Below are 55920 nucleotides of genomic sequence, written 5' to 3' on the forward strand. Positions count from 1 at the left end.
GGTTTTTGGTTTTTTTGGTTTTTGGTCTGCTCTCCTTGTGTGGTCCGCCCCCCCCCCCCCGCGGCCGGGGAGGGGTTGATGAGGGGTTGATGAGGGAGGGGTGAGCGGGGCGGACCGTCACGCGTTTGGGCGTCAGGTCACGGGTGCGCGCGAGGTCCGTGGCTCGGCGCTCTGACGTCCGTAGGTCTCGAGGAGGCGGAGCCAGATCTCGTTCACCGTGGGGTACGCCGGCACGGCGTGCCAGAGCCGGTCGAGCGGGACCTCGCCCACGATCGCGATCGTGGCGGCCTGGAGCAGCTCGGCGACGTCGGGGCCGACGAACGTGGCGCCCAGCACGACCGAGCGGTCCTCGTCCACGACCAGGCGGGCCTGGCCGGAGTAGGCCTCGGCGTGCAGGCTCGCGCCCGCCACCCGGCCGATGTCGTGGTCGACGGCGCGCACCCGGTGCCCGGCGGCCGTCGCGGCCTGCGCCGTGAGACCCACCGAGGCGACCTCCGGATCGGTGAACGTCACCTGCGGCACCGCGGCGCGGTCGGCGCTCGCGACGTGCGCACCCCAGACGGCGTCCGACACCGTGGCGCCGGTCGCTCGCGCGACGATCACGTCGCCCGCCGCACGTGCCTGGTACTTGCTCTGGTGGGTCAGGAGGGCGCGGTGGTTGACGTCACCGACCGCGTAGAGCCAGTCGGTGCCCGGGACGCGCAGGGTGTCGTCGGTCTCGATCCAGGCGCCGGGCGTCAGCCCGACCGTCTCGAGGCCGATGTCGACCGAGCGTGGCGTGCGTCCGGCTGCCACCAGGAGCTTCTCGGCGTCGACCGTCGCCCCGGTGGAGGTCTCGACGGTGAACCCGTCGTCCCGGCGCGTGACCCGCACCGGCGTGGTGCCGAGCCGTACGTCGACACCCTGGTCGCGCAGCGCGTCGGTCACGCGCTCGCCGGCGAAGGGCTCCATGCCCTCGAGGAGGGTCCCGCGCGCGAGGATCGTCACCTGCGTCCCGAAGCCGGCGTAGGCGGTGGCCATCTCCGTGGCCACCACCCCGCCGCCGATGATGGCGAGGCTGCCGGGCACCTCTCGCACGCTGGTCGCCTCTCGGCTGGTCCACGGTCGGGCGTCGCGCAGGCCCTCGATGTCGGGGACGAATGCGTCCGAGCCGGTCGCGACGGCGACGGCGTGGCGGGCCCGGAGGACCACCGTGTCGCCGGCCGGCGTGTGCACGGTGACCTCCCGGACGCCGCTGACCTGCCCGTGACCTCGCAGCAGGTCGATCCCTGCGCCCGTCGCCCACGCGACCTGGCCGGCATCCGACCAGTGGCTCGTGAACGAGTCCCGTCGAGCGAGCACGGCGTCCACGTCGAGGTCGCCGGTGACGGCCTCGGCCGCGCCGGGGACCGCGCGCGCGGCGCGCAGCGCAGCGGCCGAGCGCAGCAGTGCCTTGGAGGGCATGCACGCCCAGTACGAGCACTCACCACCGAGCAGCTCGTGCTCGACGATGACGGCCGTGAGGCCACCCTGGACGGCGCGGTCGGCGACGTTCTCGCCCACCGCACCTCCGCCCAGGACGACGACGTCGTACTCCTGCGTCCGTGTGGTGTCCGCGGTGGTCATCGTGATCAGTGCTCTTCTCGACGGGGCGCGGCAGGTGCGGCAGGTGCGGCCGGTGCCCCGGTGTCGACGTGGTCGGGGAGGTCGGCGATCAGCCGGAGACCGCGCGCTGCCAGGGCGCTCGCCATGTGCGCCGCGTACCAGGCGGGCCACCCCTCGTCGTAGACGCCGTCGAGCTCGTCGGCCTCGAAGGCGCCGTGGGCGGCCGCAGCAGCGGTGAGGAGGTCGAGGAGGACCTCGTTCGTCGTGGTGTCCATCGTGCGTGCTCCCGGTGCTGCCGGTGCTGCCGCGGTGCTCATCGGCCCGGGAGACGGTCGGTGATCTCCTGGAGGAGCCACCCGTTGCCGTCGGGGTCGGTGAACGTCGCGTACGAGCCGTAGCTGGCGCGCGCGGGGTGGGCGCCGGGGATCCGGTGCTCGACGCCCTTGCGGACGAACGGGTCGGCCTCGTGGAAGACCTCGGAGACCTCGATGCCGCGGGCCGCGATGTCGGCACGGGCCGACTCGATGTCGGGCACGGCGACGAGCAGCGCCCCTACCGGTCCCGCTCCGGAGCCGACGGTGCCTGAGCCGAAGATGATGGAGGCGGAGGATCCCGGGGGCGTGAGCTGGACGATCCGGTACCCCTCGTCGACGACGAAGTCCGCATCGAGGCGGAAGTCGAGGCGTTGGTAGAAGTCCTTGGCGCGGTCGACGTCCGAGACCGGCAGGGTGACGACTTCGAGCTTGAGTTCCATGACTAATCCTTACTCCTAAATCAGGACCGTGTGATCCCGATGTAGGACCACAGCGTACGAAGGACGTACTCTATTCCCGTGAGGACGAGAACTTACGAGGACGCCTGCGGTATCTCCCGCTCGCTCGACGTGATCGGCGAGCGCTGGGCCCTGCTGGTCGTGCGCGAGCTGGTCTTCGGGCCGAAGCGGTTCACCGACCTGCGGGCGGGGCTGCGCGGGATCAGCCAGAACGTCCTCAGTCAGCGGCTGCGCGACCTGGAGGCAGCGGGCGTCGTCCGACGCACGCTCCTCGGGCCGCCCGCGAGCACCCAGGCGTACGAGCTCACCGCGCACGGTCGCGCGCTGGAGCCGGTGCTGGTCGCGATGGCGCGGTGGGGGGCGCTCGCGCGGCCCGTGCCCGGTGCGGAGATGAGCAACGACGCGTTCGCCCTCGCGCTCGAGGCGCTCTTCGTGCCCGCGGCCCGGGGTGGGTTCCGCGGCCGGGCGCGCCTGGTGCTCGTCCGTGATGCGTTCGACCTGGAGGTCGACGGCGACCGCATGCGCGTGGCGCGGGCCTCGGGCCCCGACCCCGAGCTGGTGCTCGAGGGGGCGGAGTCCGTGCTCCGTGCGGTGATGTTCGACCGTCGGACCCTCGCCGAGGCCATCACGTCGGGCGACCTGAGCGTCAAGGGTGGTCGCGCCGCGGCCGCTGCATTGCTCGCGCGGTTCGCGCTCCCCGAGGTGCCGGCTGAGGACCGGACGGCGTGAGCCGCACGTCGGCGATCGGTGCTGACCGGCTGTGCCTCAGGTCGCAGGCCCGGCGGGCACGCCCAGCAGCTGGAGGCTGCTGCGCCACAGGCTGTCGAGCTGGGAGGGGTCGTTGAACAGCTTCGCGAACAGCACCAGGCCCTCGAGCTGGGCGACGATCGCCGTGGCGACGAGGCCGACGTGGCCCGCGGGGTGGTCTACCTCGAGCAGTCGCCCTTCGTCACGGGCGAGTTCCTCCACATCGACGGCGGCCAGAGCGCCGGGCACTGAACGGGGGATCCGAGATGACTCACGAGCAGCTCGCTGAGAGCACCCTGCGCGACCTCCTCGACCGGCCCGGCACGGCGGCGCCGGACGACGGCGTCGAGCGCGCCCGATTCCTTGCGCCATAGCCTGGACCTGTGCCCGAGCCGCCTCCCTTCAGCCCCACGGTCGCCCTGCTGGCGGTCGGGCGGGTGTGGGAGGCGGCGCTGGCCGAGGGCCTCAAGCCGCTCGGCCTGACGACGAGCAGGTACGGGCTGCTCGGCCACGTCCGCGCGACCCCGGGGATCTCGTTCAGCGAGCTCGCCCGCCGCTCCCGGACCAGCGTGCAGAGCGCGCACGCGGCTGCGGCGTCACTCGTCGCCGCCGGGCTGCTCGACGACGCCACTGCGCACGCCGGTGCCGCCTCCGCCCTGCGCGTCACGGCGCAGGGGCAGCGGCTGCTGGCGGCGGCGGCCGACGTGGTGGCCGAGGTCGACCAGGCGTTCGCCGAGCGCCACCCCGACCTGGTCGCCGCGCTCCGGTCGCTCGACGTGCCGCCGAGGAGCCCCGACTAACCTTCAGGTATCCTGAAGGTCATGGAGTCGCTGCTGCTGTCCGTCCACGTCCTGGCCGGCATCCTCTTCGTCGGCCCGGTGGCCGTGACCGTCAGCCTGTTCCCCCGCTACGCGCCGGTGACCGACGAGGACGCCCCGGGTGGGCGCGCCGAGCGGAGCGCCGCGACGGCCCGCGCGCTGCACCGGATCACCCGGGTCTACGGCACGCTCGCGATCGTGGTCCCGGTGGTCGGGCTGACGCTCGCGACGGTGCAGGGCCGGACGACGGAGGTGTGGATCATCGTCGCGATGGTGCTCACCGCCGCCGCGGGCGGCCTGCTCGCGCTGCAGATCGCGCCGCGCCAGCGCGAGGCGCTCGACCACCCCGACGACGGAGCGCAGCTGCAGCGGCTCGGGATGCTCGCCGGCGTCTTCAACCTGTTGTGGGCGGTCGTCGTGGTGCTGATGATCGTCCGTCCCGGATCGGACTACGCCGTATGAACCCGTTGCTGCGCACCCTCGCCGTGCTCTCGGTGCTCGAGCTGGTGAGCATCCTCGCGCTGCTCGCCAACCTCGCGACCGTCCACGACGACACCGTCGCGAGCCTGCTCGGACCCGCCCACGGCACGCTCTACCTGGCCGTGGCCGCCACGGCGCTGCTCGGGCGCGGCCTGGCGCCGCGCACCCGGATCGGTGCCCTGCTGACGGTGCTCAGCGGCCCGCTGACGATGGCCAACGTGCGCCGCGAGGCTCGGCGTACCTGAGGCCCGGCAGGGGTGAGCGACCCGCGCCCGACCCCCGTCCGGGTGGGGGCGCCGGTGCGGGGCACGGGGGATACATTGCGCCCATGGACCCAGCGGAGCTCATGGCTGCGAGCCGTCGTCTCGCCGCGGCGCTCAGACCGGGCGACCTCGACCAGACCCTCGCGCAGGTCACCGCGGCGGCGGTGGAGGTGCTGCCCGACGTCGACCACGCCAGCATCACCGTCAAGCACGACGACGGACGTCTCGAGACCGCCGCCCCCACGCACGACTTCCTCCTCGGCCTCGACGCCGCGCAGTACGACCTGCAGGAGGGTCCCTGCTACGACTCGGCGACCGACACCCAGCACGTCACCGCGCCCCACCTCGCCGCCGACCACCGCTACCCGCGCTACGCGCCGCTCGCCGTGGCGGCGGGCGTCCACGCCCAGGCCGGGGTCCGGTTGTTCGAGGTCCGGGGATCCACGGGAGCGCTCAACCTGTACTCCCGGCGGACCGGGGCGTTCGAGGACTTCGGGATGCTCGAGATGCTCTTCGCCCACCACTCCGCGACCGCGCTCGACTACGCCCGCCACATCGACAACCTGAACGCCGCGATCCAGAGCCGTCAGCGCATCGGGCAGGCGGTGGGCATCATCATGGAGAAGTACGACCTCGACGAGGCCCGCGCCTTCGGCTTCCTCACCCGGCTCTCGCAGGACTCCGAGACCAAGGTCCGGATCGTCGCCGAGCAGCTGATCGAGCAGCAGGGCCGCTGAGCCGACCCCGGCGGAAAAATGGAACCGAGCCCGGGGGTCTCGGGTCCCCCAGGCTCGGTGTCCCCAGTTTAGACCACCACCGGCCGCGCCGTCACGAGAACGACGAGATCGGTCCACCGCGGGGTGCGTTGCTCGTACGACGGCCGGTCACCGTCGGTGGTCGGGGAGGCCGGCCGCAGGGTGCCTCGGCTCGCCGGGTCTCGACTCGGGCTCGCTGGCGCTCGCCCGGCTCGACCAGCGTGGGACATAGTCGGTGGTCGAGCCGCGGGGACGAAGTCTCCGCGAGTCGAGACCCCCGCAGGGTCGGCACCTGCCGTCACCGAGGCTGGTCGAGGAGGCCGGCCGCAGGGTGCCTCGGCTCGCCGGGTCTCGACTCGGGCTCGCTGGCGCTCGCCCGGCTCGACCAGCGTGGGACACCGTCTGTGGTCGAGCCGCGGGGACGAAGTCTCCGCGAGTCGAGACCCCCGCGGGGTCGGCACCTACCGTCACCGACGCTGGTCGAGGAGGCCGGCTACGGCCGTCTCGAGACCACTCCTGCAGGGTGCCTCGGCTCGCCGGGTCTCGACTCGGGCTCGCTGGCGCTCGCCCGGCTCGACCAGCGTGGGACACCGACGGTGGTCGAGCCGCGGGGACGAAGTCTCCGCGAGTCGAGACCTCCCGCAGGGTAGGCACCTGCCGTCCCCGACGCTGGTCGAGGAGGCCGGCCACGGCCGTCTCGAGACCACTCCCGCAGGGTGCCTCGGCTCGCCGGGTCTCGACTCGGGCTCGCTGGCGCTCGCCCGGCTCGACCAGCGTGGGTCACCGTCGGTGGTCGAGCCGCGGGGACGAAGTCTCCGCGAGTCGAGACCCCCGCAAGGTAGGCACCCACCGTCACAAACGGTGGTCGAGGAGGCCGGCCACGGCCGTCTCGAGACCACTCCCGCAGGGTGCCTCGGCTCGCCGGGTCTCGACTCGGGCTCGCTGGCGCTCGCCCGGCTCGACCAGCGTGGGTGCTGACCACCCGCAACGTGCGCACCTCGCCCGGTCTCGCCGGCTCGACCAGCGTCGGCCTCGAGCACCGTCGTTCGCATGGACCCGGCACGGCTGGGCACCGGACAGAGGTTCCCCCCGTGGCTCCCTACGGGGTTCCATCCCGGGAGGGAGCGGGCTCTCCCGCCTCAAACAGCGGGGCGGGAGGGTTCTCGACCCGGTTACGGCCTCCGCACGCGGAACGTCGTGGAGGTCGAGGCCGGCGCGGTGCGGGCGTCGCCGAGGTAGCGGACGACCGCGCGGGCCGGGCCCGGCCGGGCGAAGGGCGCGGGGCGCACGATGACCGTGCCGCGCCGCAGGGTGCCGGCGTAGGTCCGGCCGCCGATCGTGACCGTCGCCCGGCCGGTGGGGGTCAGCCCGGGAGCCCGGACCGCGATCGTGAGCGTGGCCCGCGACCCGGCCCGCGGCGCCGTCGGTCGTACGTCGACCCGCACCGTCGGCGTGGCGCGCCGGACCGTGACCGTCGCGGCGGCACTGCTGCTCGGGTGGGTGGTGGCGTTGCCGAGGTAGCGGGCGCGGACGGTCTGGCGGCCGACCCGGCCGAACGGTCCGATGGTCGTGGTGGCCCGGCCGTCGCGCAGGGTCACCGTCGACACCGGGGTGCCACCCACGGACAGCTCGACGCGTCCGGTCGGGGTGCTGCCGACCGAGGCGACCGTCACCGACACCGTCGTGCCGCGTCCGACCGTGGCGGCCGGGGCGACGCTCACCGCGGTGGCCGAGCGAGCCCGGACCGGGACGGCGACCGTGATCGGGAGCCGCACCGTGGTGCCGGTGGTGGTGCCGACGACCGTGACCGTCGCCGGCCCGGCGTCCGCGTCGGCGGGGATGGTCGCCCGGACGGCGGCCGTGCCGTCGCCGGTCGCGTGGTCGACCGCGAACGAGCCGAGCGACCGGCCGTCGAGCGAGGCCTCCACCGCGGTGTCCCTCGGGTCGGAGGGCGTCGAGAAGGCCAGCGACGTCAGGTCGACGTCGAGGCTGCTGCCCGGTGCGTACGACGTCGGGGCGCCGCTCGGGAACGACACGCCCACGGAGTGCTGCGTGGGGTCGGCCGCGAGCGGGCTGCCGCCGGCGTGGGTTCCGAGGTAGTCGAGCAGGGCGGTCATGTCGACGCGACCGGTCTCGCGGGTGCCGGAGCCACCGGTGAACGCCGGGAAGCCGTCGCCGCCGGAGGCGAGGAACGAGCTGACCGTCACCGCGTAGGTCGCCGACGGCGTGAGGGCCACGTCGTCGAGCCACATGCCGGTGACCCGCGAGCCGGACGCGGCGGTCGGGTCGTAGGTGTAGCGGAACCCGGTCGAGGTGCCGAGGTGGACGAACGCCGGGCCGCCGGTGTCGCCCCGCCACTGCTGCTCGAGCACGGTCCGGACCTGCTGGCCGGTGAGCCGCATGGTGACGAGCGGGTCGGCGTCGGGCTGCACGAGGGAGGCCTGGCGGTAGGTCAGGGTCGCCGGGTAGCCGCCCGGGTCTCCGGCCAGGTCGGCGCGCAGCCGGGTCGGGCTCACGAACGCGATCTGCGCCGCCCCGGACTCGGGGGCGCGGGTCGCCCACCGCTGGGCCTCCGCCACCAGGTTGCCCAGGGCCGACTCGCCCCCGGGGGTCTCGGCGCCCCCGGCGAGCCGGGCCCGGTCGAGCGGCGCCGCCAGCGTGCCCAGCCGGCGGGCGCCGAGCTCGTCGGCGCGGACGACGGCCGCGTCGACGATCGCCTGCGTGTCGGGGTCGGCCGGGTAGGCCGGGGTGGTGACCAGCGGCAGGAGCGCCTGGCTCTTCGCCACGACCTCGCCGCTCGCGGTGTCGACGGTGAACTCGAGCTGGTTGAGGTGGGTGCCGTGCTGGCCGGCCGAGACGACCGGGCGCTCGGTCACCGAGCGTCCTTGGTCGATCCACTCCTGGACCGGGACCGAGTGGTTGTAGGTGCGGTGGGTGCGCCCGGAGATGATCGCGTCGACGGTGGCGTCGACGCCGGTGACGATCTGCCCGAACGTCGAGTCGTCGGTGGCGGAGGCCAGGTCGGTCCCGGACGCACCCTCGTGCACCAGCAGCACGACCACGTCGGCGCCGTCGGTCACGAGGTCCTCGGCGGCCGCGTTGACCTCCTCCACGACGTCGGTGACGGTGATGTCGGCGATGCCGGCGGGGGAGACCAGCGACGGCAGGTCCTCGGTCACCGCACCCACGAAGCCGACCTCGACGTCGCCGAAGCTCTTGGTCCACGACGGTGCCAGTGCGTGCGAGCCGTCGCTCCTGCGGCGCACGTTGGCGGCGACGTACGCCCAGTCGGCGTGGTCGGAGATCCGCCCGGCGAGGTCGGCGTACCCGCGGTCGAGCTCGTGGCTGCCCACGGCGGAGACGTCGAGGCCGGCCTCGTCGAGCGCGTCGATGGTGGGCTCGTCGTCCTGGACGTGGGACTCGAACGTCGAGCCGCCGACGAGGTCGCCGGCCGCGGCGAAGACGGTGTCGGGGTTCTGTGCGCGCAGCTGCTTGACGGCGCCGGCGAGCACCGCGACGCCGGCCCGGGTGCCGTCGGGGAGCAGGCGGCCGTGGAGGTCGTTGGTGCCGAGGACCTGGATCTCCCGGGTGTCGGGGGCGACGCCGGGCTTGAGCTGGATGTTCTTGAAGTTGACGTCGTGGCCGGGGCCCCGGTTCTCCAGCCCGATGAAGCCGGCCGCGGGGATGGGCGACGGGCTGGTGTAGGTGGTGATCAGGGTGCCGTTGAGGTGGACCCGGACCTGGGTGGTCGTCAGCCGGATCGTGTAGGTGTTCCACTGCCCGACCGGGCGCAGCGCCCGGGCGAGCGCGGCCTGGTCGGCGGGCTGGGTGGTGCCACCGGTGGGCACGACGGCACCGGTGGCGGTGCCGATCGGGATCCGGAAGCCGCCCACGGGGTCGGCCCCGCCGCGGCTCCGGGACGCCAGGTAGACGCTCGACTCGTCGTTGGCCGCCTGGCGTCGCCAGTCGAGCCGGAGCGTGTACGGCGCCGACTGCTGCTGGGTGAACCACTCGGCGCCCCGGCCGCGGATGCTCTGGATGGAGCAGTCGGTCTGCCGGCCGAACCCGCCGGAGCCGGCCTTGCGCCACCCGTCGAAGGTCGCGAACGTGCCGTCGAACAGCGGGGTGTAGCCGGGCTCGGTGGGCGCCGCGGCACACGGGTCGGGCGCGGTGCCGCCGACCTGGATGGCGTCGAAGTTGAGGCGGCAGAAGTCGGTGCCGCGGTCGCACTGGATGGCGACGGTGTTGGTGCCCTGGTCGAGCGTCACCGAGTACGTCACGAACCGCCACGTCTCCCAGTCCTGCTGGCTGGTCATCGGCAGGGCCATCTGCTGGCGGGCGCCGCCGTTGGTGAGCAGCCCGATCGAGCGGGTGATGTTCTCGTCGGGGCCGAGGGGGCCCGCGGCGTAGCGGACGTGGATCGGGTAGACGCCGGCCGCCGGGGCGGTCACGGTCATCGTCGACATCATCCCGGTCTCGCGGAACGTGTAGGACCCGGTGCCGGAGAAGTTGCTGTGGTCACCGGAGTTGAGGGCCGGCGGGCCGGCCGCCCCGCCGCTGATCACCCCGTCCTCGACCTCGACCCAGGCGATGACGTCGTCACCGACGGCGGCAGCCGCGGCCGGTGCGCCGGGCGCCGCGAGGACGGGCGCCGTCCCGGCGCCGACGAGGCCGACGACCAGGCACCCGGCGCTCAGCAGGAGGTGGAGACCGCGCCGGGCGGCGCGGGAGGATGGACGGGTCACGGTGGGCTCCTCGCGGACGTGCCTGTGACGCGCGCCACAGTAGGCAGCACGGTAGGCGTTGCGATTCGCCATGTCGAAACTGGTTCCGACATCTGGACATCAGTTCACGAATGTGACTCGTGTCCGTGCCAGGCGACCAAAGCCGACCGCCGCTGTGGCCCGTTCCCAGCGGTCGGGGTCGGCTCGTGCCGAGGTCGAGCGGTCAGAGGACCCGCAGGGACGGTCGCCGGCCCATGCCCAGGCGCGCCAGGCGCAGCCGGATCACGCCGCGTCCGGGTCGGTCAGCTGCTCGTCGACGACGATGGTGACGCCCGGGATCTTCAGCAGGCCGTGCTGCACGGCCCACACGACGGCCTGCGACCGGCGCTCCACGCCGATCTTGCGGTAGGCCGCCCGGATGTAGGTCTTCACCGAGTTGATGCTCACGTAGAGGTGCTCGGCGATCTCCTGGTTGCTGAGGCCGGCGGCGATCAGCTCCAGGACGTCCCGCTCCCGGGCGCTCAGGTCGTCGGCGTCGATGTCGAACGCACGGATCGCCGGTGCGGGTTCGCGATAGGTGGTGGGTTGAGCCTCGATCGTCATGGGTAGGACTCCTCTGGGTCGGGCTGTACCTGGGGGTGTCTCGACCCTGTTTCCTGCCCCGCTTCCGGCGCGACTAACCACCCCATCGGGTGATCCTGGTCGACCGGCGCCCCGCGGGGCCCGTGGGCCGTTCCGTCCGGTGCCCGCCACGTGGCGCCCGGTGCTGCTTGACTGCGCGGATGAACGACTCGGCCCTGATCACCGTCGGCCTCCCGGTCGCCCTGGCCATCATCATGTTCGGGCTCGGTCTCTCCCTCACGGTCGACGACTTCCGCCGGGTGGCGCGCACCCCCAAGGCGGTGGCGGTCGCGCTCGGGCTGCAGGTGCTGGTGCTGCCGCTGGTGGCGTTCGGGCTCGTGACGGCGTTCGACCTCGACCCGCTGCTGGCGGTGGGCGTGATGCTGCTCGCGGCCTCGCCGGGCGGCACCACGGCCAACCTGTTCAGCCACCTCTTCGGTGGCGACGTCGCGCTCAACATCACCCTGACCGCGATCAACTCGGTGATCGCCGCGGTCACGATCCCCCTGATCACCAACCTCGCGATCGACCACTTCGGCGCCGACGGCGAGCTCGGCCTGCAGGTCGGCAAGGTGTTGCAGGTGATCGCCATCGTGCTGGTGCCGGTGGCCATCGGCATGGTCGTGCGGCACCGGTCGGCCGACGTCGCCGCGCGGGCCGACCGGCCCGTCCGGGTGTTCTCGATCGTCGTCCTGGTCGCGGTCTCGGTGGGCGCGATCCTCGGCGAGCGCGAGAACATTGCCGACTACGCCCAGCAGGTCGGCCTGGTGACCGGGTTGTTCTGCCTGGCCAGCCTCACGCTCGGCTACGCCGGCGCCAAGGTGCTGCGCCTCGACGAGGCCCAGGCGATCGCCAGCTCGATGGAGGTCGGCATCCACAACACGACCGTCGCGCTGACGATCGCGCTCAGCGTCCTCGACAGCACCGAGGTCGCGATCCCGAGCGCGGTCTACTCGATCCTGATGTACGTCCTGGCGACGGCGTTCGGAGTCACGGTCACCCGGCTGCACGCCCGGCGGGCGACGGTCGCCTGACCGGCGTCACCACCCGACGACGAGGGCGACCAGGAAGGCGAGGAGGGGGCCGACCCAGAGCAGGGCCAGCCCGATCATCGAGTCGCCAGCCGGTTCGGAGGAGCGGCTCCGGGCCTGCTGGTCGAGCACCCCGTGGTCTGCGGCGACGCTCATCCGGGCGACCTCTCCCACCAGCACTCGTCGACGAACGGCGTCTCTCCCCGTCGCGTCGGCGTGCCCATCACCAGGCGGGTGACCAGTCGGCGGATCACGCCGCGTCCTCCGCGGTGTCCGCGGCGGTGCTGGCGGCGGCGGTGCCGTCGTCGAGCAGGCCCTGGGTAAAGCCCCAGATGACCGCCTGAGTCCGCTTGGTCGCACCGATCTTGCGGTAGGCCGTGCGGATGAAGGTCTTCACGGTGTTGATGGTGATGTAGAGCTCGCGGGCGATCTCGTCGTTGGAGTAGCCGTTGACGATCAACCGGAGCACGTCGAGCTCGCGCGGCGAGAGGTCGTCGAGCGTGGCGGTGGGACCGGCCGGCGCGGGCTGGCGGCGGGCGGGGGCGCGGAGCACGTCGGACATGGGGTGGTTCCTTTCCTTCGTTCTGCGTCGGCCTGGCCGGCGTGCGCCAGGTGCGCCTCGGTGGGGGGTGAGCCGTTCTCCCCGTCCTTTCTCCGCGCCCAGAGGTTTGAATCCCATTCCAACGGGTGATCGTGCGGGGTGGGGGTGTGCGTTGACACCCGCCGAGCCCGGCGCCGATCCTGGACACGTGTCTGAACACCTGTCTCCCAGGTCGGCCTACGCGCACCTGTCCCGGGGCGAGCTGGCGGGGCTGGTCCGCGAGCTGCTGCTGGTCGGTCAGCTCATCGACCGGTCCGGCATGGCGTGGTGCATCTCGGCCTTCGGCCGCGAGGAGATGGCCCAGGTGGCCATCGAGGAGTGGGGCTGCGCGAGCCCGGTCTACACCCGGCGCATGCAGCAGGCGCTCGGGTTCGTCGGTGACGACGTACCGACGATCTTCAAGGGCCTCCAGCTCGACATCGGGGCGCCGCACCAGTTCCTCGACTTCCGGTTCGAGGTCCGCGACCGGTGGCGCGGGGAGTTCTGGCTCGACCACTGCGGGGCGCTCGCCGACGTGCAGCCGATGGGCGAGGACTACGTCCGCGCGATGTGCCACGACATCGAGGACCCGACCTTCGACGCCACTGCCGTCGCCACCAACCGCCGGGCGCAGATCCGGCCCCTCCACCGTCCGCCGTACGACGCCCCGCGCGCCGGCGTCGCCTGCCACTGGACCGTGACCATCGACGCGAGCCATCCCGAGGCGCAGGACCTGCCGGGGCTGGCCGCGATCCGGGCGACCCGGGCGGCGACGCTGGCGCTGGCGCCGGTCGACCCGGCCGAGGAGGGGCGCAGCGACTACACCGGCCAGGTGATGTCGGACCTCCCCACCGAGGAGTTCTCGCACTCGGCACTGGTGCGCATCGCCGACGAGCTCTGCCTGCAGATGCAGCTGCTCGACCTGTCCTTCGTCCAGGCGGTCCGCGCCCGGGCCGCCGACGACGAGCAGCTGACGACCATCCTGCACAAGCAGCTCATCGGGGTGGCCGGCGTCGCCGCCGCCCGCCTGCGACGTGCCCTCGGTCTCGGGGGCGGCCCCGCCGACGCGCTGGAGGTGCTGCGGCTCCTGCCGATGCTCGGTCCCACGGCCTACGTCGACGCGCAGGTCGACGGCGACGCGCTCGTCGTACGACGCTCGGCCGCGCACGCCGACGGCGGCTGGCTCGCGCTGCTCGGTCCGCACTGGTCGGCCGCCCTCGACGCTGCGGTGCACGCCGTCGACCCGCGCTACGCCGTGACGGTCACCGGCGACGCCGACGAGTGGCGGGTGCGGGTCGTCGTCGGCGAGGAACGCGCGGTCGCCGACGAGGTCGCCGTGACCCGCTTCTCCACCGGCGCCGAGTGGGAGTTCGAGCCGCGCCGGGCGCTGCCGCTCACGGTGGTCTGACGCACCTCGCCGATAGTGCGTCGTACGACGGCCGGTCACCTCGCCGGGTCTCGACTCGGGCTCGCTGGCGCTCGCCCGGCTCGACCAGCGTGGGGTAGTGGTCTCGAGACGGCCGTGGCCGGCCTCCTCGACCAGCGTGGGGTGGTGGTCTCGAGACGGCCGTGGCCGGCCTCCTCGACCAGCGTGGGGTGGTGGTCTCGAGACGGCCGTGGCCGGCCTCCTCGACCAGCGTGGGGTCGTGGTCTCGAGACGGCCGTGGCCGGCCTCCTCGACCAGCGTGGTCGCTGTCGGTGCGTCACCGGTGGTGGAGGAAGGCGCGCTAGCGCCTGTCTCGAGACCACCACCGCCGTGGACCTTGACACCGACCCGTCGACGTACAGAATGGACACGTGTCCAGTCAGGTGTCCGGTGAGGTCGCAGCGGGCCTCGTGTTCGACCCCTACGACTACGCGACCCAGGACGACCCGTACCCGACGTACCAGCGGCTGCGCGACGAGGACCCGCTGCACCACAACGCCGAGCACGACTTCTGGGTGCTGTCGCGGCACGCCGACGTGGCGGCCGCGCTGCGGGACGACGCGACGTACTCCAACCGGATGGGCGTCAGCCTCGACCGGTCGGCGTGGCACCCCGAGGCGCACCGGGTGATGTCGTTCCTGGCCCTCGACGCGCCGGAGCAGGCCCGGGTCCGGTCGCTGGTGTCGCGGGCGTTCACGCCGCGGCGGGTGCGCGAGCTGCTGCCGCAGGTGCAGGGCCTGACCGACCGCTACCTCGACCGGGCCCTGGCCGACGGCGACGAGCTCGACTGGATCACCGACTTCTCCGCACTCCTGCCGATGGACGTCATCTCCGAGATGATGGGCGTGCCCGAGGCCGACCGCGACGAGGTACGCCGGCTCTCCGACCTCCTGGTGCACCGTGAGGACGGCCTGCACGACGTCCCGCCTGCCGGGATGGACGCGGCGATGACGCTGTTCGGCTACTACACCGACCTGCTGGCCGAGCGCCGCAGGCACCCGGGCGACGACCTCACCTCGGCGCTGCTGGTCGCCGAGGTCGACGGCGACCGGCTCGCCGACCACGAGATCATCGCGTTCCTCTTCCTGATGGTGGTGGCCGGCAACGAGACCACCACCAAGCTCCTCGGCAACGCCGTCCACCACCTCGCCGCCCACCCCGGCCAGCTGGCCGAGGTGTTCGCCGACCCCGACGCGCTGGTGGCGCCGTGGATCGAGGAGACGCTGCGCCACGACACGTCGTCGCAGCTCCTCGCCCGCCACCTCCGCGCCGACGTCGCGCTGCACGGCCGCACCGCGCCCGCCGGCGCCAAGCTGCTGGTGCTGCTGGGCTCGGCCAACCGCGACGAGCGGGTCTTCCGCGACCCGACGGCCTACGACGTGCACCGCGACAAGGCCGAGCTCGGCCAGATCCTCAGCTTCGGCGGCGGTCGCCACTTCTGCCTCGGCGCCAACCTGGCGCGGCTCGAGGCGCGGGTGGTGCTCGCCGAGCTGGTGCGCCGGGTCGACGGCATCGAGGTTGACCTCGCGCGGTCGGTGCGCGTCCACTCCACCAACGTCCGGGGCTTCGCCCGGCTCCCGATCCGAGTCGACCGGAGGGCCTCATGACGCGCGCACCCGACCTGGCCGACGTCCCCGAGGTCTCCTACGCCGTCCCGGACGACGGGTACGGCCACCTCGCCGAGATGCGGGTCGACCCGATCGGGCTGTTCCAGCGAGTGCGCGACGAGTGCGGCGACATCGGACGGTTCCGGCTGGCCGAGCGCGACGTCGTGCTGGTCTCGGGTGCCGCGGCCAACGAGCAGTTCTTCCGGGCGCCCGACTCGACGCTCGACCAGGCGGCGGCGTACCCGTTCATGACGCCGATCTTCGGCAAGGGCGTCGTCTTCGACGCCTCGCCCGAGGAGCGCCAGCAGATGCTGAAGAACCAGGCCCTGCGCGGCGACATGATGCGCGGGCACGCCTCGACGATCGAGGCGGAGGTCCGCCGGATGGTCGCCGGATGGGGCGACGAGGGCGAGATCGACCTGCTCGACTGGTTCGCCGAGCTGACCATCTACACGACGTCGTCGTGCCTGATCGGCAAGCCGTTCCGCGAGGAGCTCGACGAGCGGTTCGCCCGGCACTACCACGACCTCGAGCGCGGCACCGACGCGCTGGCCTACGTCGATCCCTACCTCGACATCGAGTCGTTCCGGGTGCGCGACGCCGCCCGCGAAGCGCTCGTCGCGCTGGTGCAGGACATCATCGACCGCCGCCGGGAGCGCGGCACGGTGCCCAAGGACGAGCGGGACCTGCTCGACGTGCTGATCTCGATCGACATGACCGCCGACCACATCACCGGCATCTTCATCTCGATGATGTTCGCCGGCCACCACACCTCCTCCGGCACCGCCGCGTGGGCGCTGATCGAGCTGGTGCGCCACCCCGAGGTGATGGCCGACGTGGTCGCCGAGCTCGACGACCTGTACGCCGACGGCTCGGAGATCTCCTTCCAGGCGCTGCGCTCGATCCCGCACCTGGAGGCCTCGCTCAAGGAGACGCTGCGCCTGCACCCGCCGCTGATCATCCTGCTGCGGGTGGTGCAGGAGGAGATCGAGCTCGCCGGGCACGCCATCGCGCCCGGCACGATGGTCGCCGCCTCGCCCCGGGTCTCCAACCGGATCGCCGAGGACTTCCCCGACCCCGACGCCTTCGACCCCGGCCGCTACCTCGATCCGCACCAGGCCGACCTGCAGCACCGCTGGACCTGGATCCCGTTCGGCGCCGGCAAGCACCGCTGCGTCGGCAACGCGTTCGCGATGATGCAGCTCAAGGCGATCTTCTCGGTGGTCCTGCGCGACTACGAGTTCGAGATGACGCAGCCGTCGGAGGACTACCGCGACGACGTCTCCAAGATGGTGATCCAGCTCGCCCAGCCGTGCCGGGTGCGGTACCGCCGGAGAATGACGTGAGTGATCTCGAGACAGGCGCCAGCGCGCCTTCCTCGACCACCGTGGGGTCTGCGCTGGCAACCGTTCCGCGACCACACCTCGGAGCGGCGGGATGAGGGTGGTGGCCGACCTGGGGCTGTGCCAGGGGCACCAGATGTGCCAGGGGGAGGCGCCGGGGGTGTTCGGGTTCGACGTGGCCGCCGACCTGGTGACGGTGCTCGACGAGCACCCAGCGGAGTCCCGGCGGGCGCAGGTCGCGGCCGCCGTGCAGTACTGCCCAGCGATGGCGCTGGCGCTCGAGGAGGAGTAGGCGATGGGTGACCTGACGCGCGCGGAGATCGAGGAGTTCTGGGAGACCTGGCTCCAGGTCAACCGCGACGCCGAGCGCACCGGCGACTGGCGCGTGATGGCCGACTGGTACGCCGAGGACGCCACCTACGGCTGGATGCTCACCCCTGACGAGCACTTCATGGCCGTGGGGCGCGAGCAGATCCGCGAGTGGGCCATCGGCATCGAGATGGACGGCTTCGACGGCTGGCACTACGACTACGTGGCGACGGTCATCGACGACCGGACCGGCATGGTCGTCGGGTTCTGGAAGCAGCGCTCGGGCATCACTGACGACGCGAGCGGGCGCGAGCTCGAGGTGCCGGGGATCGGCGGCAGCTGGTTCGGCCTGGAGCGCCAGGCCGACGGCGCCGCCAAGATCGCCTGGCAGCGCGACTGGTTCGACTTCGGTGCGATGGCCCACACGATGGGGGAGGTGCTCGAGTCCGGCAAGGCGCCCGACAGCCTCCGTGCGCGCCTGAAGGTGTTCGGCCACGGCGTCCCCGGGCACTACCACGCCGCCGACCTGCCCTCGACGGTCTGGCCGCCCCCGGTGGAGCGCGGCGACTTCGTGACCCAGGCGCCGACCCCGTGACCGCGCTGACCACGCCGGCCGCCCAGCAGCTCGTCGACGGCAGGCTGGGTCCGGCGAGCGGAGGGGCGACGTACCCCATCCTCGACCCGGCCACGGGTGAGGAGATCGGCCGCGCGCCCGACTCGACCGCCGACGACGTCGAGGCCGCGATCGCCGCGGCTCGGCGGGCGTTCGACGAGACCTCCTGGTCGACCGACGTCGGGCTGCGGGTGCGCTGCCTGCGCCAGCTGCACGCGGCGCTGCTCGAGCACGCCGACGACGTCCGGGCGCTGACCCGCGCCGAGGTCGGGATGCCCGACTTCATGATGGGCGCGGCCGGGTTCGACGTGCCCGTCGAGGGGCTGCGCTGGGTCACCGACCTGGCGGAGTCCTACGCGTTCGAGACCGACCTCGGGGTCGCCGCGCCGATGGGCATCGCGTCGCGGCGGACCGTGCGCCGCGAGCCCGTCGGCGTCGTCGCCGCGATCACCCCCTGGAACGTGCCGACGCAAATCAACCTCGCCAAGGTCGGCCCGGCGCTGGCGGCCGGTTGCACCGTCGTCCTCAAGCCGGCGCCCGACACCCCGTGGGTGGCCTGCGAGCTCGGCCGGCTGGTCGCCGAGCACACCGACCTGCCGCCGGGCGTGCTCAACGTCGTCACGCCGTCGTCCACCGAGGTCGCCGCGGTGCTGAGCAGCGACCCGCGCGTCGACATGGTCTCCTTCACCGGGTCCACCGCGACCGGCCGCGCGATCATGGCCGCCGCCGCGCCCACGCTGAAGAAGGTGTTCCTCGAGCTCGGCGGCAAGTCGGCGGCGATCGCCCTCGACGACGCCGACGTCGCCGCCGTCGCCGGCGCGACGGCGTTCGCCGCCTGCATCCACGCCGGCCAGGGCTGCGCGATCACCACCCGGCTCGTCGTGCCGCGGGAGCGGTACGACAAGGCCGTGCAGGTCGCGGCGGCGACGATGGCCTCCATCGGCGCGAAGGACCCCGCCGACCCCGGCACCATCTGCGGACCGGTCATCTCGCAGGCGCAGCGGGACCGGGTCGAGTCCTACTTGCGGCTCGCCGTCGAGGAGGGCGGCACCTTCGCCACCGGCGGCTCGGTGATCGACCGGCCCGGCTACTGGGTGGAGCCGACCGTCGTCGCCGGCCTCGACAACACCTCGCGCCTGGCGCAGGAGGAGATCTTCGGCCCCGTGCTCGTGGTGATCCCGCACGACGGCGACGACGACGCCGTCCGGATCGCCAACGACTCGCCGTACGGCCTGTCGGGCTCGGTCGACTCGGCCTCGCTCGAACGGGCCGGTGCCGTCGCCGCCCGCATCCGCACCGGCACGCTCGCCGTCAACGGCGGCGTGTGGTTCAGCCCCGACGCGCCGTTCGGCGGCTACAAGCAGTCCGGTGTCGGCCGCGAGATGGGGGTCGCGGGGTTCGAGGAGTACCTGGAGACGAAGACGCTGGCGTTCCCGGCGTGAGCGTTGCGGCAGGTGGTCTCGAGACGGTTGCCAGCGCAACCTCCTCGACCAGCGTCGGGAACCGTGATCCACACCCAGCAGAGGAGACAGCAGTGGGCAGGTTCGATGAGAAGGTCGCCGTCGTCACCGGCGCGGCGCAGGGGATCGGCGAGGCCTACGCCCGGGCCCTCGCGGCCGAGGGCGCGTCGGTCGTGGTGGCCGACGTCAACGCCGACGCCGGGGAGCGGGTCGCGGCCGAGGTCGGCGGCCTGTTCGTGCGCACCGACGTCTCGTCGGCGGAGTCGGCGGGGGCGATGGTGGAGGCGACCACGGCGGCGTACGGCGGGATCGACCTCCTGGTCAACAACGCCGCCATCTACGGCGAGATGCAGTTCGACCTGCTGCTCACCGTCGACTGGGACTACTACCGGCGCTTCATGAGCGTCAACATGGACGGCGCGCTCGTGATGACCCGGGCCTGCTACTCCTCGATGGCGGCGCGGGGCGGTGGCGCGATCGTCAACCAGAGCTCCACGGCGGCCTACCTGTACTCCGGCTTCTACGGCCTCGCCAAGGTCGGCGTCAACGGCCTCACCCAGCAGCTCGCGCACGAGCTCGGCGGGCAGGGGATCCGGGTCAACGCGATCGCGCCCGGACCGACCGACACGGAGGCGACGCGCGTGCAGGCCGGCGGTGCGGCCATGGACATCGTCCGGCGGAGCCTGGCCATCAAGCGGATGGGCACCGTCGACGACCTGGTCGGTGCCTGCCTGTTCCTGCTCTCCGACGAGGCGTCGTGGGTGACCGGGCAGATCATCGCCGTCGACGGCGGGCAGACGTTCCGTGCCTGAGGTCACGGTGGGGTTCGTCGGGCTCGGCAACATCGGCAGGCCGATGGCGCTCCGGCTCGCCGCGAGCGACCTCGACCTGGTCGTCCACGACGTCGCGCCCGACCCCGTGGCCGAGCTGGTCGCGGCGGGGGCGCACGAGGCCGGGTCGGTGGCCGAGCTGGCGGCCGCGGTAGACGTGCTGTGCGTGATGGTGCGCGACGACGACCAGGTGCGCGACGTGCTCGGCCAGGCGCTCGGCTCGGCCCGCGAGGGGCTCGTCGTGGTCGTGCACTCGACGGTCGCGCCGGGGACCCCGCGCCAGCTCGAGACCACCGCCGCGCGCCACGGCGTGCGTGTCGTCGATGCGCCGGTCTCCGGCGGCGCGATGGGCGCGGCCGAGGGCACCCTCGCGATCCTGGTCGGAGGCACCGACGACGCCTACGCCGCCGCGCGGCCCGTGCTCGAGGTGATGGGATCCCAGGTCGTGCACGCCGGGCCGATCGGCGCGGGCACGGCGTTCAAGCTGGCGCGCAACCTGATGCACTTCGTGGCGTTCACCGCTGCGACCGAGGCGCAGCGGCTCGCCGAGGCTGCCGGGCTCGACCTGCGGGCGCTGGGCGACGTCGTCCGCCACACCGACGCGATCACCGGCGGTCCGGGCGCGATCATGCACCGCGCGACGGCGGCGCCGCTCGCGGCCGACGACTTCTGGCACGGTGTGTTCACCCACGTCGCAGCGCTCGGCGAGAAGGACCTGACGTTCGCGATCGAGCTCGCCGACTCGCTCGGCGTCGACGTACCGATGGCGCGCGAGGCGCTGCCGCGACTGGCGAAGGGACTGGGACTGTGACCGGGAAGTTCGACGACCTGCCCGAGCAGCGCCGCAAGGGGCTCGAGCGGATGGAGGAGGTCTACGGCTTCGAGATGACCGACGGCGCCGGCGACTTCTTCGGCTACACCGCCGACCACCTCTTCGCCGAGATCTGGAACCGACCCGGCCTCACCGACCGCGACCGGCGGCTGCTCCTGATCGGGCTGTTGATCGGCTCCAACCAGCACGACGTGCTCACCATCCAGGTGCCGGCCGCGCTGGCGTCCGGCGACCTCGACGCCGAGGCGCTGCGCGAGATCGTGATCCTGGCCTGCCACTACGCCGGCTGGCCGCACGGCGGCCGGCTCAGCTCGCTGGTCGAGGAGACGATCGCCAAGCACGAGCGCGCCTGACGCTGGCCGCGCCGGACGATGACGGACGCTGGTCGCGCCGGGCGAGCGCCAGCGAGCCCGAGTCGAGACCCGGCGAGGTGCGCATCGTCGGGTGGTTTCGAGACGGTTGCCAGCGCAACCTCCTCAACCGCCGTCCGTGACGATGGTCGAGCCGGGCGAGCGCCAGCGAGCCCGAGTCGAGACCCGGCGAGGGAAGGCACCCTGCGGGGGTCTCGACTCGCGGAGACTTCGTCCCCGCGGCTCGACCACCGTCGGTGATCGGCCGTCGTACGACGCGACGTCAGGAGAGCGCGCGGACGACGAGGCGGGTGGCGTCGGCGAGCAGGGCGTCGCTGGGTACGGCGTCGGGGGCGTCGCGGCGCGACATCAGTGCGACCACCACCGGCGCGCGACCGGGGGACCGGACCACGGCGACGTCGTTGCGGACGCCGTAGGAGGCGGTGCCGCTCTTGTCGCCGACCCGCCACCCGGCGGGGACGCCGGCCCGGACGAGCTCGGTGCCGGTGGTGCTGCGGGTCAGGGCCCGGTCGAGCAGGGCCCGGTCGGCCGCGGGCAGCACGGTCTCGTCGAGGACGTAGGTGCGCAGGGTCTCGGCCAGCGCCCGGGGCGTGGTGGTGTCACGGTCGTCGCCGGGGATCGCGGTGTTCAGCGCGGGTTCGGTGCGGTCGACCGAGATGGTGTCGTCCCCGAGGGTTCGCAGCCGTTGCGTCAGGCCGGCGGGGCCGCCGACCAGGTCGAGCAGCAGGTTGGCGGCGGTGTTGTCGCTCTCGACCACCGCGGCATCGACGAGCTCGCGCACCGTGAGGCCGTCGTCGACGTGCTGCTCGGTGACGGGGGAGTAGGAGACGAGGTCGGCCGTCGTCCAGGTGACCCGGTCGTCGAGGTCGCGCCGGGAGAGGTCGTCGAGGACCGCCCCGGCCGCCAGTGCCTTGACCGTCGAGGCGAAGGCGAAGCGGGTGTCGGCGCGGTGCCGCAGCGTCCGGCCGGTCCCGGTGTCGACGACGTACAGGCCGAGCTCGGCGTCGTGCTCCGCCTCGAGCGCGGCCAGCTGCCGGGGCAGGTCGCTCGGGCGCGGCGCCGGGGACGCGCTCGTCGTCGGGGTCTGGGTCGGGGTCGAGGGCGTCGGCTCCGAGGGTCGGGACGCCGGCTCCGAGGGTGAGCCGCAGGCGACCAGGACAGCGGCCAGGACGGCGACCACGGCCACCGCGCGCCAGCGCACGGGCAGGGACGGGCGGGGCACGGCCCCATTCTCGGGTCCCCGGCTCCTCGTGTTCGCCCCCGGGTCACCTGGGCGCCCCCCACTGGTACGCCGCGACCGACAGCCTCGGCGGGGGTCCGCGACGGTCCCCGCGCAGCAGAGACGAGGACGGACCCTTGAGCAGTGCAGGACAGATGACGATCCGGGTGGCCACAGGGGCAGCGGTGGCCGCCCTGACGCTCGGCACGCTGGTCGCCGCGCCCGCGGCCTCGGCGGAGACGACCGTGGTGGTCGACGGGATGAACCTCGACCGGGGCGGGACCGCGGTGGTCAACGAGCTGGAGCGCCAGGAGGTCGCACCCGGCCTGGTGCACGTGAGCTACGAGCGGCTCGACGCCGCCGGGTGGCAGCAGGTCGACGTCCTCAAGGCGGAGCTGTCCGACTCGACCGTCAAGATGCGCTACCTGACCCCCGACACCGTCGCCGGGTCTGGCGCCACCGTCACCGAGATGGTCGAGGACGGCGGCGCCGTGGCCGGCGTCAACCTCGACCGCTTCGACATCAACAACTCCACCGCCGCAGCCGGCTGGGGCGTGCAGGACGGCCGGATCATCAAGTCCGGCAACCCCGACGCGTCGGCGTCCATCGGCATGACCAGCGACGGCCTCGGCGCGCTGGTCAACCTCGTGCTCGAGGGGTCCGTCGCCTTCGCCGACGACACCTCGCTGCCGATCAGCGGCGTCAACGTCTACGTCGCCCCCGCCGACGGCGTCTCGCTCTTCAACGCCCAGTGGGGCGACTACTCCCGGGCCCGCGTCGTCGGCACGCCCGAGGCCGGCGTCGAGGTGGTCGTCGGCGCCGACGGCACCGTCCGCTCGGTCGCCGACCAGGTCGGCTCCGGGCGGCTGCCCGACGGTGAGCAGGCGCTGGTCGCGCGCAAGGGCAGCCCCGCCGCTGCCCGGCTCGCCGCGCTGAAGGCCGGCGACACCGCCGAGGTCGCCTACGGCGTCGACCAGGACAACCTCGACGTCCAGCAGGCCGGCGGCGCCTGGCACCGCCTCCTCGACGGCGGCCGGCCGGTGGCGCCGACCGTGGGCGACCACTTCACCGCCCTGCACCCGCGCACGATGATCGGCTTCAGCGCCGACCGTCGTACGGCGTACTTCGTCACCGTCGACGGCCGGACGCCGATCGCGCGGGGCATGACCTTCGCCGACCTCGTGGTGCTGATGCAGGACCTCGGCGCCCACGACGCCGTCAGCGTCGACGGCGGCGGCTCGACGCAGATGAACGTCCGCGCCGCGGGCGAGGCGTCGACCACCATCGCCAACACCCCGGCCGACGGCTTCGAGCGCCGCGACGGCGACGGGATGGGCCTCGTGCTGGCGCGGCCCGGCTCCGGCGACGTGCTGTCGTACGCCGTCCGCCCGGCCTCCGACGACGAGGAGGCCACTCGGGTGTTCCCCGGCTTCCACCGCACCCTGGTCGGGCGCGGCTTCGACGAGACCCTGTCGCCGGTGGACGCCGCGCCGACCGGCTGGTCGACCTCCGACCGCTCGGTGGCGACCGTCGCCGACGGCGTCGTCGAGGGCGTCGCGCGCGGCACCGTGACGGTCCGCGCCCGCCGCGGCGTCGCCGAGGGCGCCGCGCCGCTGCAGGTGCTCGGCACCCCCACCCGCCTGAGCGTCGACCAGCCGGTGGTCAACCTCGAGCGCCAGGGCTCCGCGGCTGTCCTCGAGATCACCGGCCACGACGCCCAGGGCTTCACCGCGCCGATCGAGGTGGCCGACCTCGAGGTCGACAACCCGGCCCCCGGGACCTTCGCGGTGACCCCCACCGACGACGGCCGCGTCGAGGTCCGCGCCACCGGCGCCGAGGGCTCCGCCACCCTGACCTTCCGCCGCGGCGACCTGCAGGCCCAGGTCGCGGTCGCCGTCCCGCTCGAGTCGCGGGTGGTCGACGACTTCGCCGACATCAGCGGCTGGACCACCGCCCACGACCGCGCCCCGGTCGGCGGCGTCGCGCCCGGCGAGGGCCACGAGGGAAGCCCGAGCATCCGGGTCACCTACGACTTCACCGGCTCCACCGCCACCCGCGGCCGGTACGCCGTCGCGCCCGGCGCCGTGACCGGCGGCACCGGCGGCATCCAGGTGCCCGGCCGCCCGCAGAAGCTGTCCGTCTGGGTCAAGGGCGACGGCAACGGCTCGCTGCTGCGGCTCCAGGTCACCCAGGCCAACGGCGTGCGCAGCCAGCTCGACGGCGCCGACGGCTCGCTCTACGTCACCTGGACCGGTTGGCGGCGCGTCGACTTCGGCGTCCCCGCCGCCTTCGCCTTCCCGATCAAGCTCGAGCGGATCCGGGTGCTGGAGACCACCGCGGTCAAGCAGTACGCCGGCGCGGTCGAGCTCTCCAAGATCTACGCCTACCTCCCGCCCGAGGGCATGGGCGCCCCCGCCGTCGCGCAGGTCGAGGACCCGGTGGTGGTCGACGCCGACGCCACCGACGACTCGCCGCTGCGCGTCGCGGTCCTCTCCGACGCCCAGTTCGTCGCCCGCAACCCCGACAGCGACCTGGTCGCGGGCGCGCGGCAGGCGCTGCGCGAGATCGTGGCCGAGGACCCCGACGTCCTGCTCATCAACGGCGACCTCGTCGACGAGGCGTCCGTCGAGGACTTCGCGCTGGCCCGCCGGATCCTCGACGAGGAGCTGGCCGGCACCGACTTCCCGTTCTACTACGTGCCGGGCAACCACGAGATCATGGGCGCCTCGATCGAGAACTTCCGGGCCGCCTTCGGCGCGACGTCGCACGTCTTCGACCTCGAGGGCACGCGGTTCGTGACGCTCAGCTCGGCGACCGGCCGGCTGGCATCCGACTTCGCCCAGGTGCGCGAGCTGCGGCGCCAGCTCGACGACGCCGCCGCCGACCGCCGCGTCACCGGCGTCGTCGTGGTCAGCCACATGCCCACCGACGACCCGCTGCCGACCAACGGCAGCCAGCTCAGCGACCGCAACGAGGCCGAGCTCGTCGACGACTGGCTCCAGGAGTTCCGGGCGTCCTCGGGCAAGTCGGTGGCCTACGTCGCCGGCCACGTCGGCGCGTTCCACACCAGCAGCGTCGACGGCGTGCCTTACGTGATCAACGGCAACAGCGGCAAGGGCCCCGCCTCGACGCCGGCCGACGGCGGCTTCACCGGCTGGACGATGCTCGGCATCGACCCGGCCGAGGGCCGCTGGGCCTCCTCCGACGACGGCGGCACCGGCTGGCTCGCCGCCGAGGTCAAGACCCGGGTCGACTCGCTGACCGTGGTCGAGCCGCCCGCCGACCTCGCCGTGGGCTCGATCGCCGAGACCGCGCCGGTGGTGGTGCAGGACGGCAGCCGGGAGGTGCCGGTCGACTGGCCGACCAGCTTCCGCTGGACCGGCACCGACGGCGTCTTCGTCGGTGAGCCCGACCGGGCCCCGGCGTCGGCGTTCGTGGCCCTCGATCCCGCGACCCACCGGGTGCACGCCCTGCGGGCCGGCACCGGCAGCGCCACCCTCGAGGTCAACGACGTCACCGCGACGATCGACCTGACCGTCACCGGCGGCGACCTCACGCTCACCGGCGCGGCGACGTACGGCGAGACGCTCACCGCCGCGGTCGGCGACTGGGCCGACGGCGCCGACGTCGCCTGGACCTGGCTGCGCGACGGGACGCCGGTCGCCGGCGCCACCGGGTCGACGTACGAGCTCGGCGTCGACGACGTCGGCGCGGTCGTCGGCGTGCGGGCCGCGGTGACCGGCGAGGACCGCACCGACGTCACGGTGACCGAGTCGACCGAGGGGCCCGTGGTTCCCGCGCGGCAGACAGCGCCCGCGGCCTCGCTGGAGGGCGAGGCCACGGTAGGCAGCACGCTGCACGTGGTCACCGACGCGTGGCGCGACGGCACCGCGCTGACCTACGCCTGGCTGCGCGACGGCGAGCCGGTGCCCGGCGAGCGGTCCAGCGCCTACCGGGTCACCGCCGCCGACCGCGGCCACCGGCTCGAGGCCCAGGTGACCGGCCACCTGGCCGGCCACGAGCCCGCGCTCGCGACGACAGCGCCGTCGGCCCCCGTGGTCGAGCCCACCGTGGAGCCCGACCCGGACCCGGTGCCGCAGGTCGTCGGCTCGGCGCAGCCCGTCGTGCGCGGACCCGCGCGCGTCGGAGCCCCGCTCACCGCCGACGTCAGCGGCTGGGAGCAGGGCACGTCGTTCGGCTACCAGTGGCTGCGCGACGGCACCCCCGTGCCCGGCGCCGACCGGCAGACCTACCGACCGGTCGCCGCCGACCGGGGCAGCCGGATCTCGGTCCGGGTGCTCGGCTCGATCGCGGGCCGGGTCTCGGTGGTGCGCACCAGCGCCCCGCACGGCCCGGTCGCCCGCGGCCGGCTCACCGCCCGCCCGGCCCCCCGCGTCGTCGGTGTCCCCGTGGTCGGCTCGGTGCTGCGGGGCCGCGCCGGCGCGTGGGAGGACGGCGTACGCCTGCGCTGGTCGTGGTACCGCGCCGGCCGCCTCGTGCCGGCCGTCACGACGTCGCGCTACCGCCTGCGTGCGGCCGACGTCGGCCGGCGGATCACGGTGCGGGTGGTGGCCACCAAGGCCGGCTACGAGAGCGTGACCCGCTCGTCGCGCCCCACACCGGTGGTCCGCCGCCGCTGACCGTCGGGCTCGCCCGACGCCCGTGCCCCGCCCCCGACCGGCTCCCTTCCGGTCGGGGGCGGGGTCACGTCGGGTGCGTCTCGGCGACCGCTTCGCTCGGGTCGACGGCGTCGGCGCGGGCGGCTGGTGCGCCGCGGCGCTCGGTCGCGAGCTGGGAGCTCGGCCAGGCACTGACCGGGCCGAAGACCGTGAGCAGCGCCGGCAGCAGGAGGGCCCGGACCACCAGGACGTCGAGCATGATGCCCACGAACATCACGAAGGCGAGCTGGCGGAACGGCACCAGTGGCACCACCGACAAGATGCCGAAGCTGGCGGCCAGGGCGAGCCCGGCCACGAAGATGGCGACGATGGTGGTCGGCATCACCGAGCGGACCGACTCGCGCAGGGGATGTCGCCGGGCGTGCTCCCACACGCTGCCGACGGCGTAGATGTTGTAGTCCGACCCGAACGCCAGCAGCAGCACCGCGGCCGCGAACGGCACGTAGAAGGTCAGGCCCGCGCCCGGTTCGAGCTGCCCGAACAGCAGCATGGTCAGGCCCAGCGCGGCGCCGAGGGACAGGATGCTGCCGACCAGCAGGTACAGCGCCGCCACGACCGCGCGCAGGAACAGGACCAGCATCAGGAGGTTGGCGGCCAGCGCGGCGATCGCGAGCCGCTGCAGGTCCTTGGTGGTCTGCCCGACGATGTACGCCGCGGTGGCGGTGTCGCCTGCGAACCCGGCGCTGTCGCTGCGGACGCCGCTCGCCCTCACCAGGGCGGGAAGGTCGGCGGTGAGCTCGTCGAGGGTGGCGATCGCGTCGGCACCCAGGGCCGGGTCCTCCAGCACGACGAGGAAGCGGGCGGCGGAGCCGTCTGCCTTGACCAGGACGTCGCGCGCCAGGCGGGGGGTGACGTCGCCGGGACCCAGCACACCCGCGATGCCGGGTCGGTCCTCGAGCAGCGCACCGAGCCGCGCGAGGTCGCCGCCCTGACGGTGGAGGTCCTCCCCCTCGATCAGGAGCGTGGTCGGCGACAGGATGCCGGGTGCGAAGCCGGTGCGGGCGGCGTCGGCGGCCCGGGCCACACCGGTGTCCTCGGGCAGCGACCCCACGAAGGACACGCCGAGGCTGAGCCCGAACAACGGGGTCGCGGCCAGGCCGAGGACCGCCACGCACGACGCCGCCACGACCGCGGCGCGACGTCGGGAGGTCGTCAACCACGTGATGAGCGCGGCGATCCGCGGGGCGGCGGGCCGGTCCGTCGTCCCGGTCGCCGTCGCCTCGGCAGGTCGGGGACGGTCGGGCCAGAAGCACCAGCGGCCGAGCACGGCCATCAGGGCGGGCACCAGGGTCACCGCCACGACCAGGCCGACCAGCACCGTGAAGACGAGGGCTGGTCCCAGCGCTCGGAAGAACGGCGACTCGGCCACCAGCAGCGCCCCGGTCCCGGCGGCGACCGCCAGGCCGGCGACGACCACGATGGGACCGTAGGTGGTGGCAGCCGCCTGCGCCGCGTCGAGCGGGGACCGCCCCCGGCGCAGCTCGCGTCGCATGGCGGTGAGGTAGAAGACGACGTAGTCGGTGACGACGCCGAGCAGCAGGGCCACCACCACGGGTTCGAGCTCGCTGGGGCTCGAGACACCGATGAGCGTCGTCAGGGCGCCGGAGAGCCGCAGCGTCATCACGTACGCCACCCCGGCGCTCAGCACGGCGACGAGCGGTGCCACGACCGAGCGCATCGCCACGCCGACGATGAGGATGATCGCGGCCAGGGTCAGCAGCTCGGCGGTCGGCAGGTGCTTCTTGATCAGCGAGCCCTGCTCGGCGCGGGCGGGGACCGAGCCAGAGACCCCGATGACGGAGTCCCGGGGGCCGAAGAAGCGCTCGCCGTAGCGCTGGGCCTGCCGGGTCTGCGTGCCCAGCCCGACGTCGGGACGGAACAGCAGGTAGGTGATCGCGGTGGTGTCGCGCTCGCGGGAGGAGGGGAACACGCCGAAGGCGTTGCTCAGCGGGAGCGCCCCCTCGATGCGGCCCAGGCCCGGGTAGCGCTTGCGGGTCACCGCGGTGGCGGCCACGGCGGTGCGCCCCTGGTCGTAGGGCGAGAGGCCGTCCGGGTCGCGCTGCACGAGCGCCGTCCGACCGATGAGCGGGAACTGGAACAGCTCGACGCTGCGCAGCTCGTTGGCGACGGCGGGGGTCTCGGCGGGGACCAGGCCCTTCAGGCCGCCGCCGCTCTCGGAGGAGGGCAGGGACGGCAGGACGAACAGCGAGACCAGCACCGCCGACAGCCACCCGGCGATGACCAGCCAGCGCAGGCGCACCAGCCACCTGCCCGTCGCCCGGGCGACCCGGCCGCCGTGGTGCTCGGGCGGGTCAGGCGCGGTCACCGGCGCGGCTCAGTCTCAGTCGAGCGAGCTCGGCGTCGGCCAGGGCGCGGTGGCGGCCGTCGGCCAGCGCCCGCCACGGGTCGTCGTCGAGGCGGCGTACCTCGGTCCACGACAGGTGGCGCACCGCCCGTTCGGCGAGGTAGCGCTCGAAGCCGGCGTCGGTGTCCGGGGCGCGGAGCACGCGGGCGATCTCGTCGCGTTCTCGTCGTCGGGCGCCGCGTAGGGGGAGGTAGAGACCGAGGACGGGCGTGGTGGGCATCAGGGTCACCGCGAGACCGAGGAGGACGGCGAGCTGGCGGAGCTGACTCTTCACGTCCTGCCCGCGGGTCTGGATGTCGGCACCGGTCGTGGAGGTCTCCTCGCCGAGCTCGGCGGGTCGCTCACCGACGACCGGCACGTCGCCCAGTGACCGCAGCGCCTCACCGGCCGAGCTGATCGCGCTCCCGCTGCGGGTCACCGTGTCGCCCAGCTCCGAGAGCTGCCAGGTCGTGTACGCCGCCCAGCCGCCCACGACGATCCAGAGGACCAGCCACGCCGCCACGGCGCCGTCGAGGAGCCGTATGGTGGTCTCGTCGGCACTGCGGACGGACACGAACATGCTGACAACGTAGTCGCCGGAGGGGTCGTCGCGCGTGACTCGCGGCCGAACCTCCCTCGGCCGGCCGGCGGGCGCGACGAGACCAGGAGGCGGCATGAGCTCACCGCACGAACCGTCGAGCGAGTCGGACACGCCGGCCCATCCGGCGGTGGGCGACGCAGGCTCCCGGTCGCCGGGCCGGTGGCTGGTGATCGTGCCGCCGGTGGCCCTCGTCGTCGGGCTCGTCCTCGGCGGACTGATCGTGGGCGTGGCCCAGGACGGAGGCGACGACGGGGACTCCCCCTCCGAGGACGCGGACGCACCGTCGTCGAGCACGACCAGCGCTCCGGGGACGGCCGTGGTCGTCCCCGACTCCTGCCTCGAGGCGGCCGACAGCGTGCGGCAGGCGACCCAGCTGATCAGGGACGGCATCTCGTCGGTGCGGAACTTCGAGGCCGAGGCGATCGTCGACCTCCTCGACCAGCTGGAGGACCTCGACGCCCTCGCCCGCGAGCAGGCCGCCACCTGCTCGGGCACGACGGTCACCGACGCCCCGCTCGGCCCCGACTCGCCGTCGCCGTCGCCGTCGGGCCTCGACACGGAGCCCGCCCCGGAGCCGTCCGCCACGGAGTGAGCGGGGTCGGCGGGTCGGGGCTCACCCCGGCCGTCACCAGGTGAACGTGCACCAGACGGCCTTGCCGGCGTCGGAGCGGCGGGTGCCCCACGACGTGGTGACCGCGGCGACGATGTTGAGCCCGCGGCCGTGCTCGTCCTCGTCGTCGGGTCGCTGTCGGCGGGGGCGCAGCAGGGTGCGGTCGACGACCTCGACGAGCACGCTGCGGTCGGCGACCATGACCCGCAGCGAGAGCGGCGGGCGGGCGTGCAGGACGGCGTTGGTGACCAGCTCGCTGACCGCCAGGATGACGTCGTCGCGGATGTCGTCGGGCACCCCGCACTGCTCGAGGTGCTTGCTGATCGCGGCCCGAGCCCGCGCCGGAGCCGCCTCGCTGTGGTCGATCCGGCGGCGCAGCACCGCACCCTCGGACGGCGGCTTGACCCGCGCCACGAGCACGGCGACGTCGTCGGCGTCGCCCGACCCGCGACCGAGCGCCGAGCCGACCACGGTCTCCACCTGGCGCTCGACCGGGAGGTCGACGACGCGGTGCAGCTCGTCGGCGAGGTCGCGGATGTCGGCGAGCAGGTCGCTGCCGCGTCGCTCGACCAGTCCGTCGGTGTAGAGCGTGAGGACGTCGCCGGGGCTCACCGGGACGCGCACGTTGTCGATGCCGTAGAAGCCGGCCCCCAGGGGCGGGCCAGTCCCCTCGAGCAGGGTCGTGCCGGAGGCGTTGGACAGGACGACGGGCGGGTGGCCGGCACTGGCGTAGGTGAAGGACAGGTCGTTGACGTCGACGATGCCCAGCACGCAGGTGACGATCTGCTCGCGCTCGAGCTCGTCGACCGTGGCGTCGAGGTGCTCCAGGATCTCCGAGGGCGTGAGGTCGAGCCGCACGAGCGACCGGATCGCGGCGCGGAGCTGACCGGTGGTCGCGGCCGCGCGGACGCCGCGGCCCATCACGTCGCCGACGACGAGCGCCACCCGGCCGGCACCGAGGTCGACCAGGTCGTACCAGTCGCCGCCGACCTGCGCCGCCTCGCCCGCGGCCTGGTAGAACGTGGCGACCTCGAGCGCCTCGACGTCGGCCGAGAGGGCCGGCAGCAGGCTGCGCTGCAGCTCGTCGGCGACCAGCCGCTCGCGGGCCGCCGCCTCCTGCTCCGCCTGGGCGGTGACCAGCTGCTCCTGCACGCCCCGCTGGACGGTGATGTCCTGGAACGACCCGCGCAGGACGTGGTCGCGGCCCCGGCCGGTCGGCATCCGCTCGGCGCGGGCGGCGAAGAGCCGCTCCGCGCCCGAGGGCAGCACGATGCGGGTCTCGTAGTACATCTGCTCGCCCGGGGGCAGCGCCAGGAGCAGCGCGGTGACCCGCTCCAGGTCGTCGGCGTGGACGAGCCGGGCCATCACCGCGCGGGTGCCGAGCCGCGGCAGGTCGGCGTGGGTCAGGTCGAGCATCTCGACGAAGGTGTCCGACGCCGTGATGGTGTCGGTCGCGAGGTCGACCTCCCAGCTGCCCACCTGCGCGAGCCGCTGGGCCTGGTCGAGCAGCTCCTTGCCGCGCTCGAGCACGAGCCGCACGCGCTGCGCGCGGTCGAGGGCCAGGTGGGTGCGCACCCGGGCCAGCAGCTCGCGGGCCGAGAACGGCTTGGCGAGGTAGTCGTCGGCGCCGGCCTCGAGCCCCTCGAGGGTGCCCTCCTCGCCGGCGCGGGCGGACAGCATGATCACCGGCGTCATCGCGATCAAGGGGTCGGCCCGTACCGCCTGCACCAGGCCGAACCCGTCGAGCCGGGGCATCATCACGTCGGTGAGCACGAGGTCGGCCCCGGCGCCGGCGTCACGGAGGACGGCGAGCGCCTCGACGCCGTCGGTGGCGGTGACGACGTCGTAGCCGCGTCCGCGCAGCAGGTCGCTGATGTAGGCCCGCATGTCGGGGTTGTCGTCGACCACCAGGACCCGGGCCGCGGCGTCCTCGTCCCGGTCGGCGGCCTCGGCGCGGAGGGCTGCCGCGGCGGTGCCCGGTGTCGGCGCCACCGCCGGTGCCGGGTCGACGGCCGGGACGGCGACGTCGCCGACGTCCCAGGTGGAGACCTCGGTGGCGACGCGCCGGTCCAGGCGCGCCTGGATCGCGGCGGGGTCGGCCGGTGCGTCGGCGACCCGCTCGGCCGGGAGGTGGGCGTGACCGAGCGGCACGCTGACGGTGAAGGTGGTCCCGGCGCCGACGACCGAGGTGACCTCGATCGTGCCGCCGTGCGCCCGGACGAGCTGGTCGACCAGCGCGAGCCCGATGCCGGAGCCCTCGTGCGAGCGCGACCGCGCCCCGGCCACCCGGTGGAACCGGTCGAAGAGCAGCGGCAGCTCGTCGGCGGGGACGCCGGTGCCGGTGTCGCTGACCCGCAGCACGGCGCGGCCGTCGTCCTCGACGACCTCGACGGTGACGGCGCCCTCGAAGGTGAACTTCATGGCGTTGGAGAGCAGGTTGACCACGATCTTGGCCCAGTGCTCGTGGTCGACGTGGGCCTCGACCGACGGCGCGCAGCGCAGCACGAGCGCGAGACCGGCCCGCGAGGCCGCCGACTCGAACATGCTGGCCAGCTCGGCGGTGTACCGGCCGACGTCGGTCGGGACGTAGACGCCGTCGTCCTCGCCGGCCTGCAGGCGGGAGAACTCCAGCAGCGAGTTGACCAGCTGGAGCATCCGGCTGCCGTTGCGCACGACCAGGCCGAGCCGCCGCCGCTGCGCCTCGGCGAGGTCGCCCTCGGCGAGCGCGTCCTCGGCCGGGCCGAGCAGCAGGGTCAGCGGCGTACGCAGCTCGTGGCTGACGTTGGCGAGGAAGTCGGACTTGGCCTGGTCGAGCGCGGCGAGCCGCTCGGCCCGCTGGCGCTGGTCGTCGAGCGCGCGCCCGTCGCTCACCGCCGAGGCGATGTGGGCGGCGACGAGGTCGACGAAGTCGCGGTAGGTGTCGTCGACGAGGCAGTAGGGGTTGGCGCCGACGACGACGAAGCCGTAGGGGTGCTCGCCGGTCGGCGCCGCGAGCGGTACGACGATCGCCTGGTGCGGCGGGCGGTCCCACGCCCCGGTCGGCAGCGACCCGAACCGCGCGCCGAGGTCCTCGACGATCGTGGTCTCGCCGCGCCAGGCCGCCGCGGCGGGCCAGGTCTCGTCGTCGAGGACCGGGGGGAACGCCGGGTGGTCGTCGGGCAGGCCGGCGGTGCCGGCGAGGCGCGCATCGCGGCCGTCGGGGCCGAAGAGGTAGACGGCGACGAACGGCAGCGACGAGGGGTTGTCGGCCAGCTGGGCACACGCGGCCCGCACCGCGGCCCGCTCGTCCTGGGCGGTGCTGGTGCGGACGCCGAGGTCGCGCAGCGTGAGCATCCGGCGCTGCGAGATCACCTCGTCGGTGACCTCGGCGACCACGCACAGCATCCCGGTGACCGCGCCGTCGTCGTCGGCGAGGGGACTGTAGGAGAACGTGTGGTAGGTCTCCTCGACGTAGCCCCTGCGCTCGAGGAGCAGCATCAGCGACTCGTCCCAGGTGGCCTCGCCGGTGGCGATGACGTGGTCGATCCGGGGTCCGATGTCGTCCCAGATCTCCGACCAGACCTCGGCGGCCGGCCGGCCGAGCGCCCACGGGTACTTGCTGGCGAGCGTGTCGCGCCGGTAGGCGTCGTTGCACAGGAACGTGAGCTCGGGACCCCACGCCATCCACATCGGGAACTTCGAGGTCAGCATGATCCGGACGGCGCTGCGCAGGCTGGGCGACCACGACTCGAGGGGACCGAGCGGCGTCGTCGACCAGTCGACCTCCAGCAGGTCGGGGCCGACCGGCTCGACGGAGGCCAGGAGGGCGCTCAGCGACGTACCGGACCCGTCAGCGGCGCTCACTGCTCGCCCGCGGCGTCGTCGACCTCGAACACCTTGTCCAAGGACGTCAGCTTGAGCAGCCGTCGTACGGGCACGCTCGGGCGCTGGAGGGTCAGGGATCCGCGGAACATCCGGGTCTGGCGCTGCGCGCTCACAAGCACGCCCAGCGCGGAGGAGTCCATGAAGGTGACGTCGGAGAGGTCGATGACCACCTCGGTGTGGCCGGCGACCAGCAGGTCGCGCAGCTGCGCGCGGAAGGCGACGGCGACGGCGAGGTCGAGCTCGCCGTGCAGGTCGACGCGGACGCGTCCGGGCATGGCCGACACCGTGATCGTCCCGTGCTCGGGCTCGTTCCCGTCCTCGTGGGGGGTCGGCCGGCCGGGAGGGGCCTCCGGGTGCATCTACGTCCTCCGCGCTCGCGTCCTGCTGCACTCTGGCACGGCCGCACGCGCCGTGCGGCGGTTAGCGCCCCCGTCACCCCTAGAGGCTAAGCGGTGCTCGAGGGCGGGGGGTCGGCGGACGACCGTCGGGTCAGGCCGAGGGTCTGGTCGGCGCCTCGCCCATCCCGGTGCGGCCGAGCAGGTCGGTGGTGGTGAGGTCGACGGTCACCCCGGGGATGCGCATCAGGGCGTCGAACAGCGCCGCGGTGGTGTCCGGTGGCAGGAGCCCCTCGCTTGCTCAGGTCGCCGATGTGGTTGAGGACGACCTGCTCGACCTCCTGGGAGCGCCACATCTCGCGCTCGTGCCGGTCGCCGTGCTCACAGACCAGTACTGTCCGCGACCCGGGCCGGGTTCGGCGACCTCGCCGTCCCGGGGCAACCGATCGTGGCGCCGTCCCGGTCAAGGAGGTGACAGCAACCGGCGGGGCAGAGGAGACAGATCCAGATGAGACGCGCCGAGCGCGACGGTGAGTTCACGGAGTTCGTCACGGCGCAGCGCACCGCCTTGGTGTCGATGGCGCGGCTCCTGACGGCCGGCGACCAGGCGTGGGCCGAGGACCTCGTCCAGACGACCCTCACCAAGCTCTACGTGTCCTGGGCGCGGGTCCGGCGTGCCGGCAACCCGGTCGGCTACGCCCGCACCGCGCTGACCCACGTCTTCGTCGACGAGACCCGCCGCGCCTACCGGCGTCGCGAGGTCGCCGCCGGCGGCACCGGCGACGACGCGTTCGCCGCCGGGGACGCCGGCCGCACCGCCGGCGTGCTCGACGGTGCGCCCGACGTCGACCAGCGTCGCGACGTCCTGGCCGCCCTGGCCGGGCTCGCGCCACGACAGCGGGCGGTGGTCGTGCTGCGGCACTGGCTCGACCTCGACGTCGCCGAGACCGCCCGGTTGCTCGACTGCACCCAAGGCACCGTCAAGTCCCAGAGCGCCAAGGCTCTCGCGCACCTGCGCGAGGCCCTCGGCGAGACCGCCGTCCCCGCCCGCCCCGTCCCCGCCCGCCCCGTCCCCGCCCGTCACGTTCCCGAGGAGATCCGATGAACGACCTGCGCCGCCTGCTCGACACCGCCGCCACTGCGCCCGACGCACCGGCCGCCCCGCCCGCCGACGACCTCGCCCGCGGACGCGACGCGCTGGGCCGCCACCGGCGTCGCCGTGGTGCGGTGGGCCTGGCCGGTCTCGCCGCGCTCGCCGTGATCGGCGCCGGCACGGCCACCGCCCTCGACGGGCAGGGCGCCGACGGTGACCGCGGTGGCTCGGTCAGCGACCCCGGCGTCGCGGCCCAGTCCTCGCCGACCCCCCGCCCGTCGTCCACCGCGCCGAGCGACCCGGACCCGACCTCCATCCTCAAGGGGTCGCGCTACTTCGAGCCGCGCGTCGTCGACGGCCGCGTGGTGATCGGCCCCTACTCCTTCGGCGCCGTCCCGCAGGGGTGGGAGATCCAGGGCGGCACTGACTCCGTCGTGGTGATGGTGCCGCTCTCCGGCGCCCCCGACCCCTTCGTCGACTCGTTCGAGGACAAGCTCGTCATCATGTACGACCCCCAGGGCCCCGGCCCCGGCCGCGCCGAGGCCTTCGAGGGTCGCGACTACGTCGTCCGCGGCGACTCCGGGCACACCATGGTCGCCACCGACACCCTCGCCGACGAGCCGCCGGGCGGGGTGATGGTGCAGTTCCCCGACGGCGCCTTCACCGAGGACGACGTGATCGAGTTCCTGGCCACGGTCCGGGTCGCTCCCGACGTCCAGGGCTGAGTCCGGGGGTCCGGCGGCGTGCTCAGGCGTCGTGGTCGAATGCGTCGCGGGCCTGGACGATCTCGGGCATGTGCGTCACCGCCCAGTCGAGGATGACCTCCACCGGCGCCCGCAGGGTCTTCCCCAGGGGCGTGATCCGGTACTCGACGGCAACAGGTCGGGTGCTGAGCACCACGCGCTCGACGATGCCGTTGCGTTCCAGCCTGCGCAGGGTCGCCGTGAGGGACTTCTGCGTGACCGCGGGGATCGAGCGCCGGAGCTGGCTGAACCGGCACGGACGCTCGCACAGCTCGTTGAGGACCTGCAGCGACCACTTGTCGAGGACCTGGTCGAGCAGCTCTCGGTGGGGAGCGCTGATGCTGAAGTCCTCGGAAGACCCAGCGGAGGTATCGATCACGAAACCAAGTCTCGTTGAAGTGTGCTCCTCCTACCAAGTATCACTGGGATACCAACGAGAAGGAGCCCATGATGAGCGTTCGACTGTTCACCCCTCCCGGCATGCTGCAGCCGACCCCCTACCACCACGTCGCTGTGGGGACCGGTTCCCGCCACGTCCACGTCAGTGGCCAGGTCGGACATCGCTCCGACGCAGGTGCGCCACTACCCACCACGCTCGCCGAGCAGGTCGCCCAGGCCCTCCGGAACACCGCCGTCGGTCTGTCCGGGGCCGGTGCCTCGTTCGACGACGTGGTGCGGCTGACGTTCTACGTCACCCAGTGGCAACCCGAGAAGATCGCCGACTTCATGGCGGGTGTCGAGCTGGTCGCCGAGGAGATCGGACTACCGACGCCGATGCCGCCGGCCTCGCTCATCGGCGTCGACTACCTGTTCGAGCCGGACATCCTCGTCGAGGTCGAGGCGACCGCCGTCTGCGACTAGGGAGACTCGCGGGGGCTGCTGGGCCGAGGGGTCCGGCCTGTGGAGCGGACGCGAGGATTTGAACCTCGACTCCTTCCCTGGAAGGGAAGCGTGCTGCCACTACACCACGTCCGCGAAGCCGCGCTCTGGCGAGCCCGACAGCTCGTAGTATGGACCACGTCGTCCAGGACGGTGCGACGCCAGGGCCACCCAGCCCACGGCTCAGCCCCAGTCCTGAGCGGCGACGAGCTCCTTCCGGAGTGGTTCGAGGGCAGCCGCCAGCTCGTCGAGCTCGGCTGTCTCCAGGGCTTCGTACGGGACGACGGCGAGCTCGTCGGTCAGCGCCTCGACCCGGTCCTTGGCCCGTCGGCCGGCCGGGGTGAACGTCGTCTCGTCCTCGACGAGTCCCCGCTCCTTCATCGTGTCGATCAGGTCGGTCAGCAGCGTCGAGGGGAGGTGGTGGATCCGGCCGAACGTCGTGGCCGGGATCCCCATGTCGATGGCGAGCATGACGTGGGCCTCCAGGCCACCGATGCCCTCGGCCATGAGGGCCGAGATGTGCCCGTCGCCGCGGTGCTCGCGCAGCATCGAGGCGGCGTGGAACAGGCGGGCCACCTGCTCACTCGGAAGCGGGAGCGCTCGCAGCGCGGCGTACATGGGGCGGCCCTCGATCGGGGCACTGGTCGCTGCCCGGGTGAGCAGCTCGACGGCCCGCGCGAGGTCCGGCGTCGTCACGAGGTCGCCGAGGATGCGGTTCAGCGCCTTGACGCAGCCTTCCTGGTGCGCGGCGATCGCCGCCTCCGGCGAGGTCGTGCGCCAGACCTGGGGGATGTGCCGGGCGACCTCGCCGGGGGCGAAGTTGTAGAAGAGCGCGTGGACGACGCCGGCGGGAACCGAGCTGCCGAGCGGGGCAGCACGACCCGCGAAGTAGGTGTCCCAGAAGTCGGTGAATCCCAGGGCGAGCAACGCCTCGTTGGCGTCCTCGCACGAGTAGGGGATGACCCCGATCGGCTCGACCAGCTCGAACATCCTGCGAGCCAGCCGGCCCGAGGCGCTCACCGTCGGGGGCCCGTCGATCCAGGTGCGATGACCTGCCGCATGATGTGCTCCTCAGTCCGAGTTCGGGTCCTCAGCACTGACCGTCGGGGCGTGGAGAAGTCATCGTTGGGTACGCCGTACGCGGCGTCGTCGCCCCGCCCGCGCTCGCCCAGCCGTCGGCTGGCCCCCATCTGGGCGCCACGGGGCAGACGACGGGCGTCTCGAGGAGCATCATGGGGAGATGGCCCTTCGTTCCCTGGTCGCCCTGACCGCCGCGCTCCTCTCGCTCGCGACGCTGTCCGCCGTGCCGATCGGCAGCGCCGCCGAGCATGCGCCATCAGCCGCGCGGTCACCCGACGCGATCGAGGAGTCGGACTTCCCGGGGAAGCGGACGGTCAAGGAGGTCGTGGACGGCAAGGGTGGCTGGAACGTGTTCCCGGGCGAGATCGAAGCCCTGGGAAGCAGGCCGCGGGGCTGCCGCTCCGACAAGCAGATGCTGGCCTACGACGATGCACGGGTGCGGCACTTCGTCGGTGCGGCGAAGGGCGTGCCGGCGTCGGTGTTCGCGGGCGCCGAGATCGCCGTCCTCCGCTACGCCGACGCGGGTGCCGCGCGCGCCGCGGTGGCGCGCAACGCGTCGTACCCGAGGCGGTGCCCGAAGGTGACCGAGTGGGTGTGCACCGAGTGCGACGGGGTCACGACGACCTGGCGCACGCGGGTGACGGCGGCCCGGGTGGGCCGGCAGAGCGTCACGTGGAGGTTCCGGGAGGTCGACAACTACAAGACCAACGGCTACGCCGTGGTGGCGCGCCGCGGCGCGACCGTCGTCCGGGTCATCGCGACCCGCACCCGCGACGTCACCGGCGAGGACGGCTGGAAGTACCCGCCGATGATGAGGAAGCAGGTGGCCGTCCGGCTCGCCCGGCTGGCGCTCAGGACCGCCACCTAGGAGCCGGGTCGGCGGCGGCACGGCGTACTCGTTGAAAGCCGCCCGGCGGTGCCGCGGTCGCGACTAACCTGCGCGGTGTGCTGATCTCCCTCCGGCGACGACTCGCCGTCTCTCTCGTGGCAGGCCTGCTCGTCCTCTCGGCGTGCGGAGGGGGCGACGACGACGGCGACGGCGACGGCGGCGACGGCGGCGGCGACGGCGGCGACGGCCAGAGCCAGGGGGCGAGCGAGCCGGCTGAGCAGCCGTCCGAGACCTCGGAGAGCGACCCGGTACCCGACCCTGCGGACCAGGCGATCGCCGAGGCCGCCCTCCTGACCTTGCAGGACTTCCCCGCCGGGTACGAGGCCGCTCCCGCCGAGGAGGACATCGAGGACCGTGCCGGGCGCGAGAAGATCGCGGAGTGCGTCGGCGTCGAGTACGACCAGCTGTACGACGACTCCAACACCGAGGCGAGCTCACCCACGTTCACCGCCGAGGACGACAGCGAGGTGGACCACAGCGTCTCGCTGGCGCGCGACGAGGCCGACATGACCGAGGCGTTCGAGATCGCCTCGACGCCAGAGTTCCGTGAGTGCGCCGCCGAGGGCGTGCGCGAAGCGGTGGCGGAGAGCTCGGAGGAGTCGGACGACGACGTGACCGTGGGTGAGATCTCGATCAACGAGCTGTCCGTCGGATCCTTTGGCGACCAGACCGTCGCCTACCGCGTCACCATCCCCGTCGAGACCCAGGGCCTCAGCCTGGAGGTCAACCTCGAGGCCGCCATCGTCCGGGTCGGCCGTGCCCAGTCGAACCTCACCGCGACGTCGTTCGGCTCCGGCATCTCGACCGAGGAGCTGACCGGGCACTTGGAGACAGCGACCCGGCGGCTCCAGGAGGCGCTCGCCGAGGGCTGACCTCGCAAACGCCGGCCCGGCCCGCGGCGGTGCGCAACATCGAGATCACCGCTCTTGCAGCGGTCCGCTGCTCACGCTGTGACCGGCAGACGTGACGCAGCAGGGGCGCCTAGGCCCGCAGGGGATGGCTGGCGGCGTGGGCGCGGTGGTGGTGGAACGGGCACAGCAGTACCGCGGTCCGGGTGTCGGTGCCGCCGCCCTTCGCCCACGGGGTGCCGTGGTGGACGTGGCAGTATGCCGCGGCCACGCCGCACCCGGGCTCGCGGCAGGTGCGCTGCTCGATCGTGACTGCGGTGCGCTGAGCGGGGGTGTGGAAGCGGCGGGTGCGGCCGAGGTCGAGCACGTGGCCGTCACCGCCCAGCACGGCCGGCAGGACGCCCGCTGAGCACGCCCAGCGCCGCAGCTGCCCCGGGCTGATGGCCTCGCCGGTGTCGAGGTGGGCGGCCCGGTGGGCGCCGGCCAGCACGTCGTGCGGGACCGCGGCCACGACGGTCGCGCTGACCCCGCCGAGGCGGGGGAGCCAGTCGGACGGCATGCGCTCGACCAGCTCGACGAGCGCTGCACCGAGTCGGGCCGGGGTGGGCCGCTCGTGGTCGTAGGTCCCGGCCCCGTGGGTGGCACGGACGTGCTTGGGCGCGGCCAGCGCCGTCAGCATCTTGCGCAGCATCGAGGCCTGCGCCGTCGGCATCGTGAACGAGCCGCGCGAGCAGCCCTCGCCGTCGTCGCGCATCGAGAACGTGGTCCGCTTGGCCGCCCGGGCCTCCTGCCGCTCCAGCAGGCGCGCCTCGTGCTCGTCGGCCCGCGCCGGGTCGAGGTGCTCGAAGATCCGTCGGCCCAGGCGCCGGAGGTCGTGGGCGTCGAAGTCGGCGGCATCGGCGAGCAGGTGCTTCTCGGCCCGATCCTGGTCGGCCACCGGCACCTCGGCCACCGCGTTGGCGATCACCGTGGCCTGCTCGGCGTGGACCTCGCCACGCGCCATGGCCTGCCGGGTCTGCTCCCGGGCAGCCAGTGCGTGCGCGAGCTCCACCGTGCGCTGCGCCGCACCCCGGGTGAGGTGGGTCCGCTGCGCCAGCCACGCGGCGGTGGAGGAGCACCCTGCGTCGGCCGGCACCTCCTGCACCTCGGCCTGCGCCACCACCCGCGCCTCGACCTCCGCCAACCGCGCCGCGGTCGCCGCAAGATCAACGACCAGCTCCGCTATGGCGCCCCCGTCCAGCGACCATCCCGGCGTCGTCTCCACGTCGTCCAGCAACGCGTTGACCGCACGCACCGCCACCGCGATCGGGTGGTCCGATCGGCAGGTGGTGCGGTGACTGGTCATGGCTCCACTCAAGCACCGACCACCGACAGTTTTGCTTGGCCGGATCGCCTTCGACGGTGGGTCTGTGGATGACGCATGCGACCTGCGGCCGTGGTTGGCGCCCACGCGTCACAGGCGGCGGAATGACGCGCCGCATTCCTCCGGCCTCGCCCGTTGCTGGGGGTGGAGGTCGCTGCGTCGATCGGCACCGGATCCTCGTGGGCCGGCTACCCCGAGGCGTATCTGGGCCTCGCCCCGAGCAAGGCGACTCTCGCCCGTAGGGTGGCGACGCTCGCGGATGCCGACCGCGGCACGTCCTCTCGTCAGTGAAGGAAACGTATGTGCCGAGTGCTCGCCTACATCGGGCCCGAGACCCCGCTCGAGAGCCTGCTGCTCACGCCTTCGAACAGCCTGGTCAATCAAGCTCTCGACCCTGAGCACTACCCAGATCTGCAGCTGGCAGGCTGGGGATTCGGTGCCTGGGGCGAGCACCTGCTCAAGCCGGAGGACCCGTTCATCTACCGCCGGCCCATGCCTGCCTTCTATGACGACAACGCCAACGGCATCATCCCTAGTCTCCAAGCGAGCACGATGCTCGCTCATGTGCGCGCAGCCATCTACAACTCGACGACCGTCATGGTGGACGAGAACTGCCACCCGTTCTCCTTCGACGAAACTCCCTGGATCATCGCCCAGAACGGCGACATGCCGAACTGGATGCTCCTGCAGAGGGAGCTGCTGCAGCACTGCGAGGACAGGTACCTAAAGCAGATGCGGGGCTCGACGGACACAGAGTTCCTCTACGTGCTCCTGCTCTCCCTGCTCGACGGCGACAGCGACAAGGACGTCCAACGCGCGATCGAGAAGATGGTCCAACTCATCTCCCAGGCGAGGAAGGCCCTCGATCTCCCTGCCCTGACCAAGATGAAGATGGCCCTGGTGTCGCCGAACCGGATCATCGGAGTCAACGTCGGCCTCGGGCACCAGGGCGAGACCAACCCGGTCGGGGACTGGAAGAAGCTGCGCGGGTCCGGTCCGGGCACGGAGGACTTCGCGCTCTCGATGCTCCTGGAGCCGATGTACATGTTCATGGGTCGCCACGTCCCGCGCGACGGCACGTCCTACGACTTCGAGGCGTGCGACGAGAACGAGGCATCGGCGGCCGTGTTTGCTTCCGAGGCACTGACGGACGACGCCGAAGGCTGGTCGCACGTCGAGTTCGGCGAGATCGTGTTTCTCGAGAAGACGGGTGATCGCGTAACCAGGACCGTCAGAAAGTTGTCGGTCTAGGCGCGCCACGACGCCCGGGGCCGTGCGTTGAAGCCGGTGACTATGCGCCCTCAAGCGGTGGAGTGACGCACCGATCGGCGGGCACCTGAGTCGACGGGTACTACCGTCGCGGTATGGACAGTCAAGCAAGACTTCACCGCCTGAGGAATGACCGGACTGGCGAGACCGTCGAGGCAACGCCTCCGGACCAACTCGCCGCCGTGCGCTGGGCGGTGGAGTACTCCGAACGCGAGGGATGGGATAGGTGGACCCTCGAGGTCCAGCACGAGGGCACATGGCTATATGTCGCAGACCCGTCTGTGGGCGACCCGGGCCCTTCCTCCAGAAGCTAACCGCAAACCGCCATTTCCTGGCTGGCGTTCTCACCGCGTCCATACTCGTCGCGCCGTTCGTTCTAGCGACCGAACGCCGCCCAGTGAGGCGATGGCGCGGCACGCCCAGTTGGGTCCCACGCTCGATGGCAGCGAACTGACGCACGAGTCTCCCGAGGTCCGAATATCGGCGCTGGAGTTGTCTGCCCTGCAGAGCAAGGTCGAGGTTGCTCGCGGGTCGGTTACCGCAGGCTCCGAATGAGCTTCTGAAGATGCTTGTGCAACGCCGTGGCCTTCACCACTTCGTCGGTAACGCCCGCGATCCGTCGCCCTGACGGATGCTGCCGAGCCGCGACCTTCACCAAGCGCGCGTCGGGTTCGCAACAGACGAGGACTGCTGCGCGTCCTTCGTGAACACCACCTTCGAGGCAGTGAAGGTGCCCGGCGTGGAGGACACGTCGCCACTCCCGGGTACCGCGGGCAGCGTGGGATAGGGCGTTCGCGAAAGCCTCGACGGAAGCGTACCGACGAGTCGGATTCTTATGGAGGGCCCGCCGAATCACGGTCCCAACGGCCTGACTGACATGCGGGGCCAGGTCGCGTAACTCGCGCAGGTCGCCCGCCTCGATCAATCGCTTTTGTTCGGCCCGATGTATGCGATGGTCGACTGGGTACTCGCCCGAGAGCAGGTAGAACACGGTGGCGCCCAGCGAGTACACGTCGGAAGCTAGCGAGCAGTAGCCGTGGTCGTCGGCGGTCTCTGGGGCGACCGTGCAGAAGCTCCCGTTTCGGCTGGCGCGCCCGGTTGAGTCCAGGATCTCGCAGAACTGGAGATCCGACACGAATACCCCATCGCCGTCGAGGAGAACGTTCGCGGGCTTGACGTCGCGGTGGACCATGCCAGCTGCGTGGATCCGGTCGAGGCCACCGGCGACCTGCTGGACGTAACGAACTGCCTCGCTGAGCCCGATGCCGGTCCCGGCGGCGTAGGCTTCGAGATCGCCGCCGTCCACCAGTGGTGTCACGATAAACCGGATATCGCTTGTGCCCACGACGTCAGCGTTGATTACGTCGATTAGAAATCTGCTGCGCAGGCTTTCTAGGCGGCGCGCTTCGTCCCATGGTTGTGCGGCGCCAGGTGCGTCTGGGTGCAGAAACTTCAAAGCGACCTGCCGCTCCAAGACCCTGTCGAATACCTCGTAGACGTCGCCATCGCTGCCCAGCTTGCCAGCGAGGACGTAGCGGTCGTTGACCGTCGTCCCGGCAGGGTAGGGCGCTCGCGTGGCCATGCGGACAGGTTACGGTTGTGCATGCGTGTTTTGGGGATCTCAGTGAACCCGGCCAGCGGGCAACCGCGCCTCATTGGGGCGATTGTCAGTGGCAAAGTTGCGACCCCCGTGCTCGAGGGCGAGTTCGAGTTGCGGGCCGCCGATATCGACCCGTCGGAGCAGGTCGTCGACCTAGGAAATCGTCTCATGGCCAAGCTGCCTGGCTTGGACTTTGACCTTGCGGTCATCCGCACCGCTGGCGCGGCTCCCGTGCCCAGGCGGAACAAGGCCTTGTTCTCGCGGGCTCACGCAGAAGGCGCGGCGATGTTCGTCCTTCGGGAACACCTGGGCAAGCCCGTTCAGACCGGAGACCCCCGGTCCTTCGCGAAGACGCTAGGGGTCGATAAGGACACGCTGGTGGCGAGCGCGAAGTCGCTGTCAGCCGGTAAGCATGAGGCCGTGATTGCGGCTCTCAGTGCTTTGCCAGCAAGTTGATGTCGTCGGACTCTTGCAGTCTACGACGATCAATTCACTCAACTGTGACGACGACCAATCATGGTGACCCTCGCTTAGGCAATGTAGAGCAACGCCGACCAGTCTTTGCTCGTAGTGTCCCGCGTCGCGGACCCTCTGAGCGGCGCGTGCCATCAAGGTGCCGCTGGCAACCGTAACGTCGAAGACGACGACCGATGGGCCGGACGTCCCGGCCTGTAGGTTCGAGTTCAGCATCATCGCCGCGCCGAGGATTCTTTCTGCCTGCGGGCTTGCTGCGACCACTGAGTAGCCGTCGAAACGAGCGAGCACTGCCAGGAAGTCCTCAGCAGACTCGCGGAGGTCCGCGACACGGTTGAGCGCCTCGACGGTCTCTGCGCCTCTACCGATCAGGTCAAGCAAGTCCATGTGACGATCCTCCGAAGCTCTGGGGGAAGAAAATCGAACAGGTGTTCGATCCTAGAGGTGTTGATCGCCCGGCGCCAAGTCGGAGCGAGTCAATGGAATTCTCGCAGCATAAATGCGCGGTGCTGCTTATCACCGCCAACCCGCCGTCTGAGCGCAGCGAGCACCTTCGTCGAACTCTGACGTTCGCCGTGTCTTTGTGGGCGCCAGGACTGCAGCGGGACAGGCTCAGACGCCTGCGACGTAAGCGGTGAGGAAGTGGACGGCGTGGCGGTCGAGGTTGCCGCGTGCTCGGTCGTAGTGCTCGGCAGTGCGGGGGTTGGCGTGTCGGGCGAGGATTTGGGCGTCTCGTAGGGGGACTCCGGCATCGAGGCGTTGGTGATGGCAGCGTGGCGTAGTGAGTGCGGGCTGATGTGTCTGGGTATCGCTGCGGCTCGGGCGATGCGTTGGACCATGCGGTAGGCGTCGCGCCGGTCGATCGGGTTGCTGGTCAGTGGTCGCAAATCAGGCGACCGCTGTCTCGTTGGCCTCGGCATGCTTCGAGGACGCGTAGGACCGGGACGGTGATGGGCATGGTTGCGGGCTTGTTGCCTTTGCCGACCAGGTGGAGCACTCGGTGCCCGCGCAGTGTCTCGGCGTAGTCCTCGATCCGGACTGCTGCGGCTTCGGATGCGCGAAGGGCGTTGATGCCGAGGAGGTAGGCCAGCGCTCCATGGTGCACGGTGATGGTCTGCGCGACTTGGAGAAACCGGATCAGTTCGAGGCGGTCCAGGCCCTGGGTGCGTGACTCGTCACGGTGGACCTCTGGGAGGCGGGCGTAGACGGCCGGGTCGGACGGGGTGACACCGTCGATGTGAGCGAACCGGAAGTAGCCGCGGACGCCGTGCATCATCGTGTTGATCGATGAGGCCATCAGTCCGGATCTGCGAGGTGCCTGATGTACAACTCGATGTGTGCTCGTTCGACTCCGATGAGAGCGTCAAGGCCGTTCGATTCGCACCAGGCGAACCATTGGCGCAGTTGGTAGGCGTACAGGTGATGTGTGGGCCCGCTGTAGCGGGCCAAGAACGACACTGCAGCGAGCTGAGCCGGTGTCGTCGTGGCCGGCTGGAACGGCAAGAGGGCTGTCGGTCGGTTCTCCTGGTCGGGCATGACGACTCCGCGGCGAGGTCGGAGTGGCTCGCTGTACCCGCCGCTGACACGGCGAGACCCTTAGAAGCAGCACCGTAACTCTCTGCTCGCCACCAACAGGCCGGAGCGGCTGGACCAATTTGAACGAACGGTCCTCGAACCCGGACCCGAACCCTGTGCCGAGCACGTGTCTCGCGCTCGTACCGTCTGCACATGACCATCGGGGACCCGTTCGCAGGCCTCAGCGATGACGACCAGCTCTCGCTCTTCGTTGGTCGTGTTGCGCGGACCAACGCCCTGTTGGAGTACGACCTGGGCAACGTGCGGCGCATCCTGGGTGGCAAGCCGCACCCGGCGGGCGCAGGAGTTGATCAACTCGCCAACAATTGTCGTCGGCTGCTCCGCAAGACCTACGGCGACCACCTCGTCGTCGACGCTGGCCTGGCAGCCCTTAGCGCCGCTCGTAGGGCGAACTCCATCCGTAACCGGGTGGTTCACGACATCTGGCTCGAAGCCACAAGCAGTGCGAACACCGACGGCGGCTCCTGGCAACCATTCCGCCTCACTGCGGGGCAACTCGAGCCTGCAGTTGCCGCCGCACCGGTGACCGTGGACGTAGTTGCGAAGGCGCACGAGTCACTGCGCAGGGCGAGGACTCGAGTGTCCGGTCTGTTCATGGCACTTCATGGACTCGCCAACCAGGAAGCACCGACCCACGGTCGGGCTCTAAAGTCCATCAATCTCGATCGCTATCTGGCGATGATGAACGATCACTTTGAACTGCACGACAATGGCGACATCGACATCACAGCCGACGGTCGCAGTGGCTGACTCGCAGGTGCGACCTCTGCTGCTGGCGTACGGAACCACATCGGTCGCGGTGCGTTGACGCGCGTTGGAAGTCGCGCATCAGGATCGGCAGCGGGACGTCGCTCCCGCTAGCTGATCGGGTGGTCGTGCACCGCCGATGAGAGGTGGACGCCGTTCAGCTCCAGGTAGAGCTGCCGCTCCGTCACGGTGAGCGTGATCGTGTTGCGCCGCTCCATCGTGTTCACCGCTGAATCGATGAACCCGGGATCGAAGCTGTGCAGCACGATCTCGGCGGCGCGGTGGATCCTCGCCCCTGCCCACTGCGCGAGCACCTTGGCCGGGTCGCGGTGCGTGTAGATCGTCGTGCGCTCGGCAGCTTTGCTGCCTGTGTGAAGCCGCGCGGCATCCGGTGCGCCGACCTCGATCCAGGCGAGCAGCTTCCCGCTCAGGTCACGCACCAGCACCGCCGGGGCTTCGGTCGCCGAGATGCCCTCGCTGAATGCGATGCCCTCTTCGTGCTCGAGGCAATAGGCGAGCACGCGCGTCACGAGGTATGCCTCGGTCTCTGACGGATGCCGCGCCGCGCGCAGCGTGAACTCCTCGTAGACCCCGCGATCCGTGTCGGCCAACTCGACTTCAAACGTGTGCATCGTCGCGCCGGCCGCCATGGGGCTCAGCCTAGTCCGGGAACGGGGACCTCCCGCGCCGTAACCGTCGCCCAGGCCACCGCGCCGGATACCGTCGAGACTGTGACCTTCTCTGCGAATGTGCTCCGTGTTCTCATAGCTTCACCATCCGATACCGCCGAGCTGCGTGACGCCGTCGAACACGCGCTCCACGAATGGAACGGCGACCGGGCAGCCGCCGCATCTGTGGTGCTGTTGCCGCGAAGGTGGGAAACTAACGCGGTCCCAGAACTAACCGGCGAAGACGGCCAGACGGTCATCAACCGGCAGCTGGTCGACGAGGCTGACGTCGTAATCGGGATCTTCCATTCGAAGCTCGGCCAAGAGACGCCGCGGTACGCGTCAGGCACGGCGGAGGAACTCCACGAGGCGAAGGACGCCGGCAAGCGGGTCCACGTCTACTTCTCCTCGATGCCGATCGACCGTGCGCAGGTCAACCCGGAGGCGCTGGCGACGCTCGAAGCATTCAAGAAGGAGATCGAGAAACTTGGTCTGTACGGGTCGTTCGATACACCAGGGTCGTTGAAGGATCAGGTGAGGCGAGCGATCGAGGCCGACATTGTGGCCCTCGAACTGGGCGCACCGACGGATGCGCGCAACTCGGCGCGAGAGGGTGCCGCGCTCCAGGCTCGTGCCATGAAGGCAGGAACCTCGTACCGCCTCATATTGATAAACACCGGAGACGCTGACGCGGAGGACATCTCATTCGAGCTCACGCCGTCTGGGGATGACGTCGACTCTGAGGCGCCGATGATCCTGACTGACCCCGGCCTCTTCACGCTGCCGAGGCACGGTGGTGAGATTTCGGTTCCGGTCATCTTGTCGTGGGGGATGGCTTCGCACGTGACGATCTCGTTCAGATGGTTCGAAGCTGGCGTCGCGAAATCGTCGTCGCACACCGTGTCGTTCTTCTGAGCACAGAAAGATTCCACACCAGGCGGTTTTCCGCTTCCGTCCAAGACCCGCCTACGAACGTGGACCCTCGTGGCTGTCAGCGTCAATCTACGGCCCTGCCACGTTGTGAACCACCAAGCGAGGCGCCGGCGCAACGGTCCCGAGCCGCCCGAGAATGGACACGCTGACTGACGTCGCCGATGCCGCGATCGCGCTAACGATCGCCGTTCGAGCGAGATGACCGGGAAGCATCTTCATCCAACCCAGCGACCGCCCAAACCCCCGCGTCATTCTGGGCGGAAGGATGCGCCAGCAGCGCAACCCCCACGCAGCCCGTCAGCCCGTCCGCGGCAAGGCCGCGACCCGTTCCACCTGCAGCGTCGCCAGCTCGACAGCGTCGTCGTACACGCTCGTGATGTCGATGTTGACGTACAGGGTGCCGACGACGGAGAGGTAGGGGCCGGAGCGGGCGAGGACGTAGCGGTAGGCGAGGGGGGACTCGCCGCCGGGGCCGCCGATCGTGCCGATCGCGTCGACCACCAGGGTCTGGTCGGCGCCGGGGAGGGCGACGGTGGGGTCGGAGGTGACCTGGAGGTCGTACTCGGCGTCCTGGTCGTCGGTCGTCGAGACGCTGGCGCAGTCCTCGATGGTGGCGGTGAAGGTGCGGAAGCGCTTGGCGAGGGCGGTGGGGTCGTCGTACTCGGCGACCCGGTCGAAGAGCAGGGTCTGGTAGGGCTCGCCGAGCTCCTGGAAGGTGGTGCGGGCCTCGGCGGTGGGGTCGTCCCCGGCGGCGTCGCCGAGCGAGCTGAGGTCGGCGAGGCAGGTGCCGACGAGGTCGTCCTCATCGGGCTCGGCGTCGCCGGCGGGGCGGATCCGGGACATGGGGCGGACCTCGCGGCGGGTCAGCAGGGCCGAGGCCAGGACCTCCTCGGCCGTCGGTGTCGCGGGCGCCGTCGGCGTCGTCGTACTCGTGGTGTCGGTCGTCGTGGGCGGGGCCGGCGGACTGTCGGACGCCTCCGCGCCACAGCCCGCCAAGGAGGCGGTGAGGAGCAGCGCGACCGCGGTCTGGGCCTTCACCACGTCAGGGTACGAGGTCGAGCGTGCCGAGGTCCCGGATCGCGGCGCACGACCGCTCGAGCATCGCCGCGAACATCCGGTCGCCGCGCTCGGTGCGGGCGGTGTAGACGCAGCCGAGGACGGCGATCAGCGGGCCCTGGAGCATCGAGAGGCGGTAGTCGAGCCAGCACCCGTCGAGGTCGTAGTCGGTGACGGCGTACGTCCCCAGCGCCCGGTGGTACGTCGCCACGACGGCGCGCTCGTGCTCGCTCCGCAGCGCGGGGGAGAGGCCGGTGCCGAGGAGGAAGCCGAGGTCGCGCAGGGGCGGCGCGAGGCTGGTGGTCTGCCAGTCGACCGCCACGCACCCGGGCTCCCCGGAGGTGGGGAACATCAGGTTGTCGAGGCGGTAGTCGCCGTGCACCAGCGCGAACCGGTCGGTGCGGGCGAGCAGCCAGGGGCCGGCAGCAGCGGCGGTCGCGCGCAGCGTCGTCTGGTCCTCGGCCGAGAGCCCGGCTCCCGCGTCGGAGAGGTAGAGGTCGACCGACGGGCCGTAGATCTCGGCCAGCAGGTCGGCGTCGTCCTGCTGGTTGTGCTTCACGTCCTCCAGCTCGAGCAGCGTCTCGTCGCACCAGCGCGGGCCGTGCAGGACGGCGAGGTTGGCCGCGGCGTCGTGCGCCTGCGCCGGGGTGCAGCCGGCGAGCTGGTCGCCCTGCTCGAGTCCGACCAGGTCCTCGAGCAGCAGCACCACCTGCGCCGACCCCTCGTCGTACGCCGCGTGGTGGCAGGCCGGCACCCGGACCGCGACCGTCGGCGCGACCTCCTCGTAGAACCGCACCTCGCCGCGGTAGGCGCCGCCGACGAGGGCGCGGGCGGCCGGGTCGGCGGAGCCCAGCTTGGCGATCAGGGTCGCGGGCACGTCCTCGCCGGTGAGCGCCAGCCGGTAGCACTCGCCCATCTGCCCGGTGCCGACCCGCGTGGCCGAGACGGTGTCGACCCGGTGGCCCAGCACGTCCGACAGCCACGCGGCGTCGATCGCCTCGACGCCGGCGACGGTCATCGCGCCCACCCGGGGTTGGTCGGCAGGGCGTCGAGGCCGTCGGGCCGGATCGACCGGTAGGCCGCCACCACCGGCGCCAGCTCGGCCGGGGTCGCGCCGTGCAGGACCACGCTGTCGGCGCCCGCGTCGAGCTGGTCGACCACCCGGCGCGCGCACTGCTCGGCCGAGCCGGTCGCGGCTGCGGCTGGCCACGAGTCCGGCAGCACCTCGGCGAGGTGGAGCAGCTCGTCGGTGGTGCCGATCGCGTCGAACGCGCCGGGATAGCCCTGGACCAGCGGGTCGGTGCGGAACCGCTCGAGGTCGGCGAGGTCCCACCCGTTGGCCCGCACCAGCACCTCGCCGTAGCCGGTCAGGTACGTCGCCAGCCGGCCGATCAGCTTGCGCAGCCGCGCCTCCTCGGGGATCGAGTCCTCCACCGTGGCGAGCACGGCCCACACCCGCACCGACGCCGGGTCGCGACCGGCCTGCTCAGCGGCGCGGCGTACGACGGCGACCGAGCGGGCCAGCGCCTCGTCGGTGAGGAAGGTGTGCAGCACGACGGCGTCGGCGACGCGGCCGGCGAGGCGCAGGGAGTTGTCGCCGATCGCCATCAGCATCACCGGGACGTCCTCGTCGAACGAGCCGTCCTGGCTGAGGTAGGGATAGCTGCCCGCGGGCCCGTCATGGCCGAACGCCTCGCCGTGCCAGAGTCGCCGGTAGACCCCGATCGCGTCCTCGATCTGAGCCGAGGTGATCCGCGGCAGGCCCATCACGTCCCACAGCAGGTCGAAGCCGCGCCCGAGGCCCAGCGCGTAGCGCCCACCCGACATCCGGTGCAACGTGGTCGCCATCGTCGCGGTCACCAGGGGGTGCCGGGTGGAGTGGTTGGTGGCGGCGGTGCCGACCCCGAGCCTCGTCGTCGCGGCCACCGCGGCACCGGCCAGGACGCCGGCGTCCTTGAGGTTGAACCGCTCGGACAGGAAGGCGCTGCCCAGACCCAGCCGCTCGCCGAGGCGGACCTCGTCGAGCAGGTCTCGGGGGGACGCCGAGTGGCCGGCGAGGCCGTAGAACCCCAGCTCCGGCAGGGGCGGCTCGACGTCCACCGGGTCGTCGACGGGCGCGGTGGTGGACACCTGTCCAACCTAACTGGACAGGTGTCCAGTCCGCCAGGGTCGGCTCAGGCCGGACGCGTGCCGGCCAGCACGACGTCGACGACCTGGGCGACCTCGGCCTCGGTGATCGCCTCGCCGCGCCAGAGCAGGCGGTAGTAGGCCGACCCGGTGACCAGGTCGAGGACCAGGTCGCCGTCGACGGCGTCGTCCACCTCGCCCCGGGCGCGTGCGTGCTCGACCCAGGCGAGCCCCTCGGTGCGCAGCCCGGCCAGGGTGGCGCGGAAGGCCTCGTCGACCTCGGGGTGGCCGGCCGCCGCGGCCAGCAGCTCGGCGGCGGAGCGGCGTACCCGGCCGGTGGCGAACCTCCGCGCCAGGACCGTCAGGCGGCTGACCAGGAAGGCGCGCAGTGAGTCGGGCTCGGGGAGGTCGGGGGCGTGGGGTGGGCCGCCGGGGGTGCGCGCCACGGCGACGAGGATCTCGTCGACGTCGGCGAAGCGGCGGTTGACCGCGGGCAGGCTCACACCGGCGCGCTCGGCGATCCGCGCTCGGGAGAGGTCGGCCCGGCCGTCCTCCTCGAGCAGCGCCACGCACGCGTCGACGACCAGGCGGTCGATCCGCGGATCTCTTGGGCGCGCCACCCGCTCATGTTACGTTAGTCGGACTAACGGAATGAGGAGGACACGCGGATGGCATCGGTGACGCGGTACGGCACGACGGTGGGCGACCACCAGGTGGAGCTGGAGTTCGACACGAGGCTGGTGGTGCTCAACCGGGCCCGTCTCGTCGTGGACGGGACCGAGGTCGACTCGACCCGGGTGGTCTACGGCGAGCGCGACCTCACCACCACCCTCGCCGACGGCGTGGAGGTGGCCCTGCGCCTGCACTCGGGCATGACGGGCGAGCTCACCCGCGCCCAGGTCAAGCGCGCCGACGGGTCGTGGGAGGACCTGGTCGAGCGCGGCTGACCCGGTCGCGGCACGGCCACGACCAGCGTCGGCTGAGCGGTCAGTCAGCGGTGCCGTCGGCGTAGCCGACCAGCACGTCGAGGAACTCCTGGTCGGCCGGGTGCAGCACCTGCCGGTCGACGTGCCGGATGCCGTCGAGGAGCGCCCGGTCGGGTCGCTGCCAGCCGCGCAGCTCGTCGAGGGCGTTGAGCTCGCGTCCGAGCGCGTCGGTGTCGGTCTCGCGCACGGCGGCCGCGACCAGGGCCCGGACCAGCGCGCGGGCCTGCTCGGCGTCGAAGGCGCCGGGGTAGTCGGTGACCCGGTCGGCCGCGAGCGCACGCTCGGACGCGCTGCCGCCGACCAGGCCGGCCTTGACCTCGTCGACCGTGCTGGACGGGATGCTCATGGATTCCCCCAAGGAACTGGAGTCTGGGGCGGCCACGGGATGTGGGTGTCGCTGGCCGCGTTCGGGTCGTACTTCGGGCTCGTCGGGTCGAACGCCTCAGGAGGGTACTGCTGGCCGCTGCGTCCGATGTAGAAGCGTCCGACCTTGACCCGGTAGATCGGTCCGTTGGCGGCGTTGGAGCCCGGAGGGGCGCTGAGGTCGTTGCCGTGGGCGCGCAGCGTCACCTGCTGGCCGTTGCTGTTGCGCCAGCTGTACTCCACGCCCTCGCGGACGGCGTTGGGGTTGGGGGAGAGGGCGCGGCGGCTGGCCCCGGGCGGCACGATGTCGATCGGGTTGCGCGACGAACCCGAGGCGGCCCGTCGCGCGGCCGCCGTCATCCGTCCGCTGCGCGCCCGGCCCGACTTGAACAGCGAGCGAGCGACCTTGGCGATGACGCCCGACGCCGACCGCGACGCGGCCGCGCTGCCCCTAGCCAAGGACCTGACCGATCGCCAGGTCGACCAGCAGGTTGATCAGCCGGCCGGCGATCTCCTTGGCCACCGGGATCCAGGCGAGCGAGGCGCCGAACGTCGCGACGGCCGCGGCGATGGCCTGGATGATCTGGATCAGCAGGATGGTCAGCTGGATGATCACGTTGATCTTGAGGGCGAGGACGATGCCCGCGCACACGATCAGCGCCCCGCCGACGCCGGTCGCGCCGGCCCCGCCGGCGCGCAGGACGTCGAGGGGGCCCTCCTCCTCGTGCCACAGCTCGGCGAAGGCCTGGATGGAGTCGCCGGCGTTGCTGCCCAGCACCGTCTGGGCGATGCCCTGCGCGTCACCGGCGAGCTCGAACGCGTCGGACCCCATCGTGAACCACTCCGAGCCGAGCTCGAACAGGGCGGTCTCGTCGCTCTTCGGCCAGGTGTAGCCGAGCTGGTTGAGCAGGTCGGCGAGCTCGCCGGGGATCATGATGCCCATCAGAACCGTCCCGTCGAGGGGAGGTCGGTGGGCAGGCCACGCACCTCCGCCGCGGTCTGGTCCTCGCCGACGGCGTAGGTCTCGGCGTCGGCGCCGAGCGACTCGCCGCAGAACCGGAGGTCCTCGACCGCCCCGGTGAACGACTCGTCGGCGATGTCCTGCGCGGCGAGGTAGGTCGCCCCGATCAGGCTGCCGACCATGTCGTCGCCGAAGATGTCGCCCCGCGAGGAGGCGTCGGTGAGCAGCGACCTCCAGCGGTCGTCGAGCCGCTGCCCGAGGTCGACGAGCTGCTGACCGGCCTCGCGGAGCTGCTCCGGCTCGACCTGGAACCCACCCGACGTCACCGCTGCTGCCCGCCCTGCACCAGCTGCTTGACCACGTCGTTGAGGACGTCGCCGAACGCCGCCATCTGGCGCACCGACTGCAGCTGCAGGTCCTGCAGCTGGGCCGACATGACGTCGATGTCGCCGGTGCCGGCCGCGGTGGCGGCGCGCTCGCGCAGCCGGGCGTGGCCGTCGTTGACCGCGGTGACGACGTGCTCGCAGATCACCTCCAGGCCCTCGCGCAGCAGCTTCGGGTCGACCGTCAACGACGTGAGGTCGCCGTCGGCCTGCATCTCGACACGGACCTGGCCGTCGGCCGCCTGGGCCTGGATGGGCTCGCCCGGGTCTGGCGGCGACGTACGGGCCTGGTCGAGGAGGCGGCGTACGTCATCGAGGGTGTCCTGGAACTCGTTGCCTCCGACTCCGGCGGTCATGGGTCTCCTTCCGTCGACCTTCACGTCTACCACGGCCGGGGCCCATCCGAACCTCCGTTTTCGGCCGGGGTGGCAGACCGCCCGGACCAGGGTCTCGAGACGGTCGTGACCGACCTCCTCGACCAGCGTGGGTCGCTGACGGTGGTCGAGCCGCGGGGACGAATTCTCCGCGAGTCGAGACCCCGCAGGGTCCGTGCTCGCCGTTCGCGTGGACCTCGCCGGGTCTCGACTCGGCCAGCGTCCGGCTCAGACGTGGCTGATCTCGCCGGCGCCGCCGGTGCCGGTGTCGAGGGAGCGGCTGATCACCAGGCGCTGGATCTGATTGGTGCCCTCGAAGATCTGCATCACCTTGGCCTCGCGCATGAACCGCTCGACCGGGAAGTCACGGGTGTAGCCGTAGCCGCCGAGGACCTGGACGGCGTCGGTGGTGACCTTCATCGCGTTGTCGGTGGCGACCAGCTTGGCGACCGACGCCTCGCGACCGAACGGGAGGCCGGCGTCGCGCAGGCGGGCGGCGTGCAGGGTGGTGGTGCGGGCGGTCTGGACGGCGGCCTCCATGTCGGCCAGCACGAACCCGAGGCCCTGGTGGTCGAGGATGCGCTTGCCGAACGTCGTGCGCTCCTTGGCGTAGGCCAGGGCGTGGTCGAGGGCGCCCTGGGCCAGGCCGGTCGCGACGGCGGCGATGCCG

56 protein-coding genes and 1 tRNA gene (1 of these 57 only partly in view) are annotated in these 55920 nt (G+C 72.2%); 26 read left to right on the plus strand and 31 right to left on the minus strand.

Annotation, left to right across the window (positions count from 1 at the left end; all coding sequences use genetic code 11):
• Nucleotides 1-132: 132 nt before the first annotated feature.
• From AC4MBH_RS17730 to AC4MBH_RS17740, 3 genes are read right to left on the minus strand one after another with little or no spacing between them, the layout of a single operon-like run.
• Nucleotides 133-1605 carry a dihydrolipoyl dehydrogenase family protein gene (locus tag AC4MBH_RS17730; protein ID WP_491796506.1) on the minus strand — a complete coding sequence of 491 codons (1473 nt, stop codon included), beginning with the start codon at nt 1603-1605 and terminating at the stop codon, nt 133-135.
• Nucleotides 1606-1610: 5 nt separating this feature from the next.
• The gene (locus tag AC4MBH_RS17735) at nt 1611-1859 is read right to left on the minus strand and encodes a hypothetical protein (protein WP_491796508.1); all 249 of its coding nucleotides are present in this window, start codon (nt 1857-1859) and stop codon (nt 1611-1613) included.
• A gap of 38 nt (nt 1860-1897) precedes the next feature.
• Nucleotides 1898-2338 carry a VOC family protein gene (locus tag AC4MBH_RS17740; protein WP_491796510.1) on the minus strand — a complete coding sequence of 147 codons (441 nt, stop codon included), beginning with the start codon at nt 2336-2338 and terminating at the stop codon, nt 1898-1900.
• 78 nt (nt 2339-2416) lie between these two features.
• Between AC4MBH_RS17740 and AC4MBH_RS17745 the strand changes: the two genes are divergently transcribed.
• Nucleotides 2417-3085, plus strand: coding sequence for a winged helix-turn-helix transcriptional regulator (locus AC4MBH_RS17745; RefSeq protein ID WP_491796511.1), 669 nt, complete (start codon nt 2417-2419; stop codon nt 3083-3085).
• Nucleotides 3086-3121: 36 nt separating this feature from the next.
• On the opposite strand, the gene AC4MBH_RS17750 is transcribed toward AC4MBH_RS17745, so the two are convergent.
• Nucleotides 3122-3352 carry a hypothetical protein gene (locus tag AC4MBH_RS17750; RefSeq protein ID WP_491796512.1) on the minus strand — a complete coding sequence of 77 codons (231 nt, stop codon included), beginning with the start codon at nt 3350-3352 and terminating at the stop codon, nt 3122-3124.
• Nucleotides 3353-3486: 134 nt separating this feature from the next.
• On the opposite strand from AC4MBH_RS17750, the gene AC4MBH_RS17755 reads away from it, so the two are divergent.
• From AC4MBH_RS17755 to AC4MBH_RS17770, 4 genes are all read left to right on the plus strand, one after another.
• Complete coding sequence (locus AC4MBH_RS17755; protein WP_491796514.1) at nt 3487-3903, plus strand: MarR family transcriptional regulator; 417 nt, start codon at nt 3487-3489, stop codon at nt 3901-3903.
• Nucleotides 3904-3924: 21 nt separating this feature from the next.
• Nucleotides 3925-4383: a hypothetical protein gene (locus tag AC4MBH_RS17760; RefSeq protein WP_491796515.1), complete on the plus strand. Its 459-nt coding sequence runs from the start codon at nt 3925-3927 to the stop codon at nt 4381-4383.
• The gene (locus AC4MBH_RS17765; RefSeq protein WP_491796517.1) at nt 4380-4646 is read left to right on the plus strand and encodes a hypothetical protein; all 267 of its coding nucleotides are present in this window, start codon (nt 4380-4382) and stop codon (nt 4644-4646) included. Before AC4MBH_RS17760 ends, AC4MBH_RS17765 begins: the two co-directional genes overlap by 4 nt.
• Before the next feature lie 83 nt (nt 4647-4729).
• A complete protein-coding gene (locus AC4MBH_RS17770; protein ID WP_491796518.1) occupies nt 4730-5401 on the plus strand; it encodes a GAF and ANTAR domain-containing protein in 672 nt (223 codons plus the stop codon).
• A 1190-nt stretch (nt 5402-6591) separates the two neighbouring features.
• Here AC4MBH_RS17770 and AC4MBH_RS17775 read toward each other — a convergent pair.
• On the minus strand, nt 6592-10164 hold the full coding sequence (locus AC4MBH_RS17775; RefSeq protein ID WP_491796520.1) for a 5'-nucleotidase C-terminal domain-containing protein: 3573 nt from the start codon (nt 10162-10164) through the stop codon (nt 6592-6594).
• A gap of 261 nt (nt 10165-10425) precedes the next feature.
• A complete protein-coding gene (locus tag AC4MBH_RS17780; protein ID WP_491796522.1) occupies nt 10426-10746 on the minus strand; it encodes a helix-turn-helix domain-containing protein in 321 nt (106 codons plus the stop codon).
• A gap of 179 nt (nt 10747-10925) precedes the next feature.
• On the opposite strand from AC4MBH_RS17780, the gene AC4MBH_RS17785 reads away from it, so the two are divergent.
• A complete protein-coding gene (locus AC4MBH_RS17785; protein WP_491796524.1) occupies nt 10926-11798 on the plus strand; it encodes a bile acid:sodium symporter family protein in 873 nt (290 codons plus the stop codon).
• 6 nt (nt 11799-11804) lie between these two features.
• On the opposite strand, the gene AC4MBH_RS17790 is transcribed toward AC4MBH_RS17785, so the two are convergent.
• Nucleotides 11805-11951 (minus strand): hypothetical protein, encoded by a 147-nt coding sequence (locus AC4MBH_RS17790; RefSeq protein WP_491796526.1) that lies wholly within the window; start codon nt 11949-11951, stop codon nt 11805-11807.
• A gap of 94 nt (nt 11952-12045) precedes the next feature.
• On the minus strand, nt 12046-12357 hold the full coding sequence (locus tag AC4MBH_RS17795; RefSeq protein WP_491796528.1) for a response regulator transcription factor: 312 nt from the start codon (nt 12355-12357) through the stop codon (nt 12046-12048).
• 187 nt (nt 12358-12544) lie between these two features.
• Here AC4MBH_RS17795 and AC4MBH_RS17800 point away from each other — a divergent pair, with 187 nt between their 5' ends.
• The 9 genes from AC4MBH_RS17800 to AC4MBH_RS17840 all read left to right on the plus strand — a co-directional run bounded on the left by AC4MBH_RS17800 (nt 12545) and on the right by AC4MBH_RS17840 (nt 21148).
• The gene (locus tag AC4MBH_RS17800) at nt 12545-13783 is read left to right on the plus strand and encodes a hypothetical protein (RefSeq protein WP_491796530.1); all 1239 of its coding nucleotides are present in this window, start codon (nt 12545-12547) and stop codon (nt 13781-13783) included.
• 389 nt (nt 13784-14172) lie between these two features.
• Nucleotides 14173-15408: a cytochrome P450 gene (locus AC4MBH_RS17805; protein WP_491796532.1), complete on the plus strand. Its 1236-nt coding sequence runs from the start codon at nt 14173-14175 to the stop codon at nt 15406-15408.
• Nucleotides 15405-16754 (plus strand): cytochrome P450, encoded by a 1350-nt coding sequence (locus AC4MBH_RS17810; RefSeq protein ID WP_491796534.1) that lies wholly within the window; start codon nt 15405-15407, stop codon nt 16752-16754. Before AC4MBH_RS17805 ends, AC4MBH_RS17810 begins: the two co-directional genes overlap by 4 nt.
• A 91-nt stretch (nt 16755-16845) precedes the next feature.
• A complete protein-coding gene (locus AC4MBH_RS17815; protein ID WP_491796536.1) occupies nt 16846-17043 on the plus strand; it encodes a ferredoxin in 198 nt (65 codons plus the stop codon).
• A 3-nt stretch (nt 17044-17046) separates the two neighbouring features.
• Nucleotides 17047-17655 (plus strand): nuclear transport factor 2 family protein, encoded by a 609-nt coding sequence (locus tag AC4MBH_RS17820; protein WP_491796538.1) that lies wholly within the window; start codon nt 17047-17049, stop codon nt 17653-17655.
• Entirely contained in the window at nt 17652-19115 is a 1464-nt protein-coding gene (locus tag AC4MBH_RS17825) for an aldehyde dehydrogenase (RefSeq protein ID WP_491796540.1), read from the plus strand. Before AC4MBH_RS17820 ends, AC4MBH_RS17825 begins: the two co-directional genes overlap by 4 nt.
• A 92-nt stretch (nt 19116-19207) precedes the next feature.
• A complete protein-coding gene (locus AC4MBH_RS17830) occupies nt 19208-19945 on the plus strand; it encodes an SDR family oxidoreductase (protein ID WP_491796542.1) in 738 nt (245 codons plus the stop codon).
• On the plus strand, nt 19938-20774 hold the full coding sequence (locus tag AC4MBH_RS17835; RefSeq protein WP_491796544.1) for an NAD(P)-dependent oxidoreductase: 837 nt from the start codon (nt 19938-19940) through the stop codon (nt 20772-20774). Before AC4MBH_RS17830 ends, AC4MBH_RS17835 begins: the two co-directional genes overlap by 8 nt.
• Nucleotides 20771-21148, plus strand: coding sequence for a carboxymuconolactone decarboxylase family protein (locus AC4MBH_RS17840; RefSeq protein ID WP_491796546.1), 378 nt, complete (start codon nt 20771-20773; stop codon nt 21146-21148). The genes AC4MBH_RS17835 and AC4MBH_RS17840 overlap by 4 nt, the downstream gene beginning before the upstream one ends.
• Before the next feature lie 280 nt (nt 21149-21428).
• Here AC4MBH_RS17840 and bla read toward each other — a convergent pair whose 3' ends face one another.
• A complete protein-coding gene (gene bla, locus AC4MBH_RS17845) occupies nt 21429-22388 on the minus strand; it encodes a class A beta-lactamase (protein ID WP_491796547.1) in 960 nt (319 codons plus the stop codon).
• 134 nt (nt 22389-22522) lie between these two features.
• Here bla and AC4MBH_RS17850 point away from each other — a divergent pair, with 134 nt between their 5' ends.
• Complete coding sequence (locus AC4MBH_RS17850; RefSeq protein ID WP_491796549.1) at nt 22523-27025, plus strand: phosphodiester glycosidase family protein; 4503 nt, start codon at nt 22523-22525, stop codon at nt 27023-27025.
• A gap of 64 nt (nt 27026-27089) precedes the next feature.
• On the opposite strand, the gene AC4MBH_RS17855 is transcribed toward AC4MBH_RS17850, so the two are convergent.
• A complete protein-coding gene (locus AC4MBH_RS17855; protein WP_491796551.1) occupies nt 27090-29390 on the minus strand; it encodes an MMPL family transporter in 2301 nt (766 codons plus the stop codon).
• Complete coding sequence (locus AC4MBH_RS17860) at nt 29377-29988, minus strand: hypothetical protein (protein WP_491796552.1); 612 nt, start codon at nt 29986-29988, stop codon at nt 29377-29379. The genes AC4MBH_RS17855 and AC4MBH_RS17860 overlap by 14 nt, the downstream gene beginning before the upstream one ends.
• A 94-nt stretch (nt 29989-30082) precedes the next feature.
• On the opposite strand from AC4MBH_RS17860, the gene AC4MBH_RS17865 reads away from it, so the two are divergent.
• Nucleotides 30083-30601, plus strand: coding sequence for a hypothetical protein (locus AC4MBH_RS17865; protein WP_491796554.1), 519 nt, complete (start codon nt 30083-30085; stop codon nt 30599-30601).
• 33 nt (nt 30602-30634) lie between these two features.
• Here the strand turns inward: AC4MBH_RS17865 and AC4MBH_RS17870 are convergent, their stop codons facing one another.
• Together AC4MBH_RS17870 and AC4MBH_RS17875 are read right to left on the minus strand one after the other, a co-directional pair.
• On the minus strand, nt 30635-34462 hold the full coding sequence (locus AC4MBH_RS17870; protein ID WP_491796555.1) for a SpoIIE family protein phosphatase: 3828 nt from the start codon (nt 34460-34462) through the stop codon (nt 30635-30637).
• Nucleotides 34459-34758, minus strand: coding sequence for an STAS domain-containing protein (locus AC4MBH_RS17875; protein ID WP_491796556.1), 300 nt, complete (start codon nt 34756-34758; stop codon nt 34459-34461). The genes AC4MBH_RS17870 and AC4MBH_RS17875 overlap by 4 nt, the downstream gene beginning before the upstream one ends.
• A gap of 568 nt (nt 34759-35326) precedes the next feature.
• Between AC4MBH_RS17875 and AC4MBH_RS17880 the strand changes: the two genes are divergently transcribed.
• Nucleotides 35327-35923, plus strand: a complete 597-nt coding sequence (locus AC4MBH_RS17880) for a SigE family RNA polymerase sigma factor (protein ID WP_491796558.1) — start codon at nt 35327-35329, stop codon at nt 35921-35923.
• Nucleotides 35920-36636 (plus strand): hypothetical protein, encoded by a 717-nt coding sequence (locus AC4MBH_RS17885; protein ID WP_491796560.1) that lies wholly within the window; start codon nt 35920-35922, stop codon nt 36634-36636. The genes AC4MBH_RS17880 and AC4MBH_RS17885 overlap by 4 nt, the downstream gene beginning before the upstream one ends.
• Before the next feature lie 22 nt (nt 36637-36658).
• Here the strand turns inward: AC4MBH_RS17885 and AC4MBH_RS17890 are convergent, their stop codons facing one another.
• Entirely contained in the window at nt 36659-37033 is a 375-nt protein-coding gene (locus tag AC4MBH_RS17890; protein WP_491796561.1) for a winged helix-turn-helix transcriptional regulator, read from the minus strand.
• A 71-nt stretch (nt 37034-37104) separates the two neighbouring features.
• On the opposite strand from AC4MBH_RS17890, the gene AC4MBH_RS17895 reads away from it, so the two are divergent.
• Nucleotides 37105-37515: a RidA family protein gene (locus AC4MBH_RS17895; protein ID WP_491796562.1), complete on the plus strand. Its 411-nt coding sequence runs from the start codon at nt 37105-37107 to the stop codon at nt 37513-37515.
• Between the two features lie 40 nt (nt 37516-37555).
• Here the strand turns inward: AC4MBH_RS17895 and AC4MBH_RS17900 are convergent.
• Nucleotides 37556-37629: transfer RNA gene (locus AC4MBH_RS17900), tRNA-Gly, on the minus strand.
• An 87-nt stretch (nt 37630-37716) separates the two neighbouring features.
• Entirely contained in the window at nt 37717-38523 is an 807-nt protein-coding gene (locus tag AC4MBH_RS17905; protein ID WP_491796564.1) for an SCO6745 family protein, read from the minus strand.
• Between the two features lie 250 nt (nt 38524-38773).
• On the opposite strand from AC4MBH_RS17905, the gene AC4MBH_RS17910 reads away from it, so the two are divergent.
• A complete protein-coding gene (locus AC4MBH_RS17910; protein ID WP_491796566.1) occupies nt 38774-39481 on the plus strand; it encodes a hypothetical protein in 708 nt (235 codons plus the stop codon).
• 116 nt (nt 39482-39597) lie between these two features.
• On the plus strand, nt 39598-40374 hold the full coding sequence (locus AC4MBH_RS17915) for a hypothetical protein (protein WP_491796567.1): 777 nt from the start codon (nt 39598-39600) through the stop codon (nt 40372-40374).
• Nucleotides 40375-40483: 109 nt separating this feature from the next.
• On the opposite strand, the gene AC4MBH_RS17920 is transcribed toward AC4MBH_RS17915, so the two are convergent.
• Nucleotides 40484-41695 carry an HNH endonuclease signature motif containing protein gene (locus tag AC4MBH_RS17920; RefSeq protein WP_491796569.1) on the minus strand — a complete coding sequence of 404 codons (1212 nt, stop codon included), beginning with the start codon at nt 41693-41695 and terminating at the stop codon, nt 40484-40486.
• Between the two features lie 327 nt (nt 41696-42022).
• On the opposite strand from AC4MBH_RS17920, the gene AC4MBH_RS17925 reads away from it, so the two are divergent.
• Complete coding sequence (locus AC4MBH_RS17925; RefSeq protein WP_491796570.1) at nt 42023-42964, plus strand: class II glutamine amidotransferase; 942 nt, start codon at nt 42023-42025, stop codon at nt 42962-42964.
• A gap of 553 nt (nt 42965-43517) precedes the next feature.
• On the opposite strand, the gene AC4MBH_RS17930 is transcribed toward AC4MBH_RS17925, so the two are convergent.
• The 3 genes from AC4MBH_RS17930 to AC4MBH_RS17940 all read right to left on the minus strand — a co-directional run bounded on the left by AC4MBH_RS17930 (nt 43518) and on the right by AC4MBH_RS17940 (nt 46353).
• Entirely contained in the window at nt 43518-44564 is a 1047-nt protein-coding gene (locus AC4MBH_RS17930) for a serine/threonine-protein kinase (protein ID WP_491796572.1), read from the minus strand.
• Nucleotides 44565-44981: 417 nt separating this feature from the next.
• Entirely contained in the window at nt 44982-45443 is a 462-nt protein-coding gene (locus AC4MBH_RS17935) for a hypothetical protein (protein ID WP_491796574.1), read from the minus strand.
• A gap of 487 nt (nt 45444-45930) precedes the next feature.
• On the minus strand, nt 45931-46353 hold the full coding sequence (locus tag AC4MBH_RS17940; protein WP_491796575.1) for a site-specific integrase: 423 nt from the start codon (nt 46351-46353) through the stop codon (nt 45931-45933).
• A gap of 431 nt (nt 46354-46784) precedes the next feature.
• On the opposite strand from AC4MBH_RS17940, the gene AC4MBH_RS17945 reads away from it, so the two are divergent.
• Nucleotides 46785-47402 (plus strand): hypothetical protein, encoded by a 618-nt coding sequence (locus AC4MBH_RS17945; protein WP_491796577.1) that lies wholly within the window; start codon nt 46785-46787, stop codon nt 47400-47402.
• Nucleotides 47403-47509: 107 nt separating this feature from the next.
• Here the strand turns inward: AC4MBH_RS17945 and AC4MBH_RS17950 are convergent, their stop codons facing one another.
• A complete protein-coding gene (locus AC4MBH_RS17950) occupies nt 47510-48049 on the minus strand; it encodes a YaeQ family protein (protein ID WP_491796579.1) in 540 nt (179 codons plus the stop codon).
• Between the two features lie 81 nt (nt 48050-48130).
• On the opposite strand from AC4MBH_RS17950, the gene AC4MBH_RS17955 reads away from it, so the two are divergent.
• Nucleotides 48131-48982, plus strand: coding sequence for a DUF4062 domain-containing protein (locus AC4MBH_RS17955; RefSeq protein WP_491796580.1), 852 nt, complete (start codon nt 48131-48133; stop codon nt 48980-48982).
• Nucleotides 48983-49297: 315 nt separating this feature from the next.
• Here the strand turns inward: AC4MBH_RS17955 and AC4MBH_RS17960 are convergent, their stop codons facing one another.
• Genes AC4MBH_RS17960 through AC4MBH_RS17975 form a run of 4 tightly spaced genes read right to left on the minus strand, consistent with a single transcriptional unit; the run spans nt 49298 to nt 52803 of the window.
• Nucleotides 49298-50038, minus strand: coding sequence for a hypothetical protein (locus AC4MBH_RS17960; RefSeq protein WP_491796581.1), 741 nt, complete (start codon nt 50036-50038; stop codon nt 49298-49300).
• 4 nt (nt 50039-50042) lie between these two features.
• On the minus strand, nt 50043-51074 hold the full coding sequence (locus tag AC4MBH_RS17965; protein WP_491796684.1) for a phosphotransferase family protein: 1032 nt from the start codon (nt 51072-51074) through the stop codon (nt 50043-50045).
• Nucleotides 51071-52186 (minus strand): TIGR03857 family LLM class F420-dependent oxidoreductase, encoded by a 1116-nt coding sequence (locus tag AC4MBH_RS17970; RefSeq protein WP_491796583.1) that lies wholly within the window; start codon nt 52184-52186, stop codon nt 51071-51073. The genes AC4MBH_RS17965 and AC4MBH_RS17970 overlap by 4 nt, the downstream gene beginning before the upstream one ends.
• 44 nt (nt 52187-52230) lie before the next feature.
• Nucleotides 52231-52803 carry a TetR/AcrR family transcriptional regulator gene (locus tag AC4MBH_RS17975; protein WP_491796585.1) on the minus strand — a complete coding sequence of 191 codons (573 nt, stop codon included), beginning with the start codon at nt 52801-52803 and terminating at the stop codon, nt 52231-52233.
• A gap of 48 nt (nt 52804-52851) precedes the next feature.
• Between AC4MBH_RS17975 and AC4MBH_RS17980 the strand changes: the two genes are divergently transcribed.
• Nucleotides 52852-53130 (plus strand): hypothetical protein, encoded by a 279-nt coding sequence (locus AC4MBH_RS17980; protein ID WP_491796587.1) that lies wholly within the window; start codon nt 52852-52854, stop codon nt 53128-53130.
• A gap of 40 nt (nt 53131-53170) precedes the next feature.
• On the opposite strand, the gene AC4MBH_RS17985 is transcribed toward AC4MBH_RS17980, so the two are convergent.
• The 6 genes from AC4MBH_RS17985 to AC4MBH_RS18010 all read right to left on the minus strand — a co-directional run.
• Nucleotides 53171-53515, minus strand: a complete 345-nt coding sequence (locus AC4MBH_RS17985; protein WP_491796589.1) for a hypothetical protein — start codon at nt 53513-53515, stop codon at nt 53171-53173.
• The gene (locus tag AC4MBH_RS17990) at nt 53512-53991 is read right to left on the minus strand and encodes a polymorphic toxin type 30 domain-containing protein (RefSeq protein WP_491796590.1); all 480 of its coding nucleotides are present in this window, start codon (nt 53989-53991) and stop codon (nt 53512-53514) included. Before AC4MBH_RS17990 ends, AC4MBH_RS17985 begins: the two co-directional genes overlap by 4 nt.
• Entirely contained in the window at nt 53984-54475 is a 492-nt protein-coding gene (locus AC4MBH_RS17995) for a WXG100-like domain-containing protein (RefSeq protein WP_491796592.1), read from the minus strand. Before AC4MBH_RS17995 ends, AC4MBH_RS17990 begins: the two co-directional genes overlap by 8 nt.
• The gene (locus AC4MBH_RS18000) at nt 54475-54819 is read right to left on the minus strand and encodes a hypothetical protein (protein ID WP_491796594.1); all 345 of its coding nucleotides are present in this window, start codon (nt 54817-54819) and stop codon (nt 54475-54477) included. Before AC4MBH_RS18000 ends, AC4MBH_RS17995 begins: the two co-directional genes overlap by 1 nt.
• Nucleotides 54816-55232 (minus strand): YbaB/EbfC family nucleoid-associated protein, encoded by a 417-nt coding sequence (locus AC4MBH_RS18005; protein ID WP_491796595.1) that lies wholly within the window; start codon nt 55230-55232, stop codon nt 54816-54818. Before AC4MBH_RS18005 ends, AC4MBH_RS18000 begins: the two co-directional genes overlap by 4 nt.
• A 246-nt stretch (nt 55233-55478) precedes the next feature.
• On the minus strand, nt 55479-55920 hold the 3' portion of the coding sequence (locus AC4MBH_RS18010; protein ID WP_491796597.1) for an acyl-CoA dehydrogenase family protein. 728 nt of this gene lie beyond the right edge of the window; only the last 442 of its 1170 coding nucleotides appear in the window; its start codon lies beyond the right edge, outside the window; it ends in the stop codon at nt 55479-55481.

The sequence above is a fragment of the Nocardioides sp. WJ219 genome, from assembly GCF_058559815.1.

Excerpts from the sequence above, each read along its gene's own strand:
- AC4MBH_RS17935 (WP_491796574.1), bottom strand. The coding sequence starts at position 45,443 with ATGGACTTGCTTGACCTGATCGGTAGAGGCGCAGAGACCGTCGAGGCG.
- AC4MBH_RS17790 (WP_491796526.1), bottom strand. The coding sequence starts at position 11,951 with ATGAGCGTCGCCGCAGACCACGGGGTGCTCGACCAGCAGGCCCGGAGC.
- AC4MBH_RS17940 (WP_491796575.1), bottom strand. The coding sequence starts at position 46,353 with ATGGCCTCATCGATCAACACGATGATGCACGGCGTCCGCGGCTACTTC.
- AC4MBH_RS17765 (WP_491796517.1), top strand. The coding sequence starts at position 4,380 with ATGAACCCGTTGCTGCGCACCCTCGCCGTGCTCTCGGTGCTCGAGCTG.
- AC4MBH_RS17785 (WP_491796524.1), top strand. The coding sequence starts at position 10,926 with ATGAACGACTCGGCCCTGATCACCGTCGGCCTCCCGGTCGCCCTGGCC.
- AC4MBH_RS17895 (WP_491796562.1), top strand. The coding sequence starts at position 37,105 with ATGAGCGTTCGACTGTTCACCCCTCCCGGCATGCTGCAGCCGACCCCC.
- AC4MBH_RS17875 (WP_491796556.1), bottom strand. The coding sequence starts at position 34,758 with ATGCCCGGACGCGTCCGCGTCGACCTGCACGGCGAGCTCGACCTCGCC.
- AC4MBH_RS17945 (WP_491796577.1), top strand. The coding sequence starts at position 46,785 with ATGACCATCGGGGACCCGTTCGCAGGCCTCAGCGATGACGACCAGCTC.
- AC4MBH_RS17860 (WP_491796552.1), bottom strand. The coding sequence starts at position 29,988 with ATGTTCGTGTCCGTCCGCAGTGCCGACGAGACCACCATACGGCTCCTC.
- AC4MBH_RS17950 (WP_491796579.1), bottom strand. The coding sequence starts at position 48,049 with ATGGCGGCCGGCGCGACGATGCACACGTTTGAAGTCGAGTTGGCCGAC.
- AC4MBH_RS17885 (WP_491796560.1), top strand. The coding sequence starts at position 35,920 with ATGAACGACCTGCGCCGCCTGCTCGACACCGCCGCCACTGCGCCCGAC.
- AC4MBH_RS18005 (WP_491796595.1), bottom strand. The coding sequence starts at position 55,232 with ATGACCGCCGGAGTCGGAGGCAACGAGTTCCAGGACACCCTCGATGAC.
- AC4MBH_RS17880 (WP_491796558.1), top strand. The coding sequence starts at position 35,327 with ATGAGACGCGCCGAGCGCGACGGTGAGTTCACGGAGTTCGTCACGGCG.
- AC4MBH_RS17910 (WP_491796566.1), top strand. The coding sequence starts at position 38,774 with ATGGCCCTTCGTTCCCTGGTCGCCCTGACCGCCGCGCTCCTCTCGCTC.
- AC4MBH_RS17740 (WP_491796510.1), bottom strand. The coding sequence starts at position 2,338 with ATGGAACTCAAGCTCGAAGTCGTCACCCTGCCGGTCTCGGACGTCGAC.
- AC4MBH_RS17735 (WP_491796508.1), bottom strand. The coding sequence starts at position 1,859 with ATGGACACCACGACGAACGAGGTCCTCCTCGACCTCCTCACCGCTGCT.
- AC4MBH_RS17920 (WP_491796569.1), bottom strand. The coding sequence starts at position 41,695 with ATGACCAGTCACCGCACCACCTGCCGATCGGACCACCCGATCGCGGTG.
- AC4MBH_RS17995 (WP_491796592.1), bottom strand. The coding sequence starts at position 54,475 with ATGGGCATCATGATCCCCGGCGAGCTCGCCGACCTGCTCAACCAGCTC.
- AC4MBH_RS17985 (WP_491796589.1), bottom strand. The coding sequence starts at position 53,515 with ATGAGCATCCCGTCCAGCACGGTCGACGAGGTCAAGGCCGGCCTGGTC.
- AC4MBH_RS17795 (WP_491796528.1), bottom strand. The coding sequence starts at position 12,357 with ATGTCCGACGTGCTCCGCGCCCCCGCCCGCCGCCAGCCCGCGCCGGCC.
- AC4MBH_RS17810 (WP_491796534.1), top strand. The coding sequence starts at position 15,405 with ATGACGCGCGCACCCGACCTGGCCGACGTCCCCGAGGTCTCCTACGCC.
- AC4MBH_RS17760 (WP_491796515.1), top strand. The coding sequence starts at position 3,925 with ATGGAGTCGCTGCTGCTGTCCGTCCACGTCCTGGCCGGCATCCTCTTC.
- AC4MBH_RS17865 (WP_491796554.1), top strand. The coding sequence starts at position 30,083 with ATGAGCTCACCGCACGAACCGTCGAGCGAGTCGGACACGCCGGCCCAT.
- AC4MBH_RS17820 (WP_491796538.1), top strand. The coding sequence starts at position 17,047 with ATGGGTGACCTGACGCGCGCGGAGATCGAGGAGTTCTGGGAGACCTGG.
- AC4MBH_RS17930 (WP_491796572.1), bottom strand. The coding sequence starts at position 44,564 with ATGGCCACGCGAGCGCCCTACCCTGCCGGGACGACGGTCAACGACCGC.
- AC4MBH_RS17980 (WP_491796587.1), top strand. The coding sequence starts at position 52,852 with ATGGCATCGGTGACGCGGTACGGCACGACGGTGGGCGACCACCAGGTG.
- AC4MBH_RS17770 (WP_491796518.1), top strand. The coding sequence starts at position 4,730 with ATGGACCCAGCGGAGCTCATGGCTGCGAGCCGTCGTCTCGCCGCGGCG.
- AC4MBH_RS17965 (WP_491796684.1), bottom strand. The coding sequence starts at position 51,074 with ATGACCGTCGCCGGCGTCGAGGCGATCGACGCCGCGTGGCTGTCGGAC.
- AC4MBH_RS17730 (WP_491796506.1), bottom strand. The coding sequence starts at position 1,605 with ATGACCACCGCGGACACCACACGGACGCAGGAGTACGACGTCGTCGTC.
- AC4MBH_RS17815 (WP_491796536.1), top strand. The coding sequence starts at position 16,846 with ATGAGGGTGGTGGCCGACCTGGGGCTGTGCCAGGGGCACCAGATGTGC.
- AC4MBH_RS17780 (WP_491796522.1), bottom strand. The coding sequence starts at position 10,746 with ATGACGATCGAGGCTCAACCCACCACCTATCGCGAACCCGCACCGGCG.
- AC4MBH_RS17905 (WP_491796564.1), bottom strand. The coding sequence starts at position 38,523 with ATGTTCGAGCTGGTCGAGCCGATCGGGGTCATCCCCTACTCGTGCGAG.